Annotated in this window: 56 protein-coding genes (1 of these 56 cut by a window edge); 40 read left to right on the forward strand and 16 right to left on the reverse strand. The window is 61.7% G+C overall.

From position 1 onward, the window contains the following. The first annotated feature begins 73 nt into the window (after positions 1-73). The 5 genes from KI617_RS19855 (at position 74) to KI617_RS19875 (ending at position 5,769) form a co-directional block, all read left to right on the forward strand. Entirely contained in the window at positions 74-1,111 is a 1,038-nt protein-coding gene (locus KI617_RS19855; protein WP_226449303.1) for a hypothetical protein, read from the forward strand. 237 nt (positions 1,112-1,348) lie between these two features. Then, a complete protein-coding gene (locus tag KI617_RS19860) occupies positions 1,349-4,336 on the forward strand; it encodes a class I SAM-dependent DNA methyltransferase (RefSeq protein WP_226449304.1) in 2,988 nt (995 codons plus the stop codon). A 53-nt stretch (positions 4,337-4,389) separates the two neighbouring features. After that, positions 4,390-4,704: a type II toxin-antitoxin system RelE/ParE family toxin gene (locus tag KI617_RS19865; protein WP_226449306.1), complete on the forward strand. Its 315-nt coding sequence runs from the start codon at positions 4,390-4,392 to the stop codon at positions 4,702-4,704. A gap of 3 nt (positions 4,705-4,707) precedes the next feature. Then, positions 4,708-4,986, forward strand: a complete 279-nt coding sequence (locus tag KI617_RS19870) for a helix-turn-helix domain-containing protein (protein ID WP_226449308.1) — start codon at positions 4,708-4,710, stop codon at positions 4,984-4,986. Between the two features lie 174 nt (positions 4,987-5,160). Further along, positions 5,161-5,769 carry a hypothetical protein gene (locus tag KI617_RS19875; protein WP_226449310.1) on the forward strand — a complete coding sequence of 203 codons (609 nt, stop codon included), beginning with the start codon at positions 5,161-5,163 and terminating at the stop codon, positions 5,767-5,769. A gap of 49 nt (positions 5,770-5,818) precedes the next feature. On the opposite strand, the gene KI617_RS19880 is transcribed toward KI617_RS19875, so the two are convergent. Continuing rightward, positions 5,819-6,892: a carboxysome shell carbonic anhydrase gene (locus KI617_RS19880; protein WP_226449312.1), complete on the reverse strand. Its 1,074-nt coding sequence runs from the start codon at positions 6,890-6,892 to the stop codon at positions 5,819-5,821. Positions 6,893-7,164: 272 nt separating this feature from the next. Between KI617_RS19880 and KI617_RS19885 the strand changes: the two genes are divergently transcribed. From KI617_RS19885 to KI617_RS19905, 5 genes are all read left to right on the forward strand, one after another. Beyond that, entirely contained in the window at positions 7,165-8,160 is a 996-nt protein-coding gene (locus tag KI617_RS19885; RefSeq protein ID WP_226449314.1) for a sulfate ABC transporter substrate-binding protein, read from the forward strand. Between the two features lie 7 nt (positions 8,161-8,167). Then, positions 8,168-8,980: an EAL domain-containing protein gene (locus tag KI617_RS19890; RefSeq protein ID WP_226449316.1), complete on the forward strand. Its 813-nt coding sequence runs from the start codon at positions 8,168-8,170 to the stop codon at positions 8,978-8,980. Continuing rightward, positions 8,977-9,909 carry a cysteine synthase A gene (cysK, locus tag KI617_RS19895; RefSeq protein WP_226449318.1) on the forward strand — a complete coding sequence of 311 codons (933 nt, stop codon included), beginning with the start codon at positions 8,977-8,979 and terminating at the stop codon, positions 9,907-9,909. Before KI617_RS19890 ends, cysK begins: the two co-directional genes overlap by 4 nt. Positions 9,910-10,015: 106 nt before the next feature. Then, entirely contained in the window at positions 10,016-11,146 is a 1,131-nt protein-coding gene (locus KI617_RS19900; protein WP_226449320.1) for a MalY/PatB family protein, read from the forward strand. Further along, on the forward strand, positions 11,143-11,430 hold the full coding sequence (locus KI617_RS19905; RefSeq protein ID WP_226449322.1) for a hypothetical protein: 288 nt from the start codon (positions 11,143-11,145) through the stop codon (positions 11,428-11,430). Before KI617_RS19900 ends, KI617_RS19905 begins: the two co-directional genes overlap by 4 nt. Here KI617_RS19905 and KI617_RS19910 read toward each other — a convergent pair. Continuing rightward, positions 11,414-11,992: a 5-formyltetrahydrofolate cyclo-ligase gene (locus KI617_RS19910; protein WP_226449324.1), complete on the reverse strand. Its 579-nt coding sequence runs from the start codon at positions 11,990-11,992 to the stop codon at positions 11,414-11,416. The genes KI617_RS19905 and KI617_RS19910 overlap by 17 nt on opposite strands. 14 nt (positions 11,993-12,006) lie before the next feature. Here KI617_RS19910 and KI617_RS19915 point away from each other — a divergent pair, with 14 nt between their 5' ends. The 4 genes from KI617_RS19915 (at position 12,007) to KI617_RS19930 (ending at position 18,332) form a co-directional block, all read left to right on the forward strand. Then, positions 12,007-13,935 carry a lytic transglycosylase domain-containing protein gene (locus tag KI617_RS19915; protein ID WP_226449325.1) on the forward strand — a complete coding sequence of 643 codons (1,929 nt, stop codon included), beginning with the start codon at positions 12,007-12,009 and terminating at the stop codon, positions 13,933-13,935. Between the two features lie 5 nt (positions 13,936-13,940). Further along, entirely contained in the window at positions 13,941-16,016 is a 2,076-nt protein-coding gene (locus tag KI617_RS19920) for a DUF1631 family protein (RefSeq protein ID WP_226449327.1), read from the forward strand. A gap of 97 nt (positions 16,017-16,113) precedes the next feature. Continuing rightward, positions 16,114-17,076, forward strand: coding sequence for a complex I NDUFA9 subunit family protein (locus KI617_RS19925; RefSeq protein WP_226449329.1), 963 nt, complete (start codon positions 16,114-16,116; stop codon positions 17,074-17,076). A gap of 17 nt (positions 17,077-17,093) precedes the next feature. Continuing rightward, entirely contained in the window at positions 17,094-18,332 is a 1,239-nt protein-coding gene (locus tag KI617_RS19930; RefSeq protein WP_226449331.1) for a multifunctional CCA addition/repair protein, read from the forward strand. Here KI617_RS19930 and KI617_RS19935 read toward each other — a convergent pair. Continuing rightward, positions 18,297-18,494 (reverse strand): DUF2905 domain-containing protein, encoded by a 198-nt coding sequence (locus tag KI617_RS19935; RefSeq protein WP_226449333.1) that lies wholly within the window; start codon positions 18,492-18,494, stop codon positions 18,297-18,299. The two genes, KI617_RS19930 and KI617_RS19935, sit on opposite strands and share 36 nt — an antisense overlap. 60 nt (positions 18,495-18,554) lie before the next feature. Here KI617_RS19935 and KI617_RS19940 point away from each other — a divergent pair, with 60 nt between their 5' ends. After that, a complete protein-coding gene (locus KI617_RS19940) occupies positions 18,555-19,361 on the forward strand; it encodes an alpha/beta hydrolase (RefSeq protein WP_226449334.1) in 807 nt (268 codons plus the stop codon). Here the strand turns inward: KI617_RS19940 and KI617_RS19945 are convergent. Then, entirely contained in the window at positions 19,351-19,542 is a 192-nt protein-coding gene (locus KI617_RS19945) for a YjfB family protein (RefSeq protein WP_226449335.1), read from the reverse strand. The genes KI617_RS19940 and KI617_RS19945 overlap by 11 nt on opposite strands. A 63-nt stretch (positions 19,543-19,605) precedes the next feature. On the opposite strand from KI617_RS19945, the gene KI617_RS19950 reads away from it, so the two are divergent. After that, a complete protein-coding gene (locus KI617_RS19950; protein WP_226449336.1) occupies positions 19,606-20,577 on the forward strand; it encodes a hypothetical protein in 972 nt (323 codons plus the stop codon). Between the two features lie 3 nt (positions 20,578-20,580). Here the strand turns inward: KI617_RS19950 and KI617_RS19955 are convergent, their stop codons facing one another. Then, the gene (locus tag KI617_RS19955) at positions 20,581-21,741 is read right to left on the reverse strand and encodes a class I SAM-dependent methyltransferase (RefSeq protein ID WP_226449337.1); all 1,161 of its coding nucleotides are present in this window, start codon (positions 21,739-21,741) and stop codon (positions 20,581-20,583) included. Between the two features lie 95 nt (positions 21,742-21,836). Here KI617_RS19955 and KI617_RS19960 point away from each other — a divergent pair, with 95 nt between their 5' ends. The 4 genes from KI617_RS19960 to KI617_RS19975 all read left to right on the forward strand — a co-directional run bounded on the left by KI617_RS19960 (position 21,837) and on the right by KI617_RS19975 (position 27,683). Beyond that, positions 21,837-22,979 (forward strand): FIST signal transduction protein, encoded by a 1,143-nt coding sequence (locus KI617_RS19960; RefSeq protein ID WP_226449338.1) that lies wholly within the window; start codon positions 21,837-21,839, stop codon positions 22,977-22,979. A 10-nt stretch (positions 22,980-22,989) separates the two neighbouring features. Next, the gene (locus tag KI617_RS19965) at positions 22,990-25,740 is read left to right on the forward strand and encodes a response regulator (RefSeq protein WP_226449339.1); all 2,751 of its coding nucleotides are present in this window, start codon (positions 22,990-22,992) and stop codon (positions 25,738-25,740) included. Positions 25,741-25,842: 102 nt separating this feature from the next. Continuing rightward, on the forward strand, positions 25,843-26,706 hold the full coding sequence (gene ttcA / locus KI617_RS19970; RefSeq protein WP_226449340.1) for a tRNA 2-thiocytidine(32) synthetase TtcA: 864 nt from the start codon (positions 25,843-25,845) through the stop codon (positions 26,704-26,706). 77 nt (positions 26,707-26,783) lie between these two features. Beyond that, the gene (locus KI617_RS19975) at positions 26,784-27,683 is read left to right on the forward strand and encodes an adenylate/guanylate cyclase domain-containing protein (protein WP_226449341.1); all 900 of its coding nucleotides are present in this window, start codon (positions 26,784-26,786) and stop codon (positions 27,681-27,683) included. A gap of 49 nt (positions 27,684-27,732) precedes the next feature. On the opposite strand, the gene KI617_RS19980 is transcribed toward KI617_RS19975, so the two are convergent. From KI617_RS19980 to recA, 8 genes are read right to left on the reverse strand one after another with little or no spacing between them, the layout of a single operon-like run. After that, positions 27,733-27,987: a hypothetical protein gene (locus KI617_RS19980; protein ID WP_226449342.1), complete on the reverse strand. Its 255-nt coding sequence runs from the start codon at positions 27,985-27,987 to the stop codon at positions 27,733-27,735. Between the two features lie 48 nt (positions 27,988-28,035). Beyond that, positions 28,036-28,971 carry an HPr(Ser) kinase/phosphatase gene (hprK, locus tag KI617_RS19985; protein WP_226449343.1) on the reverse strand — a complete coding sequence of 312 codons (936 nt, stop codon included), beginning with the start codon at positions 28,969-28,971 and terminating at the stop codon, positions 28,036-28,038. 9 nt (positions 28,972-28,980) lie between these two features. Beyond that, positions 28,981-29,427 (reverse strand): PTS IIA-like nitrogen regulatory protein PtsN, encoded by a 447-nt coding sequence (ptsN, locus tag KI617_RS19990; protein WP_226449345.1) that lies wholly within the window; start codon positions 29,425-29,427, stop codon positions 28,981-28,983. Between the two features lie 50 nt (positions 29,428-29,477). Further along, the gene (hpf, locus tag KI617_RS19995; protein WP_226449347.1) at positions 29,478-29,804 is read right to left on the reverse strand and encodes a ribosome hibernation-promoting factor, HPF/YfiA family; all 327 of its coding nucleotides are present in this window, start codon (positions 29,802-29,804) and stop codon (positions 29,478-29,480) included. A gap of 15 nt (positions 29,805-29,819) precedes the next feature. Next, positions 29,820-31,289 carry an RNA polymerase factor sigma-54 gene (locus KI617_RS20000; protein WP_226449349.1) on the reverse strand — a complete coding sequence of 490 codons (1,470 nt, stop codon included), beginning with the start codon at positions 31,287-31,289 and terminating at the stop codon, positions 29,820-29,822. Positions 31,290-31,316: 27 nt separating this feature from the next. Next, positions 31,317-32,051, reverse strand: a complete 735-nt coding sequence (gene lptB, locus KI617_RS20005) for an LPS export ABC transporter ATP-binding protein (RefSeq protein WP_226449351.1) — start codon at positions 32,049-32,051, stop codon at positions 31,317-31,319. Further along, a complete protein-coding gene (recX, locus tag KI617_RS20010) occupies positions 32,048-32,479 on the reverse strand; it encodes a recombination regulator RecX (protein ID WP_226449353.1) in 432 nt (143 codons plus the stop codon). The genes lptB and recX overlap by 4 nt, the downstream gene beginning before the upstream one ends. Next, a complete protein-coding gene (gene recA / locus KI617_RS20015; RefSeq protein ID WP_226449355.1) occupies positions 32,472-33,503 on the reverse strand; it encodes a recombinase RecA in 1,032 nt (343 codons plus the stop codon). Before recA ends, recX begins: the two co-directional genes overlap by 8 nt. A 181-nt stretch (positions 33,504-33,684) precedes the next feature. Here recA and KI617_RS20020 point away from each other — a divergent pair, with 181 nt between their 5' ends. The 8 genes from KI617_RS20020 (at position 33,685) to KI617_RS20055 (ending at position 41,934) form a co-directional block, all read left to right on the forward strand. Then, a complete protein-coding gene (locus KI617_RS20020; RefSeq protein ID WP_226449357.1) occupies positions 33,685-33,876 on the forward strand; it encodes a hypothetical protein in 192 nt (63 codons plus the stop codon). A 2-nt stretch (positions 33,877-33,878) separates the two neighbouring features. Continuing rightward, a complete protein-coding gene (locus KI617_RS20025) occupies positions 33,879-34,535 on the forward strand; it encodes an RluA family pseudouridine synthase (protein ID WP_226449359.1) in 657 nt (218 codons plus the stop codon). 71 nt (positions 34,536-34,606) lie between these two features. After that, the gene (locus tag KI617_RS20030; RefSeq protein ID WP_226449361.1) at positions 34,607-36,154 is read left to right on the forward strand and encodes a sodium:solute symporter family protein; all 1,548 of its coding nucleotides are present in this window, start codon (positions 34,607-34,609) and stop codon (positions 36,152-36,154) included. A 136-nt stretch (positions 36,155-36,290) separates the two neighbouring features. Then, complete coding sequence (locus KI617_RS20035) at positions 36,291-37,346, forward strand: VanZ family protein (protein WP_226449363.1); 1,056 nt, start codon at positions 36,291-36,293, stop codon at positions 37,344-37,346. Beyond that, entirely contained in the window at positions 37,298-40,006 is a 2,709-nt protein-coding gene (locus KI617_RS20040) for a cation-transporting P-type ATPase (RefSeq protein ID WP_226449365.1), read from the forward strand. Before KI617_RS20035 ends, KI617_RS20040 begins: the two co-directional genes overlap by 49 nt. A gap of 45 nt (positions 40,007-40,051) precedes the next feature. Further along, a complete protein-coding gene (locus KI617_RS20045) occupies positions 40,052-40,360 on the forward strand; it encodes a (2Fe-2S) ferredoxin domain-containing protein (protein WP_226449367.1) in 309 nt (102 codons plus the stop codon). Between the two features lie 3 nt (positions 40,361-40,363). Next, positions 40,364-41,002: an alpha/beta hydrolase gene (locus KI617_RS20050; protein WP_226449369.1), complete on the forward strand. Its 639-nt coding sequence runs from the start codon at positions 40,364-40,366 to the stop codon at positions 41,000-41,002. Continuing rightward, positions 41,002-41,934, forward strand: a complete 933-nt coding sequence (locus KI617_RS20055) for an ATP-binding cassette domain-containing protein (protein ID WP_226449370.1) — start codon at positions 41,002-41,004, stop codon at positions 41,932-41,934. The genes KI617_RS20050 and KI617_RS20055 overlap by 1 nt, the downstream gene beginning before the upstream one ends. Positions 41,935-41,940: 6 nt before the next feature. Here the strand turns inward: KI617_RS20055 and KI617_RS20060 are convergent, their stop codons facing one another. Both KI617_RS20060 and KI617_RS20065 read right to left on the reverse strand, forming a co-directional pair. Next, the gene (locus tag KI617_RS20060) at positions 41,941-42,708 is read right to left on the reverse strand and encodes a TIGR01458 family HAD-type hydrolase (protein ID WP_226449372.1); all 768 of its coding nucleotides are present in this window, start codon (positions 42,706-42,708) and stop codon (positions 41,941-41,943) included. 35 nt (positions 42,709-42,743) lie between these two features. Continuing rightward, a complete protein-coding gene (locus KI617_RS20065; RefSeq protein ID WP_226449374.1) occupies positions 42,744-44,378 on the reverse strand; it encodes a B12-binding domain-containing radical SAM protein in 1,635 nt (544 codons plus the stop codon). 322 nt (positions 44,379-44,700) lie between these two features. Between KI617_RS20065 and KI617_RS20070 the strand changes: the two genes are divergently transcribed. The 8 genes from KI617_RS20070 (at position 44,701) to KI617_RS20105 (ending at position 52,877) form a co-directional block, all read left to right on the forward strand. Next, on the forward strand, positions 44,701-46,326 hold the full coding sequence (locus tag KI617_RS20070) for a tetrathionate reductase family octaheme c-type cytochrome (protein WP_226449376.1): 1,626 nt from the start codon (positions 44,701-44,703) through the stop codon (positions 46,324-46,326). Further along, on the forward strand, positions 46,323-46,955 hold the full coding sequence (locus KI617_RS20075) for a cytochrome b/b6 domain-containing protein (RefSeq protein ID WP_226449378.1): 633 nt from the start codon (positions 46,323-46,325) through the stop codon (positions 46,953-46,955). Before KI617_RS20070 ends, KI617_RS20075 begins: the two co-directional genes overlap by 4 nt. A 27-nt stretch (positions 46,956-46,982) precedes the next feature. Beyond that, positions 46,983-48,560 (forward strand): DUF3373 domain-containing protein, encoded by a 1,578-nt coding sequence (locus tag KI617_RS20080; RefSeq protein WP_226449380.1) that lies wholly within the window; start codon positions 46,983-46,985, stop codon positions 48,558-48,560. A 27-nt stretch (positions 48,561-48,587) separates the two neighbouring features. Then, entirely contained in the window at positions 48,588-48,905 is a 318-nt protein-coding gene (locus tag KI617_RS20085; protein ID WP_226449382.1) for a hypothetical protein, read from the forward strand. 133 nt (positions 48,906-49,038) lie between these two features. Next, the gene (locus KI617_RS20090) at positions 49,039-49,938 is read left to right on the forward strand and encodes an HDOD domain-containing protein (protein ID WP_226449391.1); all 900 of its coding nucleotides are present in this window, start codon (positions 49,039-49,041) and stop codon (positions 49,936-49,938) included. An 81-nt stretch (positions 49,939-50,019) separates the two neighbouring features. Next, on the forward strand, positions 50,020-50,790 hold the full coding sequence (locus KI617_RS20095; RefSeq protein WP_226449393.1) for an ABC transporter permease: 771 nt from the start codon (positions 50,020-50,022) through the stop codon (positions 50,788-50,790). 18 nt (positions 50,791-50,808) lie between these two features. After that, a complete protein-coding gene (cutA, locus tag KI617_RS20100; RefSeq protein WP_226449395.1) occupies positions 50,809-51,126 on the forward strand; it encodes a divalent-cation tolerance protein CutA in 318 nt (105 codons plus the stop codon). Between the two features lie 2 nt (positions 51,127-51,128). Then, positions 51,129-52,877, forward strand: a complete 1,749-nt coding sequence (locus KI617_RS20105; protein WP_226449396.1) for a protein-disulfide reductase DsbD — start codon at positions 51,129-51,131, stop codon at positions 52,875-52,877. Here KI617_RS20105 and KI617_RS20110 read toward each other — a convergent pair. Next, a complete protein-coding gene (locus KI617_RS20110) occupies positions 52,874-53,548 on the reverse strand; it encodes a phosphatase PAP2 family protein (RefSeq protein ID WP_226449398.1) in 675 nt (224 codons plus the stop codon). The genes KI617_RS20105 and KI617_RS20110 overlap by 4 nt on opposite strands. Before the next feature lie 143 nt (positions 53,549-53,691). On the opposite strand from KI617_RS20110, the gene KI617_RS20115 reads away from it, so the two are divergent. The 4 genes in view from KI617_RS20115 to KI617_RS20130 are tightly spaced (at most 17 nt apart) and all read left to right on the forward strand, a layout consistent with a single transcriptional unit that may run on beyond the window. Beyond that, positions 53,692-53,931 carry an acyl carrier protein gene (locus tag KI617_RS20115; protein WP_226449400.1) on the forward strand — a complete coding sequence of 80 codons (240 nt, stop codon included), beginning with the start codon at positions 53,692-53,694 and terminating at the stop codon, positions 53,929-53,931. A gap of 3 nt (positions 53,932-53,934) precedes the next feature. Continuing rightward, entirely contained in the window at positions 53,935-55,185 is a 1,251-nt protein-coding gene (locus KI617_RS20120; RefSeq protein WP_226449402.1) for a beta-ketoacyl-[acyl-carrier-protein] synthase family protein, read from the forward strand. Positions 55,186-55,202: 17 nt separating this feature from the next. Then, entirely contained in the window at positions 55,203-55,487 is a 285-nt protein-coding gene (locus KI617_RS20125; protein WP_226449404.1) for a phosphopantetheine-binding protein, read from the forward strand. Beyond that, a protein-coding gene (locus KI617_RS20130; protein ID WP_226449406.1) for a COG4648 family protein crosses the window boundary here: on the forward strand, positions 55,484-55,638 show its beginning. It continues 508 nt past the right edge of the window; 155 of the gene's 663 nt are visible here — the first part of the coding sequence; it begins with the start codon at positions 55,484-55,486; its stop codon lies off the right edge, out of view. The genes KI617_RS20125 and KI617_RS20130 overlap by 4 nt, the downstream gene beginning before the upstream one ends.

Here is a 55,638-nt window from a genome sequence, read left to right on the forward strand (position 1 = left end):
TCAATTTCCATTGGGTAACTATCTTTACCAGCCCTATAATTACCCCACAAAATCTTATTTTATTGGGTAACCCATGAAAGCCCCGGTGCTTTTTCGCCCGAACCAGCCCGCTTTTCGCCAGCAATATGCCGCACTTAGAGAGCAGTCACTCACTGCCGGCGCCTTGCTGCCTGGCACTCCTGGCACACTGCAGCTGCGGCGCGGCACCGGCTACGCCTACTGGTATCGAGTCTATTACCCGGTGCCCGGCAAGCAGGCCGAAACACTGGTCGGGCGCGAAGGCGATAGCGTCGCTGAAAACGCCATGCGGGCGCAGATGGATATTGCCGAATCGACGGCCCGCCAAGTTGGCATGCTGCGCAAGCTCGGCTTTCAAGTGGCCGACAAGGCCAGCGCCCGCGCCCTCGTCGAACTGCATAATCTCGGCGGCTTCGCAGCCGGCCTGCTGCTCGCCGGCCCGCTTGGCTGCCTCGCCTGGCTGAACGAATTCGGCGCCCGCCTCCGGCAGCCGGCGGGCGAGCCGGCCATCGTCCCGCGTCTTGAACTGGTCGCACCGGATGACTTTCTCAGCCAAGCCTTGGCCGCGGCCCTGCCTTTCGTTGCCGTCGCCGAGCCCAATGCTGCGATGGCCGCCGAATCAGCTTCCCCGACGACCACCCAAACCGCCATCGCGCTGCCCGGCCTGCCCCCCATGCCGGTCGACATCCTGGTTGCCGGCAAGCGCTTCGGCATCGCCGTGCAAGCGCCTGGGCTGGCCTGGTCGGCCACGACCGCTCCCGGCCATGACTACCTGCTCGCCGCCCCCGCACCCGGTGCCCTGCTCGCCGGCGGCCACTGCATTCCCGTTCGACTGCCGCAAGCAGCCCGGCTCGTCTGGCACCAGCTCTGCAGCAGCGCCCGGCACCCCGAGCCGCAGGCTGCCGTGCAACGCCGGCTGGCGCTCAGCCTCGCCGCCGTCGTGCTTGCCGACGACCCGTGGGCCATGCTCACCGCCTGGGAAGCCGCCCCAGAAAGCATTGCCGAACCGATTCGACCGCTGCGCGACATCCTGCTGGCCGGCGTCGCCGCGCATCCTGATTTGCGGGATCTGCTCGCCGACTGCCTGGGCTGACCCACGCCCCCAGCCGTTTCAAATATCGGCCCTTGCTCGCATTCCCGCCCCCCGGGGGAATGCCGTTCAGTTAAGCATCATTCCCGCCTGCTCGGGAACGACTCATTCGAAGGGTTTTCCTCTTAACTGAACGGAATTGGCGCCCCGGAGGCAACTTTTGATGCCATGGCCGCAGCAATCGTTTCACAATCCCGTTGGCATCGCTACACTGCGCCTTTCCCTCCAAACCTTAGCGCCATGACCCCCGAAGCCTTCATCGCCCACTGGAAAAACAACGCCACCACCGAACGGGCCGGGGCGCAGCAGCATTTCAGTGACCTCTGCGACCTGCTCGGCGTCGAAAAACCGCGCGATCCCGACAACTACTGTTTCGAGCGCGGCGCCGGCAAATCCAGCGGCGGCAACGGCTGGGCCGATGTCTGGAAGCGCGGCCACTTCGGCTGGGAAAACAAGAAGCCCGGCCGCGACTTGGGCGCCGCCCTCAAGCAACTCACCGACTACGCCCTGCAGCTTGAAAACCCGCCGCTGCTCGTCGTCTGCGACCGCGAGCGCATCGTCATCCACACCGCCTTCACCGGCTACCCGGACGAACCGCGCAGCATCCACATCGAGCAACTGATCGAGTCGGAAGCCCGCCAGCTCCTCAAATGGGTCTTCACCGACCCAGAAAAGCTGCGCCCCGAAAAATCCACCGCCGCCATCACCGCAGAAGCCGCCGGCCAGTTCGCCCAGCTCGCCGCCGCCATGCGGAAGCGGGGCGAGGAAGGGCAACGCGTCGCCCACTTCCTCGTCCAGTGCCTGTTCTGCATGTTTGCCGAAGACGAACAACTTCTCCCCGCCGGCATCTTCACCGACCTGCTCAAGCACGCCGGCAGCGATGCCGACAAAGCCGCCCGCCGGATCGAAAAACTGTTCACCGCCATGCAGAAAAAAGGCGGCGACTACGGCGACCACGATATCGCCTGGTTCAACGGCGGCCTGTTCAAGAACATCGACGTCCCGCCGCTCACCGCCGCCGACCTGCAAGCCCTGCACCGCGCCGCTAGCGACATGGACTGGCGCGCCATCGACCCCACCATCTTCGGCACCCTCTTCGAACGCGGCCTCGACCCCGCTGCCCGCGCCCCGCTCGGCGCCCACTACACCGACACCGGCACCATCGCCAAGCTGATCGAACCGCTGGTCAGCGAGCCGCTCGCCGCCGAATGGGCAACCGTCCGAAACGCCCTATCCACGGGCCTCGGCGACGGCCCGAAAGGCAGGCGGGGCAAGGCTTCCCGGGCGGCCTATCAAAGCTTCCTGCTGCGCCTCAACCACTTCCGCGTCCTCGACCCCGCCTGCGGCTCCGGCAACTTCCTCTACCTCGCCCTCAAAGCCCTGCGCGACATCGAAAAACGCGCCCACATCGACGCCCAGGAATTCGGCCTGCAACCCGAACTCACCATGCAGACCGGCCCGCACAACATCCTCGGCTTAGAAATAAATGAGTTTGCAGCAGAGCTCGCCCGCGTCACCGTCTGGATCGGCGACATCCAATGGTGCCGCCGCAACGGCTACCCACACGCCATCAACCCCATCCTCAAACCACTCGACGGCATCGAACACCGCGACGCCTTGTTAAGCCCCTCCCCCGCCAGCGGGGGGCGAGGAGGGGGTTTCGTCGAGCACTGCTCGGCGCCCTCCGAGCGACGGAGCGTCAGCGAGACTACCGGGGTTGGGGAGAGGGCGCTTGTCGAAGCCATCTGGCCCACCGCCGACGTCATCGTCGGCAACCCGCCCTTCCTCGGCGACAAAGTCATGCGCAGCGAACTCGGCGCCGACTACGTCGAAACCCTGCGCAAAACCTACGATGGCCGCGTCCCCGGCGGCGCCGATCTCGTCACCTACTGGTTCGAAAAAGCCCGCGCCCAGATCGAAGCCGGAAAATTGCAGGCCGCCGGCCTGGTTTCCACCAACTCCATCCGTGGCGGCGCCAACCGCAAGGTGCTGGAGCGGATCGTCGAAACCACCCGTATTTTTGAAGCGTGGAGCGATGAGGAATGGATCAACGACGGCGCCGCCGTGCGCGTTTCACTCCTTGGATTTGGGCCGATTTTTCCGGTTGACCGTGGAAGTCGGCTGGATGGCGCGGAAGTAGCGGCGATTCATGCCGATTTGACTGCAGGCGAAGGTCTGAACCTCACGCAAGCCAAGCCGTTGGCTGAAAACGCTAAGACAGCATTTCAAGGAATTACCAAAGGCGGCGCCTTCGATATTCCCGGCGATCAAGCCAGAGATTGGCTGCGCGCACCAAACCCTAACGGCCTGCCAAACGCCGCCGTCGTTCGCCCGTGGCGGAACGGCATGGATGTTACGCAGCGGCCTGCTGATAAATGGATCGTTGACTTTGCTGAACACGCCGAAAATGAGGCAATACTTTTTGAAGCGCCGTTTTCCCATGTTCTCCAGCACGTAAAGCCCGAGCGTGACGGAAACGCCGAGAAAAACACACGCGAAAAATATTGGCTATTCAAGCGCTCCGCCGCCGATATGAAACATGCAATCAGCTCTCTACCCCGTTCAATTGCTACCCCAGAAGTTGCCAAGCATCGCGTTTTTGTCTGGCTTGCCCCAAGGATCGTTCCGGACAAAAATCTCATCGCCATTGCCCGCGCCGACGACACCACCTTCGGCATCCTGCATTCTCGCTTCCACGAACTCTGGTCGCTGCGTCTTGGCACCTCGCTTGAAGACCGACCTCGCTACACGTCAAGCACCACCTTCGAAACCTTCCCCTTCCCACCCGGCCTGACGCCGCGCGACACCGCTCCCTCACCCCCAGCCCCTCTCCCGCAAGCGGGAGAGGGGTGCGCGACAGCGCGGGAGAGGGCCGCCGTCGCCGCCCACATAGCAGCCGCCGCCCGCCGCCTGAACGAACTGCGCGAAGCCTGGCTCAACCCGGCCGAGTGGGTCGATTGGGTCATCACCCCGGAAGAGGAAAAAGCCGGCTTCCCCAAACGCCCGGTCGCCAAACCCGGCCATGAAGCCGACCTCAAGAAGCGCACCCTGACCAACCTCTACAACGCGAAGTTGGCAGGAAAAGCCGCCTGGCTCGACCTCGCCCACAAGGAACTCGACAAAGCCGTCGCCGCCGCCTACGGCTGGACGGACTACACCCCCGACATGCCCGACGAAGAAATCCTCCGCCGCCTGCTGGCGCTGAATCTGGAACGAGCTGCCGGCTGATGCCGTTATCGAAATACTTTGATATTTTATTTAAGTAGTTAGATAATCAAACCATGAAACCGCTACGCTTTGTTGGTTCCAGCCTCGACGACATGAAGGATTTTCCCGCCGAGGCACGGCGGGCAGCAGGGTTTGAGTTACATGCCGTGCAATGCGGCCTGATGCCTTCGGATTTCAAGCCGATGCTGAATGTCGGGGCGGGGGCTTATGAGATTCGCCTGCATGTACAGGGTGAGTGGCGGGTGATTTATGTCGCCAAGTTCGAGGATGGCATTTACGTTTTGCATGCCTTCCGGAAAAAGACGCAAAAGACCCGCGTCGAGGACATCGAACTGGCGGCGCGCCGGTATCGGCAGATTGGAGTTTGAGCAATGGAAACGATCACTGAGTCTTCCGGCAACGTGTTTGCCGACCTGGGTTTTTCGGCCGAGGAATCAGCGCTGCTGGCCATGCGCGCCGAGTTGATGGCACGCCTGCGCGAAACCATCGCCGAACGCGGCTGGACTCAAACCGAGGCGGCCAGCCATCTCGGCATCGGGCAGTCCCGCGTTTCCGATCTGGTGCGCGGCAAGTGGGAGAAATTCAGCCTCGACATGCTGGTGACCCTGGCCACCCGCGCCGGCCGCAAGGTGGTGGTGGCTGTCGACTGATTTCCCTGGTGCATTTTCTGCAAAGGCAACATCGGCTGGTGCCAAACTTGGAGCATTCTGCAATCAGTCTCTCGAATGCATTCAGTGCAAAATCAGGCCTGCTTCGGTGGGCTCTTTTTATGAACAAGCGAAGAGTGTTTAAATCGCGACTATTTTCTTTCGCTAAATAACACCATGAGCATTCTCGACAAACTCTGGATCGCTGTCGGATTAAAGCAAAAGCCCCGCGCGAACCCAGTGCGAAAACCCATTCCTATTGTTAAGCCACCCCAATCGCCAATACCTCCACCAGCGCCGACGCCTCAACCGGCATTTGTCCTGACGCCAGCAGCCGCAACATATCTCGACGCAGCATGGTTACTCAACCAAAACAGAACCTTGCTTCTTCCTGTAGGAACAAGGCTTTGGCACGGCGGACTCATTGGCCCGAACAATTCGCCCGCCAACGCCAAGGGTCTCTGGACAACAAGAAACTCACAACAGAGAACACACTACAACTCTTGGGCACTTCAGGAGGCCATTAGCAAAGGTGTAAACGCATATCTGACAGAGTTCGAGACAAACAAAGATTTGCTGCTCGCGGATTTCGCAAGCTACTCGCTGAATCCGTTCACGGCCGCGTTGTGTAATGGTGCGCACAACAACATGAAGCAGGCGGTTATGGCATGGTTGGTGAAGAAGTCTAATTTGAGCGGTATCGTTGCCATCAATAGCGGCCCTGATGAGGTCGTGATCAGCCTCCCGGCAACAGACCTCACTATCATTCAGCAAACAGTCATATAGAAGAACCCCAAGCTCAGTCGGCAACAAATCTGCCTGTCAGCCCACCGATTCAGCCAGTGAGCATCTCCATCTGCCGCGCATTCCAGTCGAGCACTGCGGTACGTGTCGTCATCCGGGTGGCCAGTTCGGGGAATTCCTGCGTAATCACGTTGGCCGCAAAGCCGGACATGAAGCGGGCCTTCAGCTCCGCCCGCGCCCGGTCGACGCCGATTTCGTCATAGGGCACGGAGGCCAGCAGCAGGAAGCCGTCGTCGGGGATGCGTCCGGCTTTCATGTTGCTTTCGATGATGCCGGCGGCCTTGCGCACGGGATCGGCGAGGTCGGGGCTGTAGGGGCCGATGATCAGGGCGAGGTTGGGGGTGTGCAGAAAGTCGAAGCCGCGGCCGATGCAGATGACCCATTCGCGGTGCTCGATGTCGAGCTGGCGTTCGCGCTGGGCAATCTGGGTGCGGATGTCGGCGATGTGGTCGAGATTGCCGCGCAGCAGGGGGAGCAGGTCGGCCTGCATCTGCGCCGGCATGTCGGGGAGCAGGGCGGCGAGCCGGGGTTCGAGGGTGGCGAGGTCGTCGGCGCCGAGGCCGGCCAGATCGAGTACCGTGCCGTCGCTGCCGTGGATGGCCAGCGCTTCCTCGTCGGTTTCGAAGCCGCAGACGAGCGGATAGACGGTGCCATGACCGCTGCCGAAGATGTGTTCCATCTGACGGCGGATCTGCTGGGTGTGGGCGAGGGCAGCCGCAGTGTCGTAACCGAAGCCGGCGCAGCCGCGCTTCGGGTTGCCGCGCGACCAGTGGTAGGTGATCAGGAAGAGCACGCGCCGGCCGGCCCCGACCATGCGCTGGACGTGGTGGGCGACCACCTCGCCGAGGTGCGGCCAGCCGAGGTCGAACATGCCGCCGAGGTTACGGAAAGGCATCAGGATGCCGGCCGGGGTGTGGGTGGCGACCGGGATATTGATGCGGCCGTCCATGCATTTGAGCACGGCGATGGCGGTGGGGTGTTCGGCGAGGTAACGCTGGCGGGCGAGCCAGGCTTCGGGGCTGCGAAAGGTTTCGCCGTGGCGCCGGGCAAGGTCGAACAGCCAGTCGATGCGCTGGCCGATGGCGCGGTTGTGGATGTCGTTCATGTCCCCTCCGAAGTGATGGCAAAGCTGGATCGCTGCTCTTTTTTCGGTTTTTCGCAGCCGGTACCGCTGCTTTTGATTTTTACCGCCTTTGTACCGTCAACCGGGCTCGGCAGGAAGCGCCAGGCAAGGGATATTATTGGCGCGCTCGAATAACTGGCCGGCCGATTAATTTCTTTTGGTTATATTTTTGTGAATATTGATTCTTTCACAGAATAAACCAGCCTGCCTAGACTCCAGTCATCCATAAATATTTCAAATGACTGGAGTGCCCCATGCGCAAATTTGCCTTCGTTTCAGCCTTGTCCGTCGCCATCGGCATCAGCAGCGCCATCGCTCAGACTTCGCTGCTCAACGTCTCCTATGACCCGACCCGCGAGCTGTACAAGGATTACAACGCCGCCTTTGCCAAGCACTGGCAGGCGAAAACCGGGCAGGTGATCAACTTCCGCCAGTCGCACGGCGGCTCGGGCAAGCAGGCGATGGCGGTGCGCGATGGTCTGGAGGCTGACGTGGTGACGCTGGCGCTGGCTTACGACATCGACGCGCTGGTCGAACGCAAGCTGATCCCGGCTGACTGGCAGACGCGCTTCCCGCACAACTCTTCGCCCTACACCTCGACCATCGTTTTTCTGGTGCGCAAGGGCAACCCGAAGAACATCAAGGATTGGGGCGATCTGGCCAGGCCGGGCGTCGGCGTGATTACACCCAATCCGAAGACTTCTGGCGGCGCCCGCTGGAACTACCTCGCCGCCTGGGCCTGGGCGCTGAAGCAGCCGGGCGGCAATGAACAAAAGGCGAAGGAACTGGTCACCGGCATTTTCAAGAACGTGCCGGTGCTCGATTCCGGCGCCCGTGGTTCGACCACCACCTTTGTCGAACGCGGCCTCGGCGACGTGCTGATCGCCTGGGAAAACGAGGCGCAGCTGGCGGTCAATGAAATCGGCAAGGACAAGTTCGAGATCGTCGCCCCCAGCCTGTCCATCCTCGCCGAACCACCGGTCGCCGTAGTGGACAAGGTGGTCGAGAAGCGCGGCACGCGGCTGACGGCACAGGCTTACCTCGATTACCTGTATTCGGAAGACGGCCAGAACATCGCCGCCAAGCACTATTACCGGCCGCGCGATGCCAAGGTGGCGGCGAAATACGCAGCGAACTTTCCCAAGCTCAAGTTGGTCACTATCGACGACACCTTCGGCGGGTGGCAGAAGGCGCAAAAAGCCCACTTCGCCGATGGTGGCAGCTTTGACCAGATCTACCTGAAGAAGTAACAGCACCATGCCCGTCGAAGACCTGATTCGTTATTTCAATGCGGCCGACACGGCCGGCGACAGCACGCTGTACGTGGCCGGCGACCGCGTCGAAGCCTGGCACGGTGGCCTGCACCTGGGCTCGCTGTTTCAGCCGATCGTAGACTTGCGCGCCGAGCGGGTGGTGGGCCATCAGGCCAGCCTGACCGTGCGCCGCGCCGATGGCCTGGCATTGCCCGCCGATGCCCCGTTTGCCAGTTGCGAGAGCGGGACGGCGGTCGTCCATCTCGACCGCCTGAGCCGTACCCTGCATGCCCTCAACTTCCTCGCCCAGCAACAGCACACCGGCGGCTACCTGCAGGTCGCGGTCCATCCGCGCCACCTGCAGGCGGTCAGCAACCAGCACGGCCTGGTGTACGAGGCCATTCTCAAGCGCTGCGGGCTGGGACCGGCTGACATCGTGCTCGATATCGACCTCACTGAAATCGACCTGAGCGGCCAAGGTGCGCAGGCCCTGGCCAACTACCGCCAGCGCGGCTACCGGCTGGCACTGCGCGAACCGGAGCAGGCCTTGGCCCTGCCGGCCGTCCTGGCCTTGCAGCCGGACATCCTGCGTATCGCCACGGCTGACCCGGCCGTGTGCGCCTCGGCACATTTGGTCGGAACGCTGATTGAGATCGCCGGAATCAACGATGGCGCCACCTTCCACTCAGCCCAGGCCAGCGGCGCCGACCTGGGCCAGGGGCACCTGTTCGGCCCACCGGCCAGCGCCTGCCGCCCAACCCACAAGGGGGCAAGAAACCCCTACAATCCTCTGTCTTCGTCTGGAGCCCGTCCATGAAAATCGCCAACAACGTCACCGAACTGGTCGGCAACACGCCGCTGGTCAAGCTCAACCGCGTCACCGAAGGCGCCGTCGCGACCATCGCGGCCAAACTCGAATTCTTCAATCCCGGCCACAGCGTCAAGGACCGGATCGCCGTTTCCATGCTCGATGCCGCCATTGCGGCCGGCAAGATCGGCCCGGATACCGTCGTGCTCGAGCCAACCTCGGGCAATACCGGCATCGGTCTCGCCATGGTCTGTGCCGCCCGCGGCATCAAGACCGCTTTCGTGATGCCGGAAACCATGAGCCGCGAACGCAAGCTGCTGTTGAAGGCCTATGGCGCCGAACTGATCCTGACGCCCGGCCCGGAAGGCATGGGCGGCGCCATCGCCAAGGCCCAGGCACTGGCCGACAGCGACCCGAAATACTTTGTGCCGCAACAATTTGAGAACCCGGCCAACCCGGAAATCCACCGCAACACGACGGCCGAGGAAATCTGGCGCGATACCGATGGCCAGGTCGATATTTTCGTTTCCGGCGTCGGTACCGGCGGCACGATCACCGGCGTTGGTGAAGCACTGAAGGCGAAGAAGCCGGGCGTCAAGATCGTCGCGGTCGAACCGGATGCCTCGCCGGTGCTCTCCGGCGGCCAGAAGGGTCCGCACCCGATTCAGGGCATCGGCGCCGGCTTCGTGCCGGGCGTGCTGAACACGACGGTTTACGACGAGGTGATTCGCGTCAAGAACGACGACGCCTTCGCCATCGCTCGCCGCATGGCCACGGAAGAGGGCCTGCTGGTCGGCATTTCCTCCGGTGCCGCCACCTGGGCCGCGCTGGAATTGGCCAAGCGGCCGGAAAACGCCGGCAAGCTGATCGTGGTGATCATTCCCTCCTTCGGCGAGCGCTATCTGTCGACGGCGCTCTATCAGCATCTAGAAGTTTGAGCCCCCATCGTCATTCCCGCAAAAGCGGGAATCCAGGGATGTTCCGAAAACCGTGCCCGCTGTCCTGGATTCCCGCCTACGCGGGAATGACTGGAGGAGCGCCGGCATGAGTCGCTTCGACACCCCCATCGACCGCCGTACCTCCGACTCCATCAAATGGGGCAAGTACGCCGGTCGCGATGTCCTGCCACTGTGGGTGGCGGATATGGATTTTGCCGCGCCGCCGGCCGTCATCGAAACCCTGCACCGACGGATCGAGCACGGCGTTTTCGGCTACGGCGGCCCATGGCCATCACTAACCGAGTCAGTGCTCACTCACCTTGAGAGCGAGTACGAATGGCGCATTGAGCCGGAATGGATCGTCTGGCTGCCGGGACTGGTCACCGGCCTGAACGTCGCCTGCCGGGCCGTCGATGGCGAGGTGCTGACCGCAACCCCGATCTACCCGCCATTCCTGTCGGCGCCGCATTTTTCCGGCCGCCAGCTGAACCGCGTCGAGCTGGCGTGCGCTGATCAAGGCTGGGTCTGGGACCAGTCGGCGCTGCAACAGGCGACGACGCCGGCCACAAAATTGTTCCTGCTCTGCCACCCGCACAACCCGGTCGGCCGCTGCTGGAGCCGGGCCGAGCTGCTGGAACTGGCCGCCTTTGCCGAAGCAAACGACCTGATCGTCTGTTCCGACGAAATCCACTGCGGCCTGATCCTCGACGCCGACAAGCGGCACATCCCGTTCGCCAGCCTGTCGCCGGCAGCGGCCAAACGCAGCATCACGCTGATGGCGCCATCAAAGACCTTCAACATCCCCGGCCTCGGCTGCGCTTTCGCGGTGATTCCCGATGCCAGATTGCGCCACCGCTTCGAGCACGCCATGCACGGCATCGTGCCGCACGTGAATGTGCTCGGTCTGGCCGCCTGCGAAGCGGCCTACCGCGACTGCGGCGACTGGCATCGCGAGCTGATCGCCTATCTGGCCGGCAACCGTGATCGGGTTCAGGCCACGGTTAACGCGGCAAACGGCGCCAGGATGCAACGGGTCGAGGCCACCTATCTGGCCTGGATTGATGTCCGCGAACTTGGCCTGGCCAACCCGGCCGCGCATTTCGAAGCGCATGGCCTTGGCCTCTCCGACGGTGCCGACTTTGGCGCACCGGGCTGGCTACGCCTCAATTTCGGCTGCCCGAGAAGCACGCTGGACGAGGCTCTCCAACGCTTCACCAACGCCTGTCGCGCCGCATGAACGCCTACACGCTGACCCTGTTCACGCTGCTGGCCGCCATGGTCGTCCAGATTTTTGTGCTCGCCCTGGCCATAGAGGGCTATCTGCGCAACACGCTCGATCGCGGCCTGCGCTGGTCGTGGCTGGCGATGGCCATCGGCTCGATGCCGCTGGCCCTGCACCATGGCTACACGCTGGAACTGGCCCTGCGCACCGGCCTCTACGACACTCGGCAGGCCGTGCTGGTCGCTCTGGCCTCGTTGTTTTTTGCGCTGGGAATCTACGGTTTCAGGCGCCGAGCCTGAACGCACCGGCTTCGGTGACGATCCAGTCCAGCCGCTGATCATGGCTTTCCGGCCGGATGCTCTCCAGCCGATTGACCTCGAAGCCGACGCCCACCGCCAGCGGGCGAGGGGAGAGGGTGGCCAGCGTCCGGTCGAAGTAACCGCCGCCGTAGCCCAGCCGATAACCGGCCCCGTCGAAGCCATTCAGCGGCAACAGAATCAGGTCAGGCACCACGAAATCACCGCTCATCGGCGTCGGGATGCCATAGCGGTCGGCCTCCAGCACCGTTTCCGGCGTCCACAGACGAAAAGCCAGCGCTGTATCTTCAGCCACCACCACCGGCAAAGCTGCCTGCACGCCACGCGCCGCCCAGCGTTCGACGACCGCCCGCACGTCCGGCTCATGCTTGATCGGCCAGCAAAAAGCGAACACGCGCGGGGTCGGCAAAGCGACCAGCACCTGCTCGACGATGCGTGCTGACAGCGCGTCATGCTCGGCATCGCTCAACGCCGCCCGGCGCGCCACCATCTCGCGCCGCAATGCCCGGCGCCAGGCCGTGTTATCCTCGTTCGCTTCTCGCATCACAGTAATCTAGCATGAAGTTTCCAGTCCTCCTCGCCAGCCTCGCGCTTTCGTCTTCCTTGTTCGCCCAAGGCAACGATACGGCCTTCCTGACCGCCCGTGACGCCTTCCGGGCCGGCGATATCAACAAGCTGGAACGGGCCAGCAGCCAGCTCGGCAACCACGAACTGGCGCCGTATGCCGAGAGCTATCGGCTGCGCATGTGGATGGACAAGGGCGACCCCAACAATCTGCGCGATTTCCTGCAACGCAACGAAGGCAGCTACGTGGCCGAAAAGCTGCGCGCCGACTGGATCCGCTTCCTCGGCAAGCGTGCAGCGTGGAACGAAGTGGAAACCGAGTTTCCCAAACTGCTCGCCCCCGAACCGGATGTCACCTGCTACAACCAGCAGGCCCGTCTGGCGCGTGATGACCGCAGCGTTCTGGCCGAAGCCGAGAAGCTCTGGCTGACCATGCTCGAACCGCCGGAACCCTGCCGACCGATTCTCGATGCGCTGGTCGCCAGCCAGAAGATGACCGCCGACGATGTCTGGGCCCGCGCCCGGCGCCAGCTTGAAGCCAATCGCCCGAGCTGGACGAAAACGACACTGAATTACCTGCCGGACAGCCAGATGCCGGACAGCCGCTCGCTCGACAGCGCCGTCAGCAGCGCAATGAGCTACCTCGTCCGCCAGCCGGGCAACTGGAACAACAGCCGGGCAGGGCGCGAGCTTGCTGCCTTTGCCATCCAGCGCCTGGCCACCAACGACCCGCGCGTTGCCGCCGACGAGCTGGAAAAGATCAAGGGCAAGCTGCAGGATTCCGAGCGCCAGTGGGCCTGGAGCCAGATCGCCCTGCAGGGCGCCAAGAAACACCTGTCCGAAACCGTCGATTGGTACGCCAAGGCCGGCAAGACCGCACTTTCGGATGAAGGCGCTCAATGGAAGGTGCGCGCCGCCCTGCGCGCCCAGGAGTGGGGCATCGTCCGCGATACCATCCAGGCCATGCCGCCGACCCTGGCCGCGTTACCGGAATGGACCTACTGGCTGGGCCGTTCGCTGCACGCCGGTGGCCGGACCACCGAAGGCAATGCCCTGTTCGAGAAGATCGCCGGCCAGCCCAATTTCTACGGCAACCTGGCCGACGAAGAACTCGGCCGTACCGTGCTCCCGCCGCCCAAAGCCCAGGCCACCACCGCCGAAGAACAAAGGGCGGCCCAGGATAATCCCGGCATCCGCCGCGCCCTGGCTTTCTTCCGCGTCGACCTGCGAACCGAGGCAGTCAAGGAATGGAACTGGGTGCTGCGCGGCATGGAAGACCGCGAATTGCTCGCTGCTGCCAACCTCGCCAAGCGCAACCAGATCTGGGACCGCGCCATCAACACGGCTGACCGAACCAAGAACGAACACGATTACACGCTGCGCTTCCTCTCCCCCTACGGCGAGACCGTCCGCCCGGCCGCCCAGAATCAGTCGCTCGACGACGCCTGGGTCTACGGCCTGATGCGCCAGGAAAGCCGTTTCATCACCAGCGCCAAATCGAACGTCGGCGCTTCCGGCCTGATGCAGTTGATGCCGGCCACGGCCAAGTGGGTGGCCAAGAAGATCGGCCTGCGCGATTTCAGCCATGGCCGCGTCAACGATACCGAAACCAATGTCCTGCTCGGCACCAGCTACATGCGGCTAGTCATGGAAAACCTCGACAACCACCCGGTGCTGGCTTCGGCCGCCTACAACGCCGGCCCCGGCCGGGCCAAGAAATGGCGGGCCGACCGCCCGCTGGAAGGCGCCATCTACGCCGAGACCATTCCGTTCAGCGAAACCCGCGACTACGTCAAGAAGGTGATGAGCAACGCCGTCTATTATTCGGCCATCTTCAACGGCAAACCCGATTCACTAAAGGCTCGCCTGGGCACCATCGGCGCTCGCACCGCCGATGCGCCCAAAGACGCCGATCTACCTTAATCGCCATGGCCCTACACGCCGATACCTTTGAAATCCTGCGCGACTGCCGGGCGCTTTTCCTCAAGCGCCTTGGCGCCTTGCTGCAGGCAAGCGGCCTCGTTTCAGGCAACGCCATCGCGGCCATCCAGGAAGGTGCCGGCGCCTACTTTGACGAAGTGGTGGCCAGCAACCGACGCGGCAGCTTTGCCGACGAAGCGCATGGCCTGACCGCTTCGCGCATCACACTGCTCGGCGAAGACGATCTCGAACTTGGCATCCGCCTCGACAACCTGACAGCCGGGCTGTTCGAATCCACTGGTGGCGGCCTGTGGAAGCTCCACTTGCGCTTCATCACCCTGCTGCGCCGCCCGGATCTGCCGAAAACCGACAATCCGCTCGGCCCGAAGGGGATCAGCCAGGGCTTGAGCGCGATGTTTGCGGCGGCGGGGGCCAGCAGCATCGAACAGAAGCTGGCACTGCTCGACCGTTTCGAAAGCTGCCTGCGCGAGAATTTGCCGGCCCTTTATGCCGAGTTGAACGACTTCCTCGAACGCGGCGGCATCGGAACGGCCCAGCCGAGTATCGTGGGCGCCTCGGAAAGCCCGGCGGCCTTGAAAGAGGCGCCACTCAAGGCGGAAAACGCCTTGCTGGCGCTGCAACAAGCCCTGTTCGCCCACCTCCCGGCGGCCCCTGCCGGCGGCGGCGCCACTACGGGTGGCGGTGCGGTAGCCAGCCTGCTGAATCAGACTTCGCTCGAACAACTGATGTTCCGCCTCGAAGCGCTGGAACGCATGGGCCGGGCCGGCCCGCCGACCTTTGCCGGGGGCAGCCTGAGCAATGAAACGCTGATCCCCGAGCTGTTTGGCGACAGTTCGGCCCCACAAGCGCCGAAAATCATCCGCTCGGCCGAGCTCGGCATCCCGAAAAGTGCCAACGAAAGTCTGGCCATTGACACCCTGGCGATGATTTTCGAAGCCATCTTCGACGATCCAGACTTGCCCGATGCCCTGAAGGCGGCGATTTCCAGCCTGCAGATCAAGCTGCTCAAGGTCGCGATGAAGGACAACAGCCTGTTCACCGATGCCACGCATCCGGCTCGACTGCTCCTCGATCACATGCGGCAAGCCGTACTCGGGTTGCCGCTCGATGTGCCGGCCCGTCATCCCGTCTGCACCCGCCTGTTCAAACTGGCCTCCGCGTTGCGCGCCGAGCCGGGCGTCGACAAGGCGGGGTTCGAAAAGGCACTGACCGAAATCGATGCAGTCATCGCCGAACGACACCGCGGGCTGGCTGCCGAGGGGATGAACTATTTGCCTCTGCTGGCTCAACTCGACGACCGCGACAAGACGGCGATCCAGGTCGGCGAAACCATCGCCAAGGCGCTCGACAGCAATCCGCCGGAGGCCATCGGTGGCTTCCTCGACCGGGTCTGGCGCCGCGTGCTGCGGCAAGTCGGCAGCGAGCACGGCCTGGACAGCCCGCAGTGGCGCGAACACACGGCGGCCGTCGACGGCCTGCTCTGGTCCTTCCTGCCGAAAACCGCCGGCGATGACCGCAAGGCCCTGGCCCAACGCCTGCCTGTCATCCTCAAGGTTCTGAAGAACGGCATGGAAAGCATCCAGTTGCCGGCCCCGGAACAGGAGGCTTTCCTCGACGATTGCTTCAAGCTCCAGACTCAGGCCTTGCGCGCTGCGCCCGCTGCCGCGCCGGCCGTCGATCCGGCGGCCGAAATTCTCGCCACTGGCCTGAAAACCGCTTCCGGGCAGGTGCTGGTCGGCGAAATTCGCGCCGCGCAACTGACCCTTGCCACGCTGGATTTTGCCGAGTTCGAAGCGCCATCCTCGCGCCCGGCTGCTTGCGCCGTGGGCGACTGGCTTTCGTTCACGCTGCCCAATGGCGAATCCCGTCTCGGCCATGTCTGCCAGATCAGCCCGAATAGCCGGCGGGCCTTGCTGATCAACCCGGACGCCGGTCTGGCCATCGCCATTCACCCGGCCATCCTCGAGCGACAGTTGCGCGAGGGGGACGCCAGCATCAGTTCCAGCCTCTCCCTGTTCGATCAGGCGGCGACTCAGGCGCTGAGAAAAAGCCAGGCGCGCTGATCCGGACTAGCGCCGCCCGACGAGCCATTCGCTCGCCCGGAAATCGCCAAATTGCCTTAAAATTCAACTTTTACGAATCAAGTTTCCGGGGTTCCAAATGGACATCAAAAAGGTCTTGCTGCTGGGGGGTAGCGGTTTCGTCGGTACCTACATTGCCAATCGCCTGTCGCAGCGCGGCATCGAAGTCACCGTACCGACGCGTCGCCGTGAGCGCACCAAGGCGCTGATCATGCAGCCGGGCATCGAAATGCCGGAAGCCGACATCAGCTGCGAAAAGACCCTGACCGAACTGATGCGTGGTCACGATGCCGTGATCAACCTGGTCGGCATCCTGCACAGTCGCGATGTCGTCCTGCCCTACAGCCGCGATTTCGCCCAGGCCCACGTCGAACTGCCGAAGAAGATCATCGCCGCCTGCAAGGCCAGCGGCGTCCGTCGCCTGGTCCATATGAGCGCCCTCCACGCCGATCCCAAGGGCCCGTCCGAATACCTGCGCTCCAAGGGCGATGGCGAAGCCATCGTGATGGCCGCCCAGGGCGAGCTGGATGTCACCGTTTTCCGTCCGTCGGTCATTTTCGGCCTTGGCGACTCCTTCCTGTCCATGTTCGCCTCGGTCTTGAAGAAGGTGCCGTTCTTCCCGCTCGGCTTCGGCCATGCCCGCTTCCAGCCGGTATGGGCCGCCGATGTGGCTGATGCCTTCGTCGACAGCCTTGGCAACTCTGCCACTTTCGGCCAGGCCTACGAACTGGTCGGCCCGAAGATCTACACGCTGCGCGAACTGGTCGACTACACCAAGGAACTAACCGGCAGCACCGCCACGGTCATCCCGCTGTCCGAAGGCTGGGCCTACCTGCAGGCCGGCCTGATGTGGCTGGCTCCGCAACCGATGATGTCGCCGGACAATCTGCGCTCGATGGAAATCGACAGCGTTTGCGAAGGTAGCTGGAATGCGCCGACCAACTGGCGCCCGACCGCCCTCGAATCGATCGCGCCGACCTACATCGCGCTCAACACGCCGAAGGGCAAGCTCGACAGCTTCCGCTTCCGCGCCGGCCGCTAAAACTGCACCGACCGTCCGTGCAGATATACATCGTCGGCGGCGCCGTCCGTGACGAACTGCTCGGTCGGCCCAATACTGACTGCGACTACGTCGTCGTCGGCGCCACCCCGGAAACCATGCTGGCGCAGGGTTTCCGGCCGGTTGGCAAGGATTTCCCGGTCTTCCTGCATCCCAAAACGCACGACGAATACGCGCTGGCCCGTACCGAGCGCAAGACCGGCCGCGGCTATCACGGCTTCACCTTTCACGCGGCCGCCGATGTCACCCTCGAAGAAGACCTCGCCCGCCGCGACCTGACCATCAATGCGATGGCCCGGGCGGCCGATGGATCGCTGGTCGACCCCTTTAACGGCCAGCAAGACCTGGCCAGCAAAACGCTCCGTCACGTCGGCCCGGCCTTTGCCGAAGACCCGGTCCGCATCCTGCGTATTGCCCGTTTTGCTGCTCGTTTCAGCGACTTCTCGGTGGCACCCGAAACCTTGGCCCTGATGCGCAGCATGGTGGTCAGCGGCGAGGTCGATCACCTGGTCGCTGAACGCGTCTGGCAAGAACTGGCCAAGGGCTTGATGGAGAAGAAACCATCACGGATGTTCGAAGTGCTGCGCGACTGCGGCGCCCTGGCGCGCCTGCTGCCGGAAGTGGACAAGCTGTTCGGCATCCCGCAACGCGCCGATTACCACCCGGAAATCGACACCGGCATTCATACGATGATGGTTGTCGACCAATCAGCACAACGCGATTTCGTTTTGCCGGTGCGCTTCGCTGCGCTAACCCACGATCTCGGCAAGGCGGAAACGCCGGCCGACATCCTGCCGCGCCACCTCGGCCACGAAGAACGTAGTGTCCGCCTGACCGAGCAACTGTGCGCCCGTCTGCGGGTTCCCAACGACTGCCGCGATCTCGCGCTGCTGATGGCCCGCTATCACGGCAATGTCCATCGGGTTGCCGACCTCAAGGCCAGCACCATCGTCACGCTGTTTGAAAAGACCGATGCGCTGCGCCGGCCGGAACGCTTCCGGCAATTGCTCGATGCCTGTCTGTGCGACTTCACCGGTCGCCTGGGCTGGGAAAACCGCCGCTACGACAGCCCACAATTTCTTTTGGGCGCCCTGGCGGCCGTCACCAGCCTGAATGCCGGTGAAATTGCAGCCGGCTGTGCCAACAAAACCAAAATCCCCGAGCGCATTCACGCCGCGCGCGTTCATGCGATCAAACAGCTGCTAAATGACTCTGGAGAGCAGCCAGAGCAGCAATGAAAAAATGATCGTGGTCGCGACCGGAAACGTGTAGTCTCGACCGCGAAATCGAAAAGCGAAATCGCCCGGCAATTTGCCGAAACGAATGAAACGCGCCAGATGCGGGCCAATGATGCCCAGCAGGAAAATCGCCACCACCAGCGTCAGAATCCACTTCAGCATTTGCCTTGCACCGCAGGGTGAAAGCCGCATTAAATCACGCCTCGCCCCGAACAGACCCTCATGCTAAAAACTCAGATTGTCGAAGGCCTCGAAGTCTTCTCCTGCCTGCCGGCCCGCCAGTCCACCAAGCCCGCGCTGCTGTTCGTGCACGGTGCCTTCGCCGGCGGCTGGATGTGGACCGAAACCTTCATGCCTTTTCTCGCCAAGGCGGGCTATCCCTGCTACGCCCTGTCGCTGCGCGGCCACGGGGGCAGTGCGGGCAGGGAGCACATGGATTCACATTCGGTGGCCGATTACGTCGATGACGTCAAAACTGTCGTCGACTGGCTGGGTGAGCCACCTGTCCTGATCGGCCATTCAATGGGCGGTTTCGTCGTCCAGAAATACCTGGAACACCGCCAGGCCGCGGCTGTTGCGTTGGTTTGTTCGGTCCCGCCGCAAGGTTTGATTGCCTCGCAATTCCATCTGATGTTCAACAAGCCGCAGCTGTTCCAGGAAATCAATCAGATCATGGACGGCAAATACACCGACACCGGCACGCTGCGTGAAACGCTGTTTGCCGGCGAAGTCGACGAAGCGATGCTTGCCGCCTGGCTGAGCCGGATGCAACCGGAATCGCATCGCGCCCTGTGGGACATGTCGATGTTCAGCCTGCCCAACCTCTACGCCATGCACAAGCCGCCGATGCTGATCCTCGGCGCCGAAGATGACGTCCTGGTACCCGCCTTCCTGGTCCAGACCACGGCCAACACCTATGGCCAGCATGCCCACATTTTCCGCAACATGGGCCATGCCGTCACCCACGAAAAGGAATGGCCGCTCGTGGCGGCCACCTTGCGGGACTGGCTGGAAGAACTCAGGCCTTGACGTCGATGCTGTTGCCGAGATTTGGCGGATTGCTCGCCACCTGCGGCACTGCCTGCAACAACTGCAGGGCGTTCTGCGCCTGAATATCCATCGCCTTCTTGAGTACCAGCGTACCAACAGCATCACCAGTCTTTGCCTGCGACAGGGCCGTCGTCAAACTGCTTACAGAAGCAATATCCATCTTGCGCTCGCTTTAAATAGGACACATTATTAACGAAGTGTAGTCGACCTATTTGATAAATCAATGAGTAATTCCAAAAACGCCGGTCCACTGTCCGCCATTGCCGAAGCGATCCGTGCCAAACGCGAACGCAAATCCGGCACGGCACAGGATATTGAGGAACTGGAAGCCTCCCTGCTTGCCGATATCGAGAATTTTGATCTCGACGCAGCCGAGCGCCGTGCCAAGCGCGAATATCTGGCCAATTCCGGTGCCGGGATGGCTGACCCGACGCTGGTCTTCCCAGAAATCGCCCCCGGCAAGACGGCGACTTTCTCTCCCGAAAAACCGGCGCCAGTGGCACAAGATACCCCGGTCGCACCACCGGTGATCAACCCGGAAGCCGGCACCAGCCTGCTCGACCAGTTGCGCCAGCAGGCCGAAGTACGCCAGCGCGAAATTCACAGTGCCCTGGCGGAACGCACCTCAACCAACGAGGCCATCGACCAGGCGCTGAAGCATCTGTTTTTCTACCTGCACGAACTGGTCCAGCAACTCAATATCGTCAAACCCGGCATCCCGCGCGACTACCCGCTGATCGAGAAATATGTCCTGAACCGATTGGAGTGGCAGGAAGGCTTTGCCGATTACCGGACGCAAAGCCAGAGCGCCGGGGCGCTGGTCGAACTGGTCACTTTTTCCTACCACCTGAAAGGCCCCGGTTCGCTGTGCATAGAGCGCGATGGTCCTTCGGTCGAACGATTCCGGACCACGCTGTTCGATTTCGGCCTGCCGTTTACCTGCAAGGAATTCAAGAATGAGCGCAGCTACGTCGAGCGCGCCGAGTTCGATATTCGCAGTGACGTCAGTGTCAGCGCCCGTTGGCGAGCCGATTTCAGCAAAGGAGTGATCCTGCTCGAAACACGCAATCTGGAACGACTGGGTAGCGCTGTGTTCACGGTGAATCCGCATTTTGTCGATCAGGCCCTGCTCGATGATTTCGGCCGCCTTGTCCTCGGCCAGCCCAACCGTTTCCGCGAGCTGGCCAAGCGCTGATCGTTACAGGCGCCAGCCCTGGTCGCCGCTGGCAAAACCGCACAAGTCGTTATCAATGCCACGACCGATGGCAATCACCTTGAACAGCTCGCCCATCTCATGGGGCATCAATAGCGTATTGACCGCCCCGGTTGCACGGATATAGGCCGGGGTGCCATTGGGAATGTCGGCCAGGCGATCCAGAATCCCGCAGTTGAGCAGAAACTGCCCCTGGTTCGTGTAGCCAAGCAAATCCAGCCCGGCCGCATGAGCCGCCGCAATCACCGCCGTGAAATCAACATGTACCGTAACGTCCTGCAGGCCCGGCAGGTAGAAGGGATCGGGATGGGCATGGTGGCGGTAATGGCACATCAGCGTGCCGCGACCGCGTTGCTGGTGATAGAACTCGCGACGGGGAAAACCGTAATCGATCAGTAACAGGGCGCCTTTTTCCAGGCGATGCCCCCATTCCGCGGCCCAGGCCCGGACGGCCAGACTGATTTCGCTCTCGAAGCCGGGGGGCAGACTGCATTGCGCGCCGATTTCCTCGGCTGCAGCGAGCAGGGCGCCCGTGGCCGGACGTTCGCTCCAAATGAAATGCCCGGCCGCGTCCATGGCCACACCACGATCGAAAATGCCATGCTCGCGCCAGGCGACAACATGCGCCGGCATTGCATCGAGCAACTCGTTGGCCACAACCACGCCCGAGAAAGCCTCGGGCAAACGATCCAGCCATTCGACCCGGCTCAGCAGATGCGGTGCGGCGTCGGCTATCGTCTGCTGCTGGCGCTGGCGCAGGTCGGCGGAGAGATCGAGAATGAAATAGCGTTCGGGTAACTGCTTCGAGTGCTCAAGCGCCAGCAAGAGGTCTGCAGCCAGACGCCCGGAGCCGGCCCCCACCTCCAATACCACCGGCGCCGACTCGCTCATCACCTGAGCCACCTGGCGAGCCAGCGCCTGTCCGAACAGGGGGGTCATTTCCGGCGAAGTGACGAAATCTCCCGCCGCCCCAAACTTGCGCGCCCCGGCGGTGTAATAACCAAGGCCAGGCGCGTAGAGCACCAACTCCATGAAGCGGGCAAACGATATCCAGCCGCCCGACGCAGCAATTTCGTCCACGATGGCCTGGTGCAAACGCTGGCTGTGGGCCAGGGCCTCCGGAGCGGGAATCGGCAGATTATTCATGGCAAGTTCAAAAAGTGTCAATTTTACGGCCAAGACAAGAATTTCGCCGCGCCCTATGCTATTTTTCCACATTGGCTCAAAGGAGGAGATCGAACTTGCGCATCAAACAAATAACGAGCCGCAAGCCGGCCGGCCTGCCCGCCGCAGCCATTGCGCTACAAGGATTTGAGGCTGATTTGCTGCTGGTCTTTGGCAGCATCGATCATTTTTCCACGCCCGGCTTGAGCCAGTCCCTGCAAGAAATTTCGCCTCGTGCCATGCTTCTCGGCTGTTCGACCGCCGGAGAAATAACCCCCGATGGCGTCGATGATGGGACCTGCACCGTCACGGCAATCGATTTCGAGCGCGGCCGACTGACTCAAGGCAGCACCAGCCTTAAAGGCATGGACGATTCATTTGCGGCCGGTGAGCGGGTGGGGCGACAAATTGCCGCCACCGATCTCAAGGCCGTGCTCGTCTTCGGCCCCGGCGTCAAAATCAACGGTAGCGCCCTGGTCAACGGTATCGCCAGCGCCATCGGCAGCGGCATCCCGATTACCGGCGGCCTCGCCGGCGATGGCGGCGCCTTCAAGGAAACTTTCACGCTCGGCCCGGATGGGATCGCCGGCGACAAGGTAGTGGCGATTGGCCTTTGCGGCGACAACCTTCGCTTCGGCCATGGCTCTTTTGGCGGCTGGGAGCCTTTTGGCCCGGCCCGCAAGGTGACACGCTGCGAAGGCAACGTCCTGCATGAACTGGACGGCGAGCCGGCTCTTGAAATCTACAAACGCTATCTGGGCGATCACGCCCGGAACCTGCCCGCCTCCGGACTGCTTTTCCCGTTTGCCATGCTGGGCGAGGATCACAACGCCATCGGCCTGATCCGGACCATTCTCGGCATCGACGAACAGACGGGCAGCCTGATCCTGGCCGGCGAAATCGATCCGGACGGCTATCTCCGGCTGATGCATGCCAGTACCGAAAAGTTGGTCAACGGTGCCGAAGCCGCTGCCGAAGCGGCCGCAGCCATGCTGCAGTCGAATGGCGACACGCTGGCTATTCTGGTCAGTTGCGTCGGCCGCAAGCTGGTCATGGGTAATCGGGTAGATGAAGAGGTCGAGGCGGTTGGTGACGTTTTTGGTGACAAAGCGGTGCTCACCGGGTTTTATTCCTATGGCGAGATCAGCCCCTTCACGCCCGGCGCATCGTGCAAGCTGCACAACCAGACCATGACTATCACCTGCCTTGGCGAGGATTAGGCTAAAAGCCATGCAGAAAACCCTCTTGCGGCAGCTCAAGCGCAGCATCGGCATCGCTAGTGAAGCCGAGCTGGCAGAGCTGCTTGCCTCGCTGAAGCTAGCCAGCACTTCGGCCGAACCTGCGCTGCGCGGGATGCTCGAGGGGTTTTCTGACCTGCTGACCCGGGTCGATGCCAGTTACGAGCAGTACGAGCGTGACCTTGAACTGCGCACGCGCAGCCTGGAAATTTCATCTGCCGAACTTTCCGCCGCTAACGAGAAACTGCGTCTCTCACTTGCCGGGCGGGAAAATGCCCTGCGCTCGCTGCGCAAGACCGTCCGAAACCTGCTGCCGGACACCGCCGAAGAGGCCGACATGCTGGCCGAAGAGGATATCGCAGCGCTTTCCAGACGCATCGCCGAAATGGTCGCCGAGAGCGAACATGGTCGGCACGAACTAGCCAATCAGAAATTCGCCCTCGATCAGCACGCCATCGTCAGCATCACCGATACGGCCGGCACTATCCAGTACGCCAATGACCGCTTCTGCGACATCAGCGGTTATTCCCGTGAAGAACTGATCGGCCAGAACCACCGGATCGTCAATTCCGGCACCCATCCGGTCGAGTTGTTCCGAGACATGTGGCAAACCATTTCGCTGGGCAATGTCTGGCGTGGCGAAATCTGCAACCGGGCGCGCGATGGACACACTTACTGGGTCAACGCCACCATCGTCCCACTGCTCGATGCGCAGGGCGAGCCTGAACGGTACATCGCGATCCGCACCGAAATCACCGACCGCAAGCGCATGGAAGCGCAGTTGTCGGAACAATTGCACCTGGTCGAAGAACTGATCGAAAATATCCCGCTCCCGGTCTATCTGAAAGACACGGCCGGCCGCTATGTCAGGCTGAACCGGGCTTTCGAGCTGTTCTTCCAGGTACGGCGCGAGTCCTTCATCGGACGCACCCTGCACGATCTGTTGCCGCCGGAAGATGCCCGACAGCATGCCGAAATGGATGCCCAACTATTCGCCACCAAAGGCACACAAGTGTATGAAGCGCTGATCCATAGCCGGGATGGCAGCGCCCACGACACAATTTACCGCAAGGCCGTATTGACGCGGCACGACGGCAGCGTCTCGGGATTGCTCGGCATCATTGTCGACATCACCGACCGGAAGCGGGCCGAGATTGAAGTTCTGCGCGCCAAGGAAGCGGCAGAAGCGGCCAGCCGGGCAAAGAGTGATTTTCTGGCCAACATGAGCCACGAAATCCGTACACCGATGAACGGCGTTATCGGCATGACGGATCTGGCCCTCGAAACTGCGTTGACGACGGAACAACGGGAATACCTGAACATCGCAAAATCCTCGGCTGAATCCTTGCTCACCGTCATCAATGACATTCTCGATTTTTCGAAGATTGAAGCCGGAAAGCTGCTGGTCGAAGACATTCCCTTCGATCTGCATCGCCTGATTGCCGATACGCTGAAACCGCTGGCGCTGCGTGCCCACGAAAAAGATATCGAGATACTCAGCGAGGTGGTGCCGGATGTGCCGCGGTACGTCAGGGGCGACCCCAGCCGAATCCGGCAGGTACTGGTCAATCTGGTCGGCAACTCGATCAAATTCACCGGTCAGGGCGAGATTGTCCTGCAAGCCGAGCTGACGCAGCTTCAGGATGGCCACGCGGTCATCCACTTCTCGGTGCGCGACACCGGCATTGGCATCTCTGCCGACAAGCAGGGGCTGATCTTCGATGCCTTTGCCCAGGAAGATTCCTCAACCACCCGGAAATATGGCGGCACCGGCCTGGGTCTGTCGATTTGCCGGCGCCTGGTCGAACTGATGGGCGGCACGATGTGGCTGCATAGCCAGCTTGGCGAGGGCAGCACCTTTCATTTCTCGGTGCAGCTGCAACTCTCGGAAAACACCATGCCGGCGATGATTCACCCCGTCGACCTGGCTGGCCGTCACATGCTGATCGTTGATGACAATGCTACCAACCGGCGCATTCTCCGCGGCATGCTCGCTGCCATGCATGTCAGCTGCCGTGAAGCCGACTCCGGAGAGGTGGCGCTGGCGCTGATGCGAGAGAAAAACACGCAATTCGACTGCATCCTGCTCGACGCCCAGATGCCCGGGATGGATGGCTATGAGCTGGCTCACCATCTGCACACCGAGCATCCCGATTTGCCGCCGATGTTGATGCTTTCCTCCGGCGCCCTGCGTGGCGATGCTCTGCGCTGCCAGGAAGCGGGAATCGCCGGTTTCTTTGCCAAGCCGATTTCGTCGGACGAACTGCTTGCCACCCTCGGCCGCCTGTTCGACCAGCGCCCAGATACGCCATCACCAGCAGCCAGTCCGTTACTGACACGCCACTCGCTGCGCGAAGCACAACGCGCCCTGAACATCCTGCTCGTCGAAGATCATCCGACCAACCAGAAACTGGCACTCGGTCTGCTCACCAAATGGGGCCATCAGGGTACCTTGGCCCAGAATGGGCAGGAAGCCATCGACCTCCTGGCCAGCCAATCCTTCGACGTGATCCTGATGGACATGCAGATGCCCGTCATGGGAGGCATTGAAGCAACGCAGCGTATCCGGGCCAATGAGTCAGAAAAGCAATTGCCTCGCACGCCAATCATCGCGATGACTGCGGCTGCCATGCAGGATGACCGGGATGCCTGCCTGGCGGCCGGCATGGATGACTATCTGGCAAAACCGATCAAGGTCAGGGAGTTGCAGGAAAAACTGCTGGCCTACACACAGATACCTTAGCGAGCACGAAAATACTCAGCTTGAACAGGGGCACAAGGTAAACTTGCCATTTTTTCCGGGCGGCCTTTCAGCGCCCGCACCAGACTTCTTTCCATTGGCACCATGACTAACTCGAACACCCTGCAAAAACTGCGCAAATATCTTGAAGGCCGGACCGGCAAAGCGATCATGGACTACAACATGATCGAAGATGGCGATACCGTTCTCGTCTGCGTTTCCGGCGGCAAGGATTCCTACACGCTACTCGCCATGCTGATGGCCTTGCAGCAGCGGGCACCGGTCAAATTCCGCCTGATCGCGATGAATCTCGACCAGAAGCAGCCAGGATTTCCCGCCGATATCTTGCCAGCCTACTTCGAGTCGATCGGCATCGAATACCGCATCGTCGAGGCCGACACCTATTCCGTGGTCAAGGAAAAGATCCCAGAAGGCAAGACCACCTGTTCGCTCTGTTCACGACTGCGCCGCGGCATCATCTACCGTACGGCGAAGGAACTGGGGGCCAACAAGATCGCGCTGGGACACCATCGCGACGACATGGTGCACACCCTTTTCCTGAACCTGCTGTTCGGCGGGAAAATCAAGGCCATGCCCCCGAAACTGGTGACCGATGACAAGTCGCATGTCGTCATCCGCCCGCTCGCCTATTGTGCGGAAGCGGATATTGCAAAATTTGCCCGCGGCATGGAGTTTCCGATCATCCCGTGCAACCTCTGCGGCTCTCAGGACAACATGCAGCGTCAGAAAATCCGGGAGATGATGCAGGAATGGGATAAACGCTACCCCGGTCGCACAGAATCCGTGTTCACCGCGATGCAGAACGTTGTGCCCTCCCATCTCGCCGATGCCGATTTATTCGATTTTCGGGGCCTGACGCTGGATACGCCGGTCGACGAAGGCGATATCGCCTTCGATGCGCCGGAGATGCCGATCAGCGGCATGATTCCGATAAGCCAGAACGCATAATGCGCTTCATGAGCGACTCATCATATAATAAAAGTTCGATACAATCTTAAATCTCCAAATCAGGTTGCCGGCAGCCCATGAGCTCCACCCAACGCAAATTGATCGTCATGTTCGCCGACGTCTCCGGCAGCACTGCTTTATTCGAGCGGCTGGGCGACAAGGAGGCAATGCACGCAGTGGAGCGTTGCCTGAAGCGCATGAAGCGCTCGATCGATGGTTACAAAGGCAGAACCATCCAGATCGTCGGTGACGAGTTGCTGGCCGCCTTTGAATCGGCCGAAGAAGCCTGCCAGGCAGCGATCGACATGCAGCAGCGCATTGCGGACCTGCCGCCGGTTTCCGGACTCAAGCTGACCATCCGCATCGGCTTGCACAGCGGTTTGGTCACCGAAAGTGGCGAAAAACTGAATGGTCCCGCTGTAGCTACGGCAGCACGAATCGCCGGCATTGCCCGTCGTGACCAGATTTTGTGTAGTTCGGTTTTGGTCGATGAACTCCCGCAGCCGGGCGTCATTACCACCGATGCCATGCCGGATCTGGGTACCGTCAACGAAAATACAATCGCGCTCCCGTTATTCCAGATTCACTGGCCCAGCTACCAAGGTGGCGGCTCCTACCCGCACTCCACTTTTGGGCCAAGCAGCCTGTTGCCGGTCGAACGCCTGTGCGTCCGCCATCATGGCAAGGCTTTCCTGGTCGATGAAAAAACACCGGTGCTGACCATTGGCCGTGACCTCAACTGCAAACTGATCGTTGATGACCGCAAAGCCTCGCGCCAGCATGCCCGCATTGAAAGGCGGGGTGATGGCTTTTACCTGGTCGACTCAAGCACGAATGGCACTTTCATCGCCCTATCAGGCCGTCAGGAAGTGATGGTCCGCCGTCACGAGCTGCAGCTGGATGGCAGGGGCCGCATCAGTTTCGGAAACTCGGGCAACGACCCGGCCGCCGAGATCGCCGAGTTCGAGCAGCTGTAAACGGAATTCGGCCATCCGCAGATGGCCGAAACGACTCAATCCAGGTGGATTACTTGGCGGCAGCGTCAGCCGTGCACTTCTTCATGAAGCTGTTCTTGGCAGCGCCGGCCAGCTTCTTTTCCTTGGCGGTGGCGGCACAGGCAGCGTTTTCCGCTGGTGCTGCATCAGCCGTACACTTCTTCATGAAGCTGTTCTTGGCTGCACCAGCCAGTTTCTTCTCGGCTGCACGGGCAGCGCAATCGTCAGCGGCGTAAACGGCGGTGGCAGAGAATGTGACGAGCAGCAGAGCGATCAGTTTCTTCATTGAATGTCCCCTTGGTTGAATGAAATACGCCAACGTACTATCAGCCATTCATGCATCATCGTCAAGCATCATGCGCTGCTGACGATCCATGAAATCCTGGAGGCTATCGATGCCGCGCAACTGTAGGATGGTATTGCGGACAGCAGCCTCCAGCAGTACCGCCAGGTTCCGCCCGGCAGCCACCGGAATGACGACTTTGCGGACCGGAACGCCCAGCACTTCCTGCGTTTGGGCATCGAGCGGCAGCCTTGGCGCATCCGCCGCCGTCGCGGTTTTCTGCAAATGCACGATCAACTTGAGCTTCATTTTCCGGCGTGATGCAGTCTCACCGAAAATGGTCCGGATATTGAGCAAACCGAGGCCACGCACTTCAAGAAAATCGCGCAGCATTCCCGGGCAGCGACCTTCGATGGTCGTCGGCGCAATCCGGGCCATCTCGACCACATCATCGGCCACCAGGCCGTGGCCCCGCGAGATCAGCTCCAGTGCGAGTTCGGACTTGCCGACCCCCGAATCACCGGTGATCAGCACACCCATGCCAAGAACGTCCATGAAGACGCCGTGCAGGCTGACCGTATCGGCGAGACGCGCCGAAAGGTAGATTCGCAGCAGGTCAATTACGGCCGAACAGGGTTTTGGCGAGAAGATCAGGGGCGTCGAAGACTGCAGGCAGGTTTCCTCCACCAGGGGAGGTGGCGTCAGCCCATCGGCGACAATGACGGCCGGTGGCTGCGCGCCGAGCAAGTCGGAGAGCATCTGGGCAAACCGGCGCTCGCCAATGCGCATCGCCCATTCATACTCTGCCAAGCCAAGGACCTGCAGGCGTTCGGGGTGAATGATGTTGATATGGCCGACCAGATCAGCACCGTAGTTGTTTGACCCCTTGATTTCGATTCGGCGGTCGGACTGTTGGCCGATATGCCAGTTCAGCAGCAGCTTGTCGCGATTGTCCTCATAGAGCTGAACAAGGTTGACGTGGCGCACGAACGTGGCTCAGGCCTGGAAAAGTGTTACGACGGCCGCGGGATCAGAGGCAGCCTGCAGTTTTTCACGGAAGGCACGATCGGAAAAACGCTGGGCCAGTTCCGAGAGAATCTGCAGGTGTTCTTCGGTAGCCTGCTCGGGAACGAGCAGCACAAAAAGAAGATCGACCGGGCGGCCATCGGGTGAATCAAATGGCACCGGGTTCGCCAGGCGCATAAAGGCGCCGACAGCCTGTTTGAGGCCTTTGATCCGGCCATGGGGAATGGCAACCCCCTGACCCAGCCCGGTAGAGCCCAGTTTTTCACGTGCGAAAAGGCTGTCAAATATGATTGAGCGCGCCAATCCGAGTCGGGTTTCGAAAAGCATGCCAGCCTGTTCGAAAACCCGTTTTTTGCTGCCCGCTTCAAGATTGAGCAATACCTGATCAGCGGTCAGAAGATTGATAAGAGGGTTCATAGGGGTGGGTAGTAAAGCGAGGCCGCAGCAGTGCTGCGGCCGGTCGGCGCTTATTCGTCAGCGGCAATCAGTCCGGGCTTGTCACCGCGATGGTGATCCTGAACCTTTTGCTTGTATTTCTGAACCTGACGGTCCAGCTTGTCGAACAGAGCATCGATGGCGGCGTAAAGGTCGTCACCGGATTCTTCGGCATGCATGTCCTTGCCAGGCACGTGCACAGTCACTTCCGCTTTCTGCTTCAGCTTTTCGACGGACAGAACGACGTTAACGCCGGTTACCTTGTCGAAATGACGGATCACGGGATCCAGCTTGTTCTCGACGTATTCGCGCAGGGCGGGGGTAACTTCGATATGGTGACCACTAATCTGCAGATTCACTTTTTTCTCCTCTCTCTACAGGGTCTTGCGTAAATTGACCGGGGGGATATTGAGCGACTCGCGGTATTTGGCAACCGTCCGTCGGGCAACTACGATTCCCTGTTGGCCTAGTATTTCGGATAATTGGCTATCCGACAAGGGCTTCTTGCCATCCTCGGCAGCGATCAACTGCTTGATCAATGCCCGGATGGCCGTGGCAGAACAGGCACCACCGGTATCGGTGGCGACATGGCTGCCAAAGAAGTATTTCAGTTCGAAGATACCGCGTGGTGTCGCCATGTATTTCTGGCTGGTCACCCGCGATACGGTCGACTCGTGCAGGCCGAGAATATCGGCAATTTCACGCAAGACCAGCGGCCGCATGGCTACTTCGCCATGTTCGAAGAACTGGCGCTGGCGGTCGACGATGGTCTGCGTGACACGGTGTATGGTTTCAAAGCGCTGCTGGACATTCTTGATCAGCCAGCGCGCTTCCTGCAATTGCGTGGACAGGTTGCCGTTGCCGCGCCGCTGCTTGGCGAGAATCTCGGCATACAGGCGGTTGATGCGCAGTCGCGGATAGGCGTCGGGATTGATGTAGGCAGTCCATTTGCCCTTCAGCTTTTTCACGATCACGTCCGGCGTGATGTAGCGCGCTTCAATCTGGGCATAGCCGGCCGCCGGCCGCGGGTTGAGGCTGGTGATCAGGCTGTGCGCGGCCTTCAAGGCCTCGTCATCGCAGCCGGTCAGGCGACGAATCTTGGCGAAATCGCGGGCAGCCAGCAGTTCGAGATGCTTGTCGACAATGGAGAGAGCCAGCGTTCGCTCCGCACTCTCCGGCAAGACCTTGAGCTGCAGGGTCAGACACTCCTGCAGACTGCGGGCGCCAATGCCGATCGGGTCGAAATTCTGGATATGGCGCAAGGCGATTTCCAGCTCTTCGATTTCAATTTCGTACTCCGGCGGCAGGGTTTCCCACAGTTCGACCAGCGTCGCCGAGAGATAACCATCGTCGTCGAGCGCTTCGATCAGGAAGCGCACCAGACTGCGGTCGCGCTCCGACACCTGGGTCATGCCCAGCTGCCAGCCTAGATGGTCGCGCAGACTGACGTTGGCGGCATGGATGTCGCGGGAATCGCTATCGTCGTCCTCGTCGCGCCCGGCGCCGGTGAAGGTACCGGCATCGGAAGACCAGCGATCATCGTCCACTTCGGATGGGGCTGACGGAACATCCTGCTCGCGCTCTTCGCGGGCATCCCGTTCTTCCCGCTCAACCTTCTGCTCGCGTTCGCCTTCGCTGCTTTGCGGCGCATCGAACTGCTGGGCGGATGAGAAACTCTCGCCAGCGTGCTCGTCTTCACGTTCCAGCATTGGGTTTTCGAGCAGGTAACGCTCGATTTCCTGCTGCATCTCGACAGTCGACAACTGAAGAAGCTTGATCGACTGCTGGAGCTGAGGGGTCAGCGCCAGATGCTGGGATAGTTTTAGCTGGAGGGCAGGCTTCATCGGATAGTGTCGGGTCGGGTCTGTCGGTCAGAGCCTGAAATGCTCGCCGAGATAAACCTTCCGTACGCTTTCATTATCAACGATTTCGGCCGGACGTCCAGCGGCCAGTACGTTTCCGGCGTTGATGATGTAGGCGTGATCGCAGATGCCGAGGGTTTCACGGACGTTGTGGTCGGTAATCAGCACGCCGATGCCCCGCTCCTTGAGGAAGCGAATGATCTTCTGGATTTCGAGTACGGCGATCGGATCAACGCCGGCAAACGGCTCGTCAAGCAGGATGAATCGCGGGTTGGTAGCCAGCGCCCGGGCAATTTCAACCCGCCGGCGCTCGCCACCAGACAATGCCGAGGCATTGACGTGGCGAACATGCCCGACATGCAGTTCATTGAGCAGGCCTTCCAGACGGTCGTTCAACTCAGCTTCAGGGAGCTTGAGCAGTTCGAGGACAGCGCGGATATTTTCCTCGACGTTGAGCTTGCGGAAAACCGAGGCTTCCTGCGGCAGGTAGGACAAGCCGAGCCGAGCCCGGCTGTGCATGGGCAGGTGGGTCAGACGGTTGTCGTCAATGTAGACCTCGCCGCCATCGGCCGCCACCAGGCCAACGATCATATAGAAACAGGTCGTCTTGCCGGCACCGTTCGGGCCGAGCAAACCGACGACCTCGCCGGATTTGACCTCAAAGGAAACGTCTTCGACGACGGTCCGCGTCTTGTAGCGTTTCTTCAGGTTGTTGGCCGAGAGTTTGGCGACTAGGGTATTCATTGATCGACTCCGCGCATCACCCGGCGAATCGCATCACCGGAAAAACCGCGATATTGCAGGAAACGCATCTGCTTGGCACGTTCTTCGGCAGATTCTGGGAGGTGGCCAAATTTTTTGGCCCAAATGGCCCGGCAACGGTCGGTCTCGTCGCCTGCCTCCGGCAGGGCGGCGGCGATGTCGTCATCGCCGACTCCTTTTTGCCGAAGTTCCTGCTTCAGGCGGGCGTTGCCGTAGCGACCGGCCCGCGCCACGACGCGCTGGGCGGCGTAGCGGTGATCGGAAAGCAGGCGCTCGGCCTGCAGGGTGTCGAGCACGCCGTCGAGTTCTTCTTCGAACTCGGCGTGTGCCGCGAGCTTGGCCTTCAACTCGGCCCGGCAATAATCTCGCCGGGTCAGGAGTTGCAGGGCGCGCACGCGCAGGTCAGGCATCCGCAGCCTTGGCCGCCTTGACCGGCTTGATCACGTTGGTGCTGGCAGCCTCGCGGATCGCCGCTTCGATTTCCTGGGCAATTTCCGGGTTGGCGCGCAGGAATTCGCGAGCGTTGTCCTTGCCCTGGCCAATCTTTTCGCCCTTGTAGGCGTACCAGGCGCCGGATTTGTCGACCAGCTTGTGGGCGACGCCCATTTCGACGATTTCGCCATGGCGGGAAATGCCTTCGCCGTAGAGGATGTCGAAGATGGCTTCGCGGAAGGGCGGGGCGACCTTGTTCTTGACCACCTTGACCTTGGTTTCGCTGCCGATGACTTCGTCGCCCTTCTTGATTGCGCCGATGCGGCGGATGTCGAGGCGAACCGAAGCGTAGAACTTGAGTGCATTGCCGCCGGTGGTCGTTTCCGGCGAGCCGAACATGACGCCGATCTTCATGCGGATCTGGTTGATGAAGATGACCAGCGTGTTGGTCTTCTTGATGTTGGCGGTCAGCTTGCGCAGGGCCTGGCTCATCAGGCGGGCGTGCAGGCCGACCATCTGGTCGCCCATTTCGCCTTCGATTTCGGCGCGCGGGGTGAGGGCGGCGACCGAGTCGACGACGATGATGTCGACCGAGCCGGAACGGACCAGCATGTCGGCGATTTCGAGGGCCTGCTCGCCGGTGTCCGGCTGCGAGATCAGCAGGTCGCCGACATTGACGCCGAGCTTCTGGGCGTATTGCGGATCGAGCGCGTGTTCGGCGTCGATGAAGGCCGCCGTGCCGCCCAGCTTCTGCATTTCGGCCACGACCTGCAGGCAGAGCGTGGTCTTGCCGGAGGATTCCGGACCATAGATTTCAACGACGCGACCGCGCGGCAGGCCGCCAACGCCAAGCGCAATGTCCAGACCGAGCGAACCGGTAGACACGACCTGAATGCCTTCGTCGATTTCGGCATCGCCCATCTTCATGATGGAGCCTTTGCCGAATTGCTTTTCGATCTGTTGCAGCGCTGCGGCGAGCGCTTTTGCCTTGTTGTCGTCCATGGTGTTACCTCGAAAATTTGAGCGGATTATGGCACAGGGGCCAAAGATGGAATAGAAATTGCAGGAATCGTTTTGTTTCGCCAGGCGACGAACGCGGTATATTTCTCGCCGAGCTGAATTCAGAATTACTGTGTATAAATACAGTACATTGTTCCACCTTTTCTTGGCAAGAAAATTCTTCATGCTGATCAGATGCTTATCCATTTTTGCCCTGTTTTTCGCGTCGACCGTGGCAATCGCTGAGCCGGCCCCCTGGTACTGGTGGGTCAGCCAGCTGGACGGCACGCGGGTCTGCAACCAGACACCGCTCGGCGAGGGCTGGACCTGGGAACCGACCCCCTTCAAGGACGCTCGCTGCCGCGTTCGGCTCTGAACGTGGCGATCGCCTATCTGCCGCCGCCGGCCGATGCGTCGGCGGTCATTTTTGCCGATGAATGGCTGATCGTTGCCGATAAACCGGCCGAACTGCTCTCGGTGCCCGGTCGCGGCGAGGGCATGGACGATTGCCTGGCAAGCCGTGTCCAGCACGAGTACCCGGATGCACTCAGCGTCCATCGGCTCGACATGTCCACTTCCGGCTTGCTGGTACTGGCCCGGGGCAAGGACATGCACCGCCAGTTGTCGCGCCTGTTTCAGGACCGGCTGGTCAGCAAGTGCTATGTTGCCGTCGTCGACGGTCAACTGGCCGATGAAAGTGGCGAGGTGGACCTGCCGCTGATTTGCGACTGGCCGAACCGGCCGCGACAAATGGTCGATTTCGCCATCGGCAAGCCGTCGCTGACCCGCTTTCGCGTCGTCAGCCGCGACATTGCGGCCAATACCACGCGCCTTGAACTGGAACCGGTCACCGGCCGCTCGCACCAGTTGCGCGTCCATATGGCCTCGCTCGGCCACCCGATCCTGGGCGATGACCTCTATGGCGGCGAGGCCCACGGCAAGGCCGGACGGCTGCTGCTGCACGCCATGGATCTGGCCTTCATTCATCCGGCGACCGGCGAGCCCGTGCAATTTCACAGCGACGCACCGTTTTGACCCCGCGAATACACGCAATAACCTTATAATCCTCGCGTTTTCAACCTCTTACCGTCGTTGATCCTGCGATCATGCTGATCTGGTTCGTCGTTCTCTACCTGCTCGTTTCCATCGGCATCGGCCTGTTCGCGGCAACGCGCGTCCATAGCGCCAAGGATTTCGCGGTCGCCGGCCGCCATCTGCCGCTGCCGGTCGTCACTGCCACCGTCTTTGCCACCTGGTTTGGCGCCGAGGCGGTGTTCGGCGTCTCCGCCACCTTCGTCAAGGATGGCCTGACCGGCGTCGTCGCCGACCCCTTCGGCTCGTCGATGTGCCTGATCATCGCCGGCATCTTCTTCTCGCGGAAGCTCTACAAACTCAACATCCTGACGCTGGGCGACTATTTCCGCCTGCGCTACAACCGCACGGTCGAAGTACTGACCACGCTGTGCATCGTCGCCTCCTACCTCGGCTGGGTATCGGCCCAGATCAAGGCGCTCGGGCTGGTCTTCAATGTCGTCACCAACGGTTTCATTAGCCAGACGGCGGGCATGATCCTCGGCGCCGCCATCGTCCTGACCTACACCACCTTCGGCGGCATGCTCTCGGTGGCCATTCTCGATTTCGTCCAGATGGGCGTAATCATGGGCGGCATGTTGTACATCGGCTATATCGTCTCCGGCCTGACCGGCGGCGTCGAACTGGTCATCAACCACGCCTCGGCAGCCGGCAAGCTCGACTTTTTCCCGCCACCCGACCCGTGGCTGTGGCTGACCTTCCTCGGCGCCTGGATCACCATGATGCTCGGCTCGATCCCGCAGCAGGACGTTTTCCAGCGCATCACCTCGGCCAAGAGCCAGAAGATCGCGCTGTGGGGCTCGATCCTCGGCGCCTCGATCTATTTCTGCTTCACCTTCGTGCCGATGTTCATCGCCTACTCGGCGACGCTAATTGATCCCGAATTGTTCAACGGCCTGCTGCAAACCGACTCGCAACTTGTCCTGCCGACCCTGGTCCTCAACCACACCCCGGTCTTCGCCCAGGCCATCTTTTTCGGCGCCGTGCTCTCGGCCATCATGAGCTGCTCGTCGGCCACCTTGCTGGCACCGTCGGTCGCCTTCTCGGAAAACATCGTGCGCGGCTTCTACCCGCACATGGGCGATCACCAGTTCCTGCGTGTCATGCGCGGCTCCATCGTCGTCTTTGCCGGCATCGTGCTCGGCTTCGCGCTGTACTCCAACGCCAGCATTTTCAAGATGGTCGAAAACGCCTACAAGATCACGCTGGCCGGTGCCTTCGTCCCGCTTTTCTTCGGTGCCTTCTGGAAACGGGCAACGACGCAGGGCGCACTGGCGGCGATCATCGGTGGTTTGTCGTCGTGGATCCTGGTCGAAGTGCTGGTCAATGTCAGCGGCGAAGGCAGCATCGGCGGCGACTACGCCTACGCGCTGGCCGGCGCCGGCCAGCTGGTGCCGCCTCAACTGATCGGCCTCGGCGTCAGTATGCTCGGCATGGTCGCCGGCTCGCTGCTGCCGCAATGGGTCGGCCATCCGCTGCCGCAGGAAAATATCCACGAAGCCCTGCGCCATCGCGCCGCCGGTGAAACCCACCACACGGCGGAACACCCGCACCATCATTGATGCCCTCCGGGGCAACAGCCACCGTCGGGATTTGGTAACAATGTCGCCGAACCTGGCGCACCAAAGGCGCCAGCGTAATCATTGTCACCAAACATAAGGGCTGACGGACCGGCGGATAGCCCCTAAAATCGGGCTCATGCCCCATCACGGTCGTGGCCCCATCCTGCTTTCCCGCTATTTGGCACTCGCCTGGTTCGGGCTGGTTGTCTATGGCAGCCTGCACCCGTTCACCGGCTGGCGCGATACCGGCGTTTCGCCGATCGCCTTTCTCGAAGGCGGCTGGCCGCGCTATTGGACGATCTTCGATCTGCTGGCCAACGTCGCCGTCTACCTGCCGCTCGGCTTCTTTCTGACGCTTGCGCTAAATGGGCTTCCCGGCCGTTTCTCGGCGCTGGTGCTGGCCACCTTGCTTTCCGGCGGCGTCAGTTTCGGCCTGGAAACCGTGCAGACGTGGCTACCCTCCCGCGTCCCGTCAAATCTCGATCTGGTCTGCAACGCTACCGGCGGCCTGCTCGGTGCGCTGTGGGCGCAATCGGTCGGCCCCCGGGTCTTTGCCCGGATCGCCGCCCTCGAACACAAACTGATCGCCCCCATTCCCCATGCCGAACTCGGCCTGACCCTGCTCGGTCTCTGGCTACTGGTGCCGTTATCGCCGGAAACCCTGCTCTTCGGGGCCGGCGATTTGCGCCACCTCCTCGGTTTGACGGGCGCGGTGCCCTTCGCCGCCGAGAGTTTCGTCATGATCGAAGCCTGCATCACGGCCTTCAATGCCGTCGCCGTCGGCCTGATTGTCCGCATGCTGTGCGCCCGCCAGTTGGTCGCTTATCTGATCGTGCCGCTCTTCCTGCTCCTCTGCCTGACCGTTGCCACGCTGGCCGCCGCCATCCTGATCAGCCCGGCCGATGCGCTGGCCTGGCTGACCCCGGGCGTGCAACTGGGGCTGACCGTCGGCGTTGCCATCCTGGCCGGGGCACTGGCGCTGCCCGCCACCCCACGCCTGATGATTGCCGCACTGGCCCTGATGGCCGGCACCGTGCTGGTCAATCTGGCCCCGCCCAATCCTTATTCGGCGGCAGCCCTTGCCACCTGGCGGCAGGGACACTTCCTCAATTTCAATGGTCTGACTCGTCTGGTTGCCACACTATGGCCCTTCCTGACCCTGCCATTCCTGCTGCTGACGACACGCCGCTAGCCTGGCATGCCGATTCGGCCGATTCGGCTGCCCGCCGGCTGGGAGTCGATAGCCGCCACGGACTGAGCAATGACGAGGCGGCCAGTCGACTTTCCCGCCATGGCCTCAATCGCCTGACAGAAACCCCGGGCAAACCGGCGTGGCGTCGTTTTGCTGCCCAATTGACGCAGCCGCTGGTGCTGGTGCTGATTGCGGCCGGCGTGATCACTGGCGGGCTCGGTGAAACCGTCGACGCCAGCGTGATTTTCGGCGTCGTGCTGATCAACGCCATCATCGGCTACTGGCAGGAAGCCAAGGCCGAGGGCGCGCTGGCGGCGCTGGCCCGAGGGGTAACGACGCCGGTCACGGTGCGCCGTGGCGGCCACCGCAAGCAGCTCGATGCCAGCCAGCTGGTGCCCGGCGACGTGGTCATGCTCGCTGCCGGCGACCGCATTCCGGCTGACCTGCGCCTGATCCAGCAGCACGAACTGCATACCGACGACTCGATGCTGACCGGCGAATCACAAGCTGTCAGCAAAGCCGCCGAGCCCCTGCCGGCCGATACCCTGCTGGCCGATCGCGTCAACATGGCCTACGCCGGCACGACCGTGGTTGGCGGGCAGGGTGCCGGGCTGGTCATTGCCACCGGCGATGCCACCGAAACCGGCCGCATCGCCGGGCTGATTGCCGCCGCGCCTGATCTGGTCACGCCGCTGACGCGCAAGATGGCGACCTTCTCCAACTGGCTGCTGTGGGCCATCGGCGGGCTGGCGCTGCTCACCGTCGCCATCGGACTGGCCCGTGGCGGCTCGGCTTTTGACATGTTCATCGCCGCCGTGGCGCTTGCCGTCGGCGCCATTCCGGAAGGCCTGCCGGCCGCTGTCACCGTGACGCTGGCCATCGGCGTTGCCCGCATGGCCAGGCGCCGGACCATCATCCGTCACTTGCCGGCTGTCGAGACGCTGGGCAGTACCACCGTCATCTGCTCCGACAAGACCGGCACGCTGACTGAAAACGCGATGACCGTTCGCGTCCTGTGGTGCGGCGGCGAAGGCTATGCCGTGGGCGGGCACGGCTATGCGCCGGATGGCACTATTGTTCATGACGAAATGCCGGCCGAGATCAGTGGTGCCGTGCGCGAATGCCTGATCGCCGGTGCACTGTGCAACGACGCCAGCCTGAACCGCGAAGGCCAGCACTGGAAAATCACCGGCGACCCCACCGAAGCCGCGCTGCTGGTGGCGGCCCGCAAGGGCGGGCTGGATGAACACACACTGCAAGCGCTGTATCCACGCCACGACGTGCTCCCCTTCGATGCCAACCGCCAGTTCATGGCGACGGCCCATGGCGACAACGCCGGCGGCGTCATTTACGTCAAAGGCGCGCTCGAACGCCTGTTACCGCGCTGTATCGATCAGCTCGGCGCCAATGGCCAGACCGTCCCGGTCGACGGCATGGCCATCGAAAAGGCGGCGTGTGCTTATGCCGGGCAAGGTATGCGCGTCCTGCTGCTGGCCCGGCGAGATTTCAATCCCGGCCAGAATTCGGCCTTGAACGCGGATGCCATCGAAAAGCTGACGCTGATCGGGCTGGTGGCCATGATCGACCCGCCACGCAAGGCCGTGATCGGCGCCATCCGCAACTGCCATTCGGCGGGAATCCGGGTCAAGATGATCACCGGTGACCACGCCGTGACGGCGCAGGCCATCGCCCGGCAGATCGGCCTGAGCGCCGAACGAGCCCTGACCGGCAGGGAGCTGGCCTTGCTCGACGATGTGGCCTTGATCAAGGTCGCGCATGAGGTCGACGTTTTTGCCCGGGTCGAACCGGAACAGAAGCTGCGCCTGGTCCGCGCCCTGCAAGCTCGGGGCGAGGTCGTCGCGATGACAGGCGACGGCGTCAACGATGCGCCAGCGCTGAAGCAGGCCGATATCGGCATCGCCATGGGGCTGGCCGGTACTGAAGTGGCCAAGGAGGCGGCAGCCATGGTGCTGACTGACGACAATTTCGCCAGCATCGAAGCGGCGGTCGAGGAGGGCCGGGGTGTCTGGGACAACCTCGTCAAGTTCATCACCTGGACGCTGCCGACCAACTTTGGCGAAGGCCTGGTCATCGTCGCGGCCATTCTGTTCGGCGCCACCCTGCCGATCACCCCTTTGCAGATTTTGTGGATCAACATGACCACCGCCGTCCTGCTCGGCCTGCCGCTCGCCTTCGAACCGATCGAGCGCGGCATCATGCACCGGGCGCCACGCCGACTCGACATGCCGGTGCTCGATGCTCATCTGATCCGTCGCATCGTCCTCGTTTCATTCCTGCTGCTGGCCGGCGCCTTCGGCCTCTTCCTGCGCGAACTTGAACAAGGCCACACGCTGGCCGAAGCCCGCACCGTCGCCGTCAACGTCTTCGTCATGGTCGAAATGGCCTACCTCTTCAACTGCCGCTCGCTGACCCACAGCTTCTGGAAGCAAGGTCTGTTTTCGAATCCGTGGATCTGGGCCGGCATCGGCAGCATGCTGGCGCTGCAACTGCTCCTCACTTATTGGCCACCCTTGAATGCTGCCTTCCAGACGGCGCCGATCGGCTGGCAGGAATGGCTGGAAATCGGTGCCTTCGCCTGGCTGGCCAGCCTGATCATCGCCATTGAAAAATACGGGTCAAATCGCGCACGTTCCACGTGAAACCGGGTCCCCATATAAAATGAGCGGCCCACAAGGAGAGAAACAATGAGTTATTTTGATAAACACGTCTTCATCTGCACCAACCAGCGCGAAGGCGGCGAGCAGTGCTGCAACAATCTCGGCGGCTCCGACATGTTTGCCTATGCCAAGGACCGCATTGGCGCGTTGAAGAAGAACGGTCCCGGCGCCGTCCGCATCAACAAGGCCGGCTGTCTTGGCCGTTGCGACAACGGCCCGGTCATGGTCGTGTATCCGGAAGAAACCTGGTATTCCTTCATCGACAAGGAAGACGTCGAGGAAATCATCCAGGAACACCTGATCGGCGGCAAAGTCGTCGAACGCCTGAAGATCTGAGCCATGCGCGCCCCGGAAGAGAAGATTTTCGTTGATGGCCCGGTCGGCAAGATCGAAGTCATCATGGAGCGCCCGGATGCCCCCAAGGGCATCGCGCTGATCGCCCACCCGCACCCGATCGGCGGCGGCGCCAACACCAACAAGGTGGCCTACACGCTGGCCCGTACCTTCGTTGCCCTCGGCTACGCCGCTTTCCGCCCGAACTTCCGCGGCGTCGGCGGGACTGAAGGCGTGCATGACGAAGGCCACGGCGAAGTCGATGACCTGCTGGCCGTGCTGGAAGATGCCAAATGCCGCTGCGGCAACCTGCCGGTGGCGCTGGCCGGCTTCTCTTTCGGCGCTTTCTGCCAGACCCGCGTCGCCAAGCGGCTGACCGAAGCCAACCACCCGGCCCAGCGCCTGGTGCTGGTCGGCACCGCCGCCGGCTTCGTCGAAGGCACCCGCCAGTACGACACCGAAGCCGTACCGCACGACACCATCGTCATCCACGGCTCGTCGGATGAAACCGTGCCGCTCGCCAATGTGTTCGAATGGGCGCAACCGCTCGACCTGCCGGTCGTCGTCGTCCCCGGTGCCGATCACTTCTTCCACCGTCGCCTGCACCTGATCCGCGACATCGTGACCCGCGCATGGCGCCATTAATGCCAGCCTCTGCTGCCGTGGCGCTGAGCGCCAGCGATCTGCGCAAGACCTACGGTGGCACCGAGGTCGTCGCCGGGCTGTCGTTCGCCGTCGAACCCGGCACCTGCTTCGGCCTGCTCGGGCCGAACGGCGCCGGCAAGACAACGACGCTGCGCCTCTGCCTCGGCCTGACCGGGCCGGACAGCGGTGAAATCGTCCTCAACGGGCATGTCATTCCAGAGGATGCGCAAGCGGCGAGGGCACGCATCGGCGTCGTGCCGCAATTCGACAACCTCGACCCGGACTTCACCTGCGCCGAAAACCTGCTCGTCTTCGGCCGCTATTTCGGGCTGAAGGATGCCGACATCCGCGCCAAGATCCCGCAACTGCTCGATTTCGCCGGCCTCGCCAGCAAGGCCGATGCCCGCTTGTCGACGCTGTCCGGCGGCATGAAACGCCGGCTGACCCTGGCCCGGGCACTGGTCAACGACCCCGACATCATCTTTCTCGACGAACCGACTACCGGCCTCGATCCGCAAGCCCGACACCTGATCTGGGAACGCCTGAAACAGCTGAAGTCGGCCGGCAAGACGCTGATCCTGACGACGCACTTCATGGACGAAGCCGAACGTCTGTGCGACAGGCTGATCGTCATCGACCACGGCCGCAAGATCGCCGAAGGCAGCCCGCGCCAACTGATCGCCGAACAGATCGAACCGCAGGTGGTCGAGGTCTTCGACGAATCCCACGGCCAACTGGAAGTTTTCGTCCAAAGCCACAAAAATCTGGCCGAGCGCGTCGAAACCAGCGGTGAAACCGCCTTTTTCTACTGCCGCGAACCGCGCGAACTGCTGGCCAGGCTAGCTGACGCCGAAGGCCTGCGCTACGTGCACCGCGCCTCCAACCTCGAGGATGTCTTCATCAAGCTGACCGGGCGGGAATTGCGCGACTGAGGTCGTTCAGCCGATCAGACGGCCGACCACGGCCGCAAAGTCATCATCAACAGCAGCCGGACGAATATCGGGATGAGCATCGTCGCCAGCCCGATATTTCCCGGTTCTTACCAGAATGCCGGGGATGCCTGCTGCCTGAGCACCGCCGATGTCGTCGGCCAGATCGTCACCGATCAGCACAGCCTCATCCGGGCGAACACCCAGTTCAGCCAGCGCCGCGTTGAAGAAAGAGGGGGCTGGCTTGCCGGTGATTTCGGCCTTGATTCCGGCCGAATATTCCAGCCCGGCGACGAATGCCCCCATATCCAGAGACAGGCCATCCGCCTCCATGAAATAGCGATTGCGCGCCATGGCCATCAGCGGCAGACCCTGCATCAAGAGCCGGAAGGCTTGGTTCAGGATCGGGTAGGTGGTGTGCGTTCCCATGTCGCCCAGCACCACGATGTCCGGATCAGCGGCGCTTTCACCCATTTCCCCGGCGATATCGGGATGGACCAGCCACAGCGGGCGCAGATCCCGGCTACGCACCAGCGTTCGGGCCGCCAGGGCAGCCGTCTGGATTTCGCTGGCGGCTAGCGTGAAGCCCATGCGCTGTAATTTGGCGAACAGGATTGTGCTGGGTGTCCGCGTCGTATTGGTCAGGAAACGCAGGAGCAGCCCTGACGCCCGCAGGCGGTCCAAGGCCCGAACCGCCCCCGGCAAGGCTTCATCCCCGGTATGCAGTACGCCGGCCAGGTCGATGAGGACCGCCTTTGTTGAAAAAATCGGCGCCATATCCACTCCTTCCGCAAACCATGACCACTGTTCGATTACGGATTCTGCTCAAAGTTTAAGGTGATGGAATGATCGGCAAGGTGTCTGGCCTGCCGCTCCAGCAGCGTCCTTGCCGCACGCGGCATTGGTTTCTCCCGGTCTTTCAGCAAGCCTTGCAGGCAGGTGGGGTTGGCCCGGGCGCCGCTGGCTTGATAGTCGGCGAGCAGGGTTAGCCGGATGCTTTCCTTTTCATGGCCGATGACAGTGGTCAGGTAGTCAAACAGGTGGTCGACCAGTTTTTCCGGGGTCAGGCGGCTGGTCTGGCTGCTTGTTTGCCACAGCCAGTCGGAAAAGGCGAGAAAGGCGGTGAACGGCGACGGGCCGTCGAGGAGTACCGCCAGGCTGGCCTTGAAGCGGCCGGAATTGGCCAGCAGGTCCCAGTAGCGGGCGAGGCGGGTGAAACGCTGCACGGTGAGCGCATCGACAGCCGCAGTTTGCTGGACGGTGTAGGGTGGTTCGGTGTCGTAGCTCATGCCGTAGGCAGCGCTGTGCCGGGCGATTGGCGTGCCGCGCAGGCGCTTCAGGACACCCAGCTGGATTTCATGCGGACGCAGGGCGTAGAGACGGTCAAAACCATCGGAAAAGCTGCTCAGCGTTTCGCCGGGCAAACCAAAAATCAGGTCGGTATGCAGGTGAGCATGACTGTGATTGACCAGCCAGGCGAGGTTTTCGCAGGTCTTGGCGTTTTCCTGCCGACGCGAGATGGCCTGCTGAACTTCGGGATTGAAGGTCTGGATGCCGACCTCGAACTGCAGCACGCCGGGCGGGAAGCGGGCAATCATCTCCTTCAGGCGTTCCGGCAGGTGATCCGGGATCACCTCGAAATGCAGGAATAGATCGGGCGTCAGGCGGTCAAGAAAGAACTGCAGGATGGTCAGCGAGCTATCGATTTTCAGGTTGAAGGTGCGGTCGACGAACTTGAAATTGCGCGCCCCACGCAAGTAGAGCGTTTCCAGCGCGGCAAGAAAACGCGCCGGCTCGAAGGCCCAGGCAGTCTTGTCGAGCGAGCTGAGGCAGAACTCGCACTTGAACGGGCAGCCGCGCGAGGCTTCGACGTAGAGCAGGCGGTGCGCCAGATCGTCGACACTGAATTCGCCGTAGGGCAGGTCGATTTCTTCCAGCGCTGCTTGCTCGCCGGGGATCACTTTCATCAAGGGCTGCGGCCCGTAGCGCAGGGCGCGGCAGAGTTTGGGGAAACTGACGTCGCCCCAGCCGGTGATCAGATGGTCGGCCAGGCGGACGATTTCCTGATCCTCCCATTCGTAGCTGACTTCCGGCCCGCCGAGGACAATCTTCAGGGTCGGGCGAGCCTGCTTGAGCCGACGGACGACCTCGGTACTCGGCACGACATTCCAGATATAGACACCGAAGCCGATGATTTGCGGCACGCCATCGACCGGCTCACCGAGTTCGGCGAGCAGCGCATCGACAACTTCCTGCACCGGCCGGGCGATGGTGAATTCGCGCAGCACGGTGCGTGCCCGCAGGTCGCCCCCGCCGTGCCGTCCCATGTTGGCCAGCAGATAGCGCAGGCCAAGCGAGGCATGGATGTATTTGGCGTTGAGGGTGCAGAGGATGACGGTGGGTGGCAATGGCAGCATTTCGCCATTTTGACAGCAGGCCAGAATCATGAGTGCCGCCTGTTGCCACAATTTGTGCTCAACAGACCGAAGTGCTGGCCATCGATACTTTCCTGCGCAGCGCCCGGGGAGACATCGCCGAAAACGGCCGTGTCTTGGTCGAATGCGGCAAAACCAGCACCTCCTCGTTGTTGCTGATTAGCCAATCCGTTGCACCACCCCTAACTTAAGTACTAGCTAATAAGAGTTTGCGAATGTTGATTTCCGTCAATATTCGTAAGTTACGATTCGCTAATATATGTTGCAGGATCGTATCGCCTGCGTGCGAATTCGATCCGGGGCCAAGGGCTCTTTACAAGGGGTAGGGGGAAAGATGATGAAATTGATCAAGCAAGTACTGGTCGTGATTGCCGCCTTGGCTTTCGTGACCCCGGGCATGGCGAACGACGCGCCGGAGAAGCCAAAGCCAAATCAGAAACTGCTGAAGTCGACTGCCGACCACAGCAAATTCAAGGAACTGCAGCAAACCTTCAACTCCGGCCCGGAGGTGACCAAGGTCTGTCTTTCCTGCCACACCGAGGCAGCCAAGCAGATTCACCTGACCAAGCACTGGACGTGGGAATACCGCAATCCGGAAACCAATCAGCTGCTCGGCAAGAAGCACGTAATCAACAACTTCTGCACGTCGACCGCTTCCAACTATGGCTTCTGTGCCACCTGCCACATCGGCTACGGCACCGAGAACCAGAATTTCGACACCACCTCGGAAAGCAATGTCGACTGCCTGGTCTGTCATGACCAGACCGGCAAGTACAAGAAGCCATCCGGCTTCTTTGGCAGCCCGGTCACCAAGGACACCGAATTCCCGCCCGGCTCAGGCAAGATCGTCAAGGGCATCAACCTCAGCGAAATCTCGCAGAAAATTGGCAAGACCCGACGTCAGACCTGCGGTGGCTGCCACTACAACGGCGGCGGCGGCGACGGCGTCAAGCACGGTGACCTCGACAGCTCGCTCGACAATGCAGACAAGGAACTCGATGTCCATATGTCGGCGGAAGGCGAGAACTTTACCTGTGCCACCTGCCACAAGACGGAGGGCCACCAGGTTCCGGGTAGCCGCTATGCCCCGACGGCGATGGACAAGAGCGGCGCCGACATGCGCGGCAAGCACGACCAGGGCAATCCTGCAACGTGCCAGTCCTGCCACGGCCAGGCGCCGCACAAGAAGGAAGCCAAGCTGAACACCCACACCAGCAAAATTGCCTGCCAGACCTGCCATATCCCGGCCTTCGCCCGTGGCGACGTACCGACCAAGATGGAATGGGACTGGTCTACAGCCGGCAAGCGCGACAAGGATGGCAAGCCGCTGGTCGTCAAGAACGAGGAAGGCCACACCGTCTATATCGGCAGCAAGGGCAACTTCGTCTATGGCGAGAACGTCAAGCCGGAATATGTCTGGTTCAACGGCAAGGTGAAGTACACGCTGGCCGACGACAAGATCGAAAAGGCCAACGAGCCGATCTACATCAACAAGTTCGAAGGCAGCCCGGATGACGGCAAGTCGATGATCTGGCCGGTCAAGATTTTCAAGGGCAAGCAGCCGTACGACGTTGAGAACAAGACACTGACCATCAACCACCTGGCCGGTGCAGACGACAGCGCCTACTGGACCAATCTGGACTGGAACAAGGCACTGACCGCCGGCATGGCCTCGGTCGGCAAGACCTTCTCGGGCAAGTACGACTTCATCGAGACGCGCGGCATGTGGCCGATCACCCACATGGTCGCCCCCAAAGAGAAGGCCGTACCGTGCCAGGAATGCCACACCCGTTCCGATGATGGGCGTCTGCACGCCATCACCGGTATCTACATGCCCGGACGAGATAGCAAGGGCTGGCTTGACCTGCTCGGCGGCCTGATGATCGTTGGCGCCATTGGTGGCGGCGTGTTGCATGGCGTGGTCCGCATCGTGACCCGTCGCAAGGAGAATTCGAAATGAGCAATCGCATCTACATCTATAAGCGTTACGAGCGTTTCTGGCACTGGTCGCAAGCCCTGCTGATCATCACCATGATGATCACCGGCTTCGAGGTGCACGGCAGCTACCTGTTGCTTGGCTTCAAGAAAGCCGTGCAGTTGCACACCCTGGCCGCCTGGACCCTGATCACGCTGTGGGCCTTTACCATCTTCTGGCAATTCACCACCGGTGAGTGGCGGCAATACCTGCCCTCGCTGAAGAATGTCGGCGCGATGATCAAGTACTACACGGTCGGCATCTTCACCAACTCGCCGCACCCGTTCAGGAAGACAGTGGTCCAGAAGCACAACCCGCTGCAGCGTCTGGCCTACCTGGCCCTGCTCGCCTTCATTTCGCCGCTGATCTGGGGTAGCGGTCTGTTCTACCTGTTCTACGGCGACTGGGCCCGCCTCGGTATCGACAAAACCCTGTCGCTGGAAGGGATCGCCACCCTGCATGTACTGGGTGCCTACATGATCACCGCCTTCTTCTTTATCCACGTCTATCTGACCACCACCGGCCACACCGTCTTCGCCCACATCAAGGCCATGATCACCGGCTGGGAGGAGGAAGACGAACATGAAGCGCCGCAGGGTGCCAAAACGCACTAACGATCCGAATATTGGGGGGATTTCACAATGCAACGTAAAACGATCACGCGCCACCTGCTGGCCAGTCTGATCGCCGGCCTGTTCATCCCGGTCGGCGCCTATGCCGCCGATGCGGAATTGATGAAAAAGATCGATGCCATGGCCAGGGAAATCGAGGCTCTCAAGGCCCAGGTCCAGGCTAACCAGGAAGCCAGCAAGCAAGCAGTCGCCGCCGTCAGCGAAGTCAAGGACAAGGTCAAGAAGAACGAGGACAAGGCACTCGACAAGTGGCTGACGGTCAGCGGTGACTACCAGTTCCGGATGGATAGCCTGGGCGGTGAAACGAAGGCTTATACGCAGCTTGGCATGAATAGTAGCGGCACCCCGACCTATACTGCGGTAGGGAGCTACAAGCCGAGAAACGAATCGATGTACACCAACCGTTTCGGCCTCAACCTGAACGCCAAGGCCACGGAAAACGTTTCAGTTTCCGCGCGTCTGATGATGTACAAGACCTTCGGCAACAACGACGACAGCGCCTCGACCGGCACCTTCTTCGCCGACCGCATTGGCGTTTTCGACGGCACCATCGGCCACATTCCGTCGAGCAACTACCTGAACGTCGACCGCGTCTACGCCTCGTGGAACAACATCGCCGACGAAGGTATCTGGTTCTCGGTCGGTCGCCGCCCGTCGACCAACGGCACGCCATCCAACCTGCGCCAGAACGACCCGCGGCCCGGCACCGGCGGCGCCCCCGCCCTGCTCGTCGATTACGCCTTCGACGGCATGACTCTTGGCTGGGCACCGGATATCGATGAATTGCCCGGCGCATTTGCCAAGATATGCTACGGCCGTGGCTATGAAAGCGGATTCAGCAAGGCAATCGGAAATTCGCTCAAGGATACCGACATGATCGGCGTATCCATCGTGCCGATCGACACCGACCAGTTGCGTTTCTGGTTGCAGTACAACCGCGGAATGAACGTCTTCGACTCCCCGGCACTCTATGCGTCCAACTTTGCCAGCTACGGCATGAGTAGCATGTCGCCGCGAACCAACGTTGGCGACATCGACTGGTACGGCGTTGGCGCCTTGGGTATGGTCAAGAACGTCGGCCCGGGCGAGCTGAACTGGTTTGCCGACATTGGCCTGAGCAAGACGCGTCCGAACGACAGCGTGAACGCCTTGGGTATGGGCCTGCTGACCGGCCAACTGGGTGCCGCCGAAGGTGCTACCGACAAGACCGGCAGCGCCTTTTACCTCGGCCTGCGTTATGACCTGCCGTCGAAGACCAAGATCGGTCTTGAATACAACCATGGTTCAAAGAACTGGATCACCTTCTCGCCAGCCTCGTCCGATGCCTGGACGTCGAAGGTCGGCACTCGCGGCAACGTGTATGAGGCTTACATCATCCAGGAACTCGACCAGAAGCCGATCTCGTCGCGCCTCTCCAAGGCCTTCTTCCGCCTCGGCTTCCAGTACTACGATTTCCAGTACACCGGCAGCAACAACTGGATGGGTGCACCGGTCAAGCTGTCCGACGTGACAGCCGCCACCGTGCTGCCGATGACCCCGCTGTCCAAGGCCTACAACGCCTATGCGACCTTCGAGGTCAAGTTCTGATCATTTCATTATCTACAGGAGAACTTCATGCGTAAAAGTATTACCCAACTGTTCGTTTCCATTGCTCTCGCCGCCGCTGCCCTGACCGTTTCGCCGATCGCCTCGGCCGAAGACATCAAGATGGTCGGCACCATCACCAAGCTGAAGGTTGCCGCCGACGGCAAGTCGGCCGAAGCTACCCTGAAGGACGTCAAGTCCGGCAACTCGGTCACCATCAACATCAACGACGAAGAAACCCTGGACAAGTTCAAGGACAAGCGTATTCAGGAAGGCGACGAAATCCGCGCCAAGTACGACAACGCCGGCAACAAGAGCAAGTCGTTCAAGAGAACTTCCGGCTGCTAAGTTTCATTCACCAGCAGTCTGCCCAAATGGCGGAGAGGAAACTCTCCGCCATTTCTTTTTTGGTCGGCATCAATTCATTTTTCCGACCAAAGTAATATATTTGCATCTTTCTTCACGCTCCGAGATGCTCGACATGATCCGCCCTCAGGCCGCCTCCGCAACAGAAGCAGCGCAGACTCAACCGGATGAGATCGAGAAACGGATGAAGATCGAGATCCGCGAAATCGGTATTCCGCCGCGGCCAAGCATCCTCAGCCAGATCGAGCAGGAAACCGCCAAGGACGAACCGGATTTCATCAAGCTGGCCGCGATTCTCAGCCAGGATGTCGGCCTCGCAGCCAGCCTGATCAAGGTGGCCAACTCCCCCTATTTTTCCTTCGGCAAAAAAGTACCGACCGTTCAGGAAGCGCTACTCGTCCTCGGTCTCAAGCTCGTCGTCCAGACCGTGGCTGGGCTCGCGCTGCAGCAGGTCTTCAAGCACGTCCCCAACATGGAACGTTTCTGGGACAGCTCGGCGACCAATGCCCAGATATCCAGCTGGCTGGCTCGCCAACTCGGCAAGAAATGGGCTATCCGGCCGGAGGATGCCTATACCTTTTCACTATTCCGGGACTGCGGCATTCCCGTTCTGTTGAGCCCGTTTCCCGAATACCTGTCTATCCTGGCCCAGGCGAACAACGAGCGGGAACGCGCCTTCACCGACGTCGAAGACCAGGCCATGGGCCTCAACCACACAAGCGTTGGTGCCGATCTGGCTGAAAACTGGCTGCTGGCCGAAGATACCTGCCTGGCGATTCGCCACCATCACGATGCGCGCATCTTCACCGAAGCATCGGTGGCCATGCCTGAACGCACGAAGGTGCTCGTCGCCATTTCCCATCTTGCCGAACACCTGATGCAACAGGAGGCCGGACGCGGCCAGAGTTGCGAATGGGAAAAGCTGGGCGCCGCCTGCCTGGCCTGTCTGGCGCTTGGCCCCGAGCAACTGCAGACACTGACTGAAGAGTTCCTGCACTTCCGCCAAGGCCATTAAGGCCGGCGCTGCAGACGGAATTACTGCCGAGCCGGGCTGGCGCTAGAATGCCTAGCTCACCTTGAATTCTGTCCGCCCCCGATGCTGCTTCAATCCTCGATCACCGGCTGGTTGCCCGTCTGGCAACGCAATTTCCTCGTCTGGCGCAAGCTGGCCCTGCCATCCATCCTCGGCAATCTGGCCGACCCGCTGATCTACATGCTCGGCCTTGGCTACGGCCTGGGCGCCATGCTGCCGAGCATCGAAGGCCAGCCCTATGTTGCCTTCCTGGCCGCCGGTACCGTCTGCGCCTCGACGATGAACGCCGCGACCTTCGAGGCCCTGTACTCGGCCTTTTCGCGCATGCATGTCCAGAAAACCTGGGAAGCCATCCTCAACACGCCGCTCGGGCTGGGCGATGTGGTGGCCGGCGAACTGTTCTGGGCCGCCACCAAATCGCTGTTCTCGGGCGCCGCGATTCTCGTCGTCATCACCGGCATGGGCCTGACCAACGGCCCGCTCATGCTCTGGGCGCTGCCGGCCATTGTCCTCACCGGGCTGGCCTTCGCCGCGCTCGGCCTGATCTGGAACGCGCTGTCTCCGTCCTACGATTTCTTCATGTACTACTTCACGCTGTTCATCACGCCGATGACGCTGATTTCCGGCGTTTTCTTCCCGACCGACCAGTTGCCCGGCTGGCTGGCCCTGATCGGTGGCTGGCTGCCGCTGGCCCAGGGCGTCGCGCTGGTCCGCCCGCTGCTGGCCGGACAGGTGCCGGCCAACGCCCTGATCCACATCATGGCGCTGCTCGGCACCGCCGCCGTAGCCTTCGCGATTGCGCTACACCTGACCCGCCGCCGCCTGCTCAAGTAGACAAAGTAGAATTCGCTAATGGAAACCCTGCTCGTCATCACCAACTGCCCCGACGAAGAAATCGCCAACGCCATCGCACTCGCTGTCGTTGAGGCGAAGCTGGCCGCCTGCGTCAATATCCTGCCGCGCGTCCAGTCGGTCTATCGCTGGCAGGGAACAGTTGAATCGGCAGCGGAAATCCCTCTGTTCATCAAGACCACCCGCGCCAACTACCCGGTCCTCGAAGCGAAGATTCGCCAACTGCACCCCTACGAGGTGCCGGAAATCATCGCCCTGCCTGTCACCCACGGCTTGCCGGCCTACCTGAACTGGGTGGCGGCTGAAACGATCCAATAACCATGCGCCTCCTTTTCCTCGTCTTTGCCTTTTTCATCTCGCTCGCCCATGCCGAGGAATTCCTCGACCCGGCCGTCGCCTTCAAGCCGTCGGTCCGCGCCCTCGACGGCCAGACCATCGAGGTCAGCTACGAGATCGCCAAGGGTTACTACCTTTACCGCGACAAGTTCCGTTTCACTGTCGACGGCGAAACGACAACGCTCGGTACGCCGACCTTCCCCAAGGGCAAGGAACACAACGACGAAAATTTCGGCAAGGTCGAGGTCTATTACAAGACAGTCGCCATCCGCGTGCCGGTTGAACGCAGCAGTTCCGGCCTCTTGCCGCTGAAGCTCAACGTCACCTCACAGGGCTGTGCCGACGCCGGGGTCTGCTACCCGCCGCAAACCCAGCCACTCAGCGTCGAACTGCCCGATCCGGCCAGTGCCCCGGCAGCCGCACCGGCCGCCGCCGAGGGCGACGAGAGCGGACAGATCGCCTCGACGCTGAAACACGCCGGCTTCTGGGCCAATCTCGCTTTCTTCTTCCTGGCCGGGCTGGGTCTGTCGCTGACGCCTTGTGTCTTCCCGATGATCCCCATCCTGTCCGGCATCATCGCCGGGCAGGGCCACAAGAGTTCCCACGCCCGTGGCTTTGTACTGTCGCTGGCCTACGTGCTGGGCATGGCGGTGACCTACGCGGCAGCCGGCGTCGCGGCCGGCATGACTGGCACGCTGATCTCCAGCGCCCTGCAGAATTCGTGGGTGCTCGGCAGCTTTGCGCTGGTCTTCGTCGTACTGTCCTTCTCGATGTTCGGCTTCTACGAACTGCAGTTGCCGACCTCATTGCAGAGCAAACTGTCGGAAGAATCCGGTCACCTGCAGGGCGGACGCGGTATCGGCGTCTTCCTGATGGGCGCGCTGTCGGCCCTGATCGTCGGCCCCTGCGTTGCCGCGCCACTGGCCGGCGCGCTGCTTTACATCGGCCAGACCGGCGACGCGGTGCTCGGTGGCACGGCGCTGTTCGTCATGGCGCTCGGCATGGGTGCGCCGCTGATCGCCGTCGGCATTGCCGGTGGCTCGCTGCTGCCCAAGACCGGCGCCTGGATGGAAGGGGTCAAGAAGGCCTTCGGCGTGTTGTTGCTGGCGACCGCCGTCTGGCTCGTTTCACCGGTCATGCCGCCGGTGGCTTCGATGCTGGCCTGGGCAGTGCTGCTGATCATTCCGGCCATCTACCTGCACGCTCTCGACCCGCTGCCGCCGCACGCCAAGGGCTGGTCGCGTTTCTGGAAGGGTATCGGCATCGTCATGCTGCTGACCGGTGCCGCGCTGCTGATCGGCGCCCTGTCCGGCAGCCGCAACCCGCTGCAGCCGCTGGCTGGCCTGCGCGGCCAGGCGATGGCGGCTGAAGAGAAGCGCCTGCCATTCGAACGCGTCGCCTCGCTGCAGGCGCTGGAAGAAAAGATCAAGGCGGCCGGCCAACCGGTGATGCTCGATTTTTATGCCGACTGGTGCGTCTCGTGTAAAGAAATGGAGCAATTCACCTTCACCGACCCCGCCGTGCAGGCCAAATTGGCCGGTTTCAAGCTGTTGCAGGCCGATGTCACGGCCAATAACGCCGATGACAAGGCGCTGCTCGCCCGTTTCGGCCTGTTCGGCCCGCCGGGCATCATCTTTTTTGATGCCAAGGGGCAGGAAATCAAGGCGGTACGCATCGTCGGCTTTCAGGATGCCGCGCAGTTCCTGAAATCGGTGCAGCAGGTCGCCGGCTAAAGCTCCCGCGATGGTGCGCTGCGAAGCGCGTGGCGCAGGCCAAAACCGCCAAACAGGGCACCGACCACCGCCCCGGCCAGCACATCGAGCGCCACATGCTGGCGCGTCGCCAGCGTGGACCACAGGATCGCCAGGCAATGCAGCCAGATCAGGCTGCGCAACACCCGGGCAGCGCCAATAGCCCGAAATACCCGGTCAAGCCAGATGGCGGCGAATACCGCGGCACCGACATGTAGGGAAGGGCAGGCGTTACCGCTGGCATCGACATCCTTGATGATGGCCATTTCCGGATAGAGGCGCCAGTCGATGCCGGCTGGCGGAACGCTGGTCGGGAAGAGCCAGAAGATGCCCAGGCTGAATAGGCACAGCGCAGCCATCCACAAGCCGAACAGGATCAGCGGCCGGAATTCCTTGAGCAGGGCGGCCGGCAGCGAAACGTAAACCCATAGCGAGGCGTAAACCGGAAAAGCCAGCCCGGTGACAGGAATCCACGCGTCAAGCACGGTCAGCGGCATCTCCGTCGCCGGAAACAGCGGGCTGCGCAGTACGCCGAAATAGGCCCAGAAAAACAGAACCATGAACGCAGCCGTGCCAACCGCCTTGAGCGGCATCAGATAGACCAGGCGGGAAGCGATCTGGCGTAGCCAGTGCGGTCTGGAAAACAGGTGCATCGGTCGCTCGGAAAGGTTGGAAAAGCCTGAATGAGCCGCATGGTAGCAAATCGCCCCACCATGCCTGGAATTTGCCATGAATAGACAAGCGCTTCCGGGCAAATCTTTGGAAAATATGGGCTTTCAGCTAAAATTGCCGGGCTATGGATTCGATTGGCCTGATTCGCGATTTTCTCAAGGACCGCCTTGGTGTCGACCCGGAAAACGTTATTTCCGGAGCGTTGCTGGCCGATCTGGGCGTCGACTCGCTGATGATGCTCGAACTGATGTTCGAGTTCGAAGATCGTTTCGGCATCAAGCTTTCCAGTGACCTGAAAACACCCCGGACGGTTGGCGAGATGGTGACGCTGATGGACGGGCTGATCTCCCGCCAAAAGAGCTGAGCCATGAGCCAGCGGCGGGTTGCGATCACTGGCCTCGGGCTGGTCAGTCCCTATGGCAGTGATCTGGCTGATTTTTTTTCCCGCCTTTCGGCTGGCGACTCGGCAGTCCGCTACCTGCTGACCGACGACCAGCCGCGCCCGCTGTCCATTCCCTTCGTCAGTTGTCCGAGCTTTGATCCCGATGCCGCACTCGGCAAGCCGCTCGCTTCGATGATGGACCGCTTCGCCCAGCTCGGCATGGCTGCGGCCTTTGCTGCCTGGGACGACTGCGGCCTGCCGCGCCAGGCGCAAGACGAATCCCGCAACGACTGGGGCGTAGCCTGGGGCACCGCGCTGGGCGGCACGCTGGCCTATGAAAAAGGCTACCGAGAGCTTTGGCAAAAGGGCCGCGAGCGCCTGTCGCCGCTTTCCGTCGTACTCGGCATGAACAACGCCGCCAATGCCCACATTTCGATCCAGCTTGGCCTGGGTGGTGTCAGCATGAGCCACACCGTGGCCTGTGCCTCGTCGGCCATCGCCATCGGCGAGGCTTTCCGCCGCGTGCGCAGCGGCGAGGCGACGATCATGCTGACCGGCGGTTCCGACGTGCCGCAGGCCTACGGCGTTGCCCGCGCCTGGGAAGCGCTGCGCGTCATGGCGCCCGGCGATGCCGATAGCTCGCCGTCGGCCTGCCGGCCGTTCTCGGCCGACCGCCGTGGCCTGGTGCTGGGCGAGGGCGGGGCCGCCCTGGTGCTGGAAGACTGGGAACACGCGGTAGCGCGTGGTACCCGCATTCATGGCGAAATCATCGGCTACGGTACCAGTTGCGACCATAGCCACCTGGTTCGCCCGGAAGCCGAAGGCCAGATTCGCGCCCTGCAGCTGACACTGGCCGATGCCGGCCTGAACCCGGCCGATATCGACTACATCAACGCCCACGGCACCGCAACGACCGAGGGCGACCCGGTTGAAATCGCCGCCCTGAAGGCTGTTTTCGGCAATCATGCCGATCGGCTGGCGGTCAGCGCCACCAAGTCCATGCACGGCCACTCGCTGGGCGCCGCTGCGGCCATCGAAGCCATCGTCACCGTGCTCGCCCTGCGTGAGCAGACCGTTCCGCCCACCGCTCATCTTGAGCAGATCGACCCGGCCTGCGTCGGCGTCGACCACGTCACTACCGCCCGTCGCGGCCAGCCGCTGCGTGCCGCGCTCTCTAACTCCTTCGCCTTTGGCGGCAGCAACGCGGTGCTCGCGTTCCGTGCCGTCAGCCAGTAAATCCACGAAAGCATCACATGTCTGCCGCCATTTCCCCGCAAGCCATCGAAGCCCTGTTGCCGGAAGTCGCCGAACTGATTATTTCAGCGCTCAATCTCGACATGGCTGCGAGTGAAATCGAAGCCGATACACCGCTGTTCGGCGACGGCCTCGGCCTTGACTCGATTGATGTGCTGGAAATTGCGCTGGTCATTTCCAAGCAATACGGCTTCCAGCTGAAGTCGGACAACGAGGAGAACATCCACATCTTTTCCTCGTTGCGCGCCCTGACCGAACACATCGCCAGCCAGCGCAGCAAATGACCGCCACCCCGGCCCAGCTGCTGCGCGGCCTGGCCGTGGTCGTCTTTCTTGTGCTCTGGGCCTTGCTCGCCCATTTCGGCACGTCCGGCGAAAGCTCGGCCGATCTCTCGGTGCTGCTTGCCCTTGCCCCCATCGTCGCCGCACTCGGCCT

Source organism: Ferribacterium limneticum, from assembly GCF_020510625.1.
Taxonomy (GTDB): Bacteria; Pseudomonadota; Gammaproteobacteria; order Burkholderiales; family Rhodocyclaceae; genus Azonexus; species Azonexus limneticus_A.

What these genes read in the sequence shown, in the direction of transcription:
- KI617_RS19855 (WP_226449303.1), top strand. Translation starts at nt 74, where the DNA reads ATGAAAGCCCCGGTGCTTTTTCGCCCGAACCAGCCCGCTTTTCGCCAG.
- KI617_RS19860 (WP_226449304.1), top strand. Translation starts at nt 1,349, where the DNA reads ATGACCCCCGAAGCCTTCATCGCCCACTGGAAAAACAACGCCACCACC.
- KI617_RS19865 (WP_226449306.1), top strand. Translation starts at nt 4,390, where the DNA reads ATGAAACCGCTACGCTTTGTTGGTTCCAGCCTCGACGACATGAAGGAT.
- KI617_RS19870 (WP_226449308.1), top strand. Translation starts at nt 4,708, where the DNA reads ATGGAAACGATCACTGAGTCTTCCGGCAACGTGTTTGCCGACCTGGGT.
- KI617_RS19875 (WP_226449310.1), top strand. Translation starts at nt 5,161, where the DNA reads ATGAGCATTCTCGACAAACTCTGGATCGCTGTCGGATTAAAGCAAAAG.
- KI617_RS19880 (WP_226449312.1), bottom strand. Translation starts at nt 6,892, where the DNA reads ATGAACGACATCCACAACCGCGCCATCGGCCAGCGCATCGACTGGCTG.
- KI617_RS19885 (WP_226449314.1), top strand. Translation starts at nt 7,165, where the DNA reads ATGCGCAAATTTGCCTTCGTTTCAGCCTTGTCCGTCGCCATCGGCATC.
- KI617_RS19890 (WP_226449316.1), top strand. Translation starts at nt 8,168, where the DNA reads ATGCCCGTCGAAGACCTGATTCGTTATTTCAATGCGGCCGACACGGCC.
- cysK (WP_226449318.1), top strand. Translation starts at nt 8,977, where the DNA reads ATGAAAATCGCCAACAACGTCACCGAACTGGTCGGCAACACGCCGCTG.
- KI617_RS19900 (WP_226449320.1), top strand. Translation starts at nt 10,016, where the DNA reads ATGAGTCGCTTCGACACCCCCATCGACCGCCGTACCTCCGACTCCATC.
- KI617_RS19905 (WP_226449322.1), top strand. Translation starts at nt 11,143, where the DNA reads ATGAACGCCTACACGCTGACCCTGTTCACGCTGCTGGCCGCCATGGTC.
- KI617_RS19910 (WP_226449324.1), bottom strand. Translation starts at nt 11,992, where the DNA reads ATGCGAGAAGCGAACGAGGATAACACGGCCTGGCGCCGGGCATTGCGG.
- KI617_RS19915 (WP_226449325.1), top strand. Translation starts at nt 12,007, where the DNA reads ATGAAGTTTCCAGTCCTCCTCGCCAGCCTCGCGCTTTCGTCTTCCTTG.
- KI617_RS19920 (WP_226449327.1), top strand. Translation starts at nt 13,941, where the DNA reads ATGGCCCTACACGCCGATACCTTTGAAATCCTGCGCGACTGCCGGGCG.
- KI617_RS19925 (WP_226449329.1), top strand. Translation starts at nt 16,114, where the DNA reads ATGGACATCAAAAAGGTCTTGCTGCTGGGGGGTAGCGGTTTCGTCGGT.
- KI617_RS19935 (WP_226449333.1), bottom strand. Translation starts at nt 18,494, where the DNA reads ATGCTGAAGTGGATTCTGACGCTGGTGGTGGCGATTTTCCTGCTGGGC.
- KI617_RS19940 (WP_226449334.1), top strand. Translation starts at nt 18,555, where the DNA reads ATGCTAAAAACTCAGATTGTCGAAGGCCTCGAAGTCTTCTCCTGCCTG.
- KI617_RS19945 (WP_226449335.1), bottom strand. Translation starts at nt 19,542, where the DNA reads ATGGATATTGCTTCTGTAAGCAGTTTGACGACGGCCCTGTCGCAGGCA.
- KI617_RS19950 (WP_226449336.1), top strand. Translation starts at nt 19,606, where the DNA reads ATGAGTAATTCCAAAAACGCCGGTCCACTGTCCGCCATTGCCGAAGCG.
- KI617_RS19955 (WP_226449337.1), bottom strand. Translation starts at nt 21,741, where the DNA reads ATGAATAATCTGCCGATTCCCGCTCCGGAGGCCCTGGCCCACAGCCAG.
- KI617_RS19965 (WP_226449339.1), top strand. Translation starts at nt 22,990, where the DNA reads ATGCAGAAAACCCTCTTGCGGCAGCTCAAGCGCAGCATCGGCATCGCT.
- ttcA (WP_226449340.1), top strand. Translation starts at nt 25,843, where the DNA reads ATGACTAACTCGAACACCCTGCAAAAACTGCGCAAATATCTTGAAGGC.
- KI617_RS19975 (WP_226449341.1), top strand. Translation starts at nt 26,784, where the DNA reads ATGAGCTCCACCCAACGCAAATTGATCGTCATGTTCGCCGACGTCTCC.
- KI617_RS19980 (WP_226449342.1), bottom strand. Translation starts at nt 27,987, where the DNA reads ATGAAGAAACTGATCGCTCTGCTGCTCGTCACATTCTCTGCCACCGCC.
- ptsN (WP_226449345.1), bottom strand. Translation starts at nt 29,427, where the DNA reads ATGAACCCTCTTATCAATCTTCTGACCGCTGATCAGGTATTGCTCAAT.
- KI617_RS20000 (WP_226449349.1), bottom strand. Translation starts at nt 31,289, where the DNA reads ATGAAGCCTGCCCTCCAGCTAAAACTATCCCAGCATCTGGCGCTGACC.
- lptB (WP_226449351.1), bottom strand. Translation starts at nt 32,051, where the DNA reads ATGAATACCCTAGTCGCCAAACTCTCGGCCAACAACCTGAAGAAACGC.
- recX (WP_226449353.1), bottom strand. Translation starts at nt 32,479, where the DNA reads ATGCCTGACCTGCGCGTGCGCGCCCTGCAACTCCTGACCCGGCGAGAT.
- recA (WP_226449355.1), bottom strand. Translation starts at nt 33,503, where the DNA reads ATGGACGACAACAAGGCAAAAGCGCTCGCCGCAGCGCTGCAACAGATC.
- KI617_RS20020 (WP_226449357.1), top strand. Translation starts at nt 33,685, where the DNA reads ATGCTGATCAGATGCTTATCCATTTTTGCCCTGTTTTTCGCGTCGACC.
- KI617_RS20030 (WP_226449361.1), top strand. Translation starts at nt 34,607, where the DNA reads ATGCTGATCTGGTTCGTCGTTCTCTACCTGCTCGTTTCCATCGGCATC.
- KI617_RS20035 (WP_226449363.1), top strand. Translation starts at nt 36,291, where the DNA reads ATGCCCCATCACGGTCGTGGCCCCATCCTGCTTTCCCGCTATTTGGCA.
- KI617_RS20040 (WP_226449365.1), top strand. Translation starts at nt 37,298, where the DNA reads ATGGCCCTTCCTGACCCTGCCATTCCTGCTGCTGACGACACGCCGCTA.
- KI617_RS20045 (WP_226449367.1), top strand. Translation starts at nt 40,052, where the DNA reads ATGAGTTATTTTGATAAACACGTCTTCATCTGCACCAACCAGCGCGAA.
- KI617_RS20050 (WP_226449369.1), top strand. Translation starts at nt 40,364, where the DNA reads ATGCGCGCCCCGGAAGAGAAGATTTTCGTTGATGGCCCGGTCGGCAAG.
- KI617_RS20055 (WP_226449370.1), top strand. Translation starts at nt 41,002, where the DNA reads ATGCCAGCCTCTGCTGCCGTGGCGCTGAGCGCCAGCGATCTGCGCAAG.
- KI617_RS20060 (WP_226449372.1), bottom strand. Translation starts at nt 42,708, where the DNA reads ATGGCGCCGATTTTTTCAACAAAGGCGGTCCTCATCGACCTGGCCGGC.
- KI617_RS20065 (WP_226449374.1), bottom strand. Translation starts at nt 44,378, where the DNA reads ATGATTCTGGCCTGCTGTCAAAATGGCGAAATGCTGCCATTGCCACCC.
- KI617_RS20070 (WP_226449376.1), top strand. Translation starts at nt 44,701, where the DNA reads ATGATGAAATTGATCAAGCAAGTACTGGTCGTGATTGCCGCCTTGGCT.
- KI617_RS20075 (WP_226449378.1), top strand. Translation starts at nt 46,323, where the DNA reads ATGAGCAATCGCATCTACATCTATAAGCGTTACGAGCGTTTCTGGCAC.
- KI617_RS20080 (WP_226449380.1), top strand. Translation starts at nt 46,983, where the DNA reads ATGCAACGTAAAACGATCACGCGCCACCTGCTGGCCAGTCTGATCGCC.
- KI617_RS20085 (WP_226449382.1), top strand. Translation starts at nt 48,588, where the DNA reads ATGCGTAAAAGTATTACCCAACTGTTCGTTTCCATTGCTCTCGCCGCC.
- KI617_RS20090 (WP_226449391.1), top strand. Translation starts at nt 49,039, where the DNA reads ATGATCCGCCCTCAGGCCGCCTCCGCAACAGAAGCAGCGCAGACTCAA.
- KI617_RS20095 (WP_226449393.1), top strand. Translation starts at nt 50,020, where the DNA reads ATGCTGCTTCAATCCTCGATCACCGGCTGGTTGCCCGTCTGGCAACGC.
- cutA (WP_226449395.1), top strand. Translation starts at nt 50,809, where the DNA reads ATGGAAACCCTGCTCGTCATCACCAACTGCCCCGACGAAGAAATCGCC.
- KI617_RS20105 (WP_226449396.1), top strand. Translation starts at nt 51,129, where the DNA reads ATGCGCCTCCTTTTCCTCGTCTTTGCCTTTTTCATCTCGCTCGCCCAT.
- KI617_RS20110 (WP_226449398.1), bottom strand. Translation starts at nt 53,548, where the DNA reads ATGCACCTGTTTTCCAGACCGCACTGGCTACGCCAGATCGCTTCCCGC.
- KI617_RS20115 (WP_226449400.1), top strand. Translation starts at nt 53,692, where the DNA reads ATGGATTCGATTGGCCTGATTCGCGATTTTCTCAAGGACCGCCTTGGT.
- KI617_RS20120 (WP_226449402.1), top strand. Translation starts at nt 53,935, where the DNA reads ATGAGCCAGCGGCGGGTTGCGATCACTGGCCTCGGGCTGGTCAGTCCC.
- KI617_RS20125 (WP_226449404.1), top strand. Translation starts at nt 55,203, where the DNA reads ATGTCTGCCGCCATTTCCCCGCAAGCCATCGAAGCCCTGTTGCCGGAA.